This is a genomic window from Modestobacter sp. SYSU DS0657, from assembly GCF_054050925.1.
Genome location: NZ_JBJHAG010000014.1, coordinates 1 through 57,671, shown reverse-complemented (window position 1 = coordinate 57,671; position 57,671 = coordinate 1). Strand labels below are relative to the sequence as shown.

Below are 57,671 nucleotides of genomic sequence, written 5' to 3'. Positions count from 1 at the left end.
TCGCCGCTCGCCGCCCGGGCGCGACCGGGCTGGCGCCCGCGATCGACGACGTGGCCGGTGGCCCGCCGGTACCGGTGCTGGCCGAGCCGGCGGGCGACGGGTGGGCGCTCACCGGCCCGGTGCGGTGGGCCTCGAACCTGTTCCCGGGCGCGCTCCTGGTGGTGCCGGCGCGCACGGCCGACGGCGGCCGGATGGTCGCCGCGGTGCGGCTGGACGCCCCAGGGGTCCGGGTCGCGCCGGCCAGGCGGCTGCTCGCCCTCGACGCGACCGGCACGAGCAGTGTGGAGCTGGCTCAGGTGCCGGTCGCTGGTGCGGCCGTGCTGACCCGGGACCTGGCCGGCTTCCTGGCGTTGTGCCGGCCCACCATGGTGGTCACCCAGGCGGCGCTGGCCCTCGGCGTCGCCGATGCGGCGCTGGCCTCGACCGCGGACGCGCTCGACGGGCCGGCTGCGGTCCTCGGCCCCGACCACCACGAGCTCACCGCCCGCCGCGACGCCGTCGCCGCGGAACTGACCGCGCTGGCTGCCGACCTGGACGCCGCCGGTCCACGGGACGTCGCGCGGGCCCGGCTCCGAGCGCTGGAGCTCGCCACCCGGGCCGTCGAGGTGGAGGGGCTGGCCCGCGGCGGCACCGCCTTCGCCGCTGCCAGCCCGACGAGCCGCCGCCGTCGGGAAGCGGCGTTCCTCCCGCTCCAGGCCCCCAGCCTCGTCCAGCTGCGCGCCGCTGCCTCGGGGGCCGGCCGTCCCTGAGCTCGACGCCGGTTCCGATCGGCGCCGGTCAGGCGGGGGAGCAGCCGAGGGACCTCGTCGCCCCCACCTGCGACGAGGCCGAGGTCAGCCCGCGCCTGTGCCGCCGCGGCGGCGCAGGTACCGCTCGAACTCGCGGGCGATCTGGTCGCCGTTGGCCTGGGACAGGTCGGTCGCGGTCTGCCGCTCCTCCAGCGAGCGCACGTACTCCACGACCTCGTCGTCCTCGCTGGCCATCTCCGAGACGGTCGTGACCCACTCCTCGGCCTGCTGCGGCAGCACGCCCAGCGGGATGGTGAGCTCCAGGACCTCCTCGACCCGCCGCAGCAGCGCGACGGTCGCCTGCGGCGAGGGCGGCTGGGACACGTAGTGCGGCACCGCGGCCCAGAAGCTGATCGCGGGCAGGCCGGCCTGCACGCACGCGTCCTGGAACACCCCGAGGATGCCGGTCGGCCCCTCGTAGCGGGAGGTCTCCAGGCCCCACTTCTCGGCGGACTCCGCGTCGTAGGCCGACCCGGTGACCGGCGTCGGGCGGGTGTGCGGCGTGTCGGCGAGCAGCGCGCCCAGCCCGATCACGGTGTGTGCGCCCAGCTCCTGGCACAGCTCGATGAGCTCCTCGCAGAAGCTGCGCCAGCGCATGTTCGGCTCGATGCCGCGGATGAGCACCACGTGCCGGTCGCTGCCCTCGGGCTTGGCCACGGAGATGCGGGTCGTCGGCCACTCGAGTCGGCGGCTGACCCCGTCGACGAGGGAGACGGTCGGGCGGTTCACCTGGAAGTCGTAGTAGTCCTCGGGATCCAGGGCGGCCAGCGGATCGGCGTCCCAGATCAGCTCCAGGTGCTCCACCGCCCCGGTGGCGGCGTCCCCGGCGTCGTTCCACCCCTCGAAGGCGACGACCACCACGGGGTCGTCCAGCTCGGGCAGGTCGTCTGCGGTGGACTTCGGATCGATCACTCTGACCAGCCTACGTCGATCCGTCCGACCCGCCCGGCCACCGGCACCGGCGGCGCAGCGGGCCGCGGACACGACGCGTGGCCTCCGTCACCACCCGGCGGCGTCGAGGTGCCATCATGGACGGGCTGTTCGAGGACGACGAGGCACCGCCGCCCGTCGGAGTTGCCAGGGCCCTGGCGCCGGACGCGTTCGTGACCGTGACCGAACGACCTCCCCGAGGACCGCCGTGCCCGACTCCGCTGTGCCCGACCGCGCCCTGCCCGACCGCGCCCTGCCCGACTCCGCTGTGCCCGCTGCCGCCTCCCACCGCCCCGACGCCACCTCGGAGCTGAGCGACCTGCTCCGACGGCGCATCGTCGTGCTGGACGGTGCGATGGGAACGGCGATCCAGCGCGACCGGCCCTCCGAGGCCGGTTACCGCGGCGCGCGGTTCGCCGACTGGCCCACCGACGTGCAGGGCAACAACGACCTGCTGAGCATCACCGCCCCGGCGATCATCACCGGCATCCACCGCGAGTACCTCGAGGCCGGCGCGGACCTGATCGAGACCAACACCTTCAACGCCACCAGCATCTCGCTGGGCGACTACGGCATGGCCGATCTCGCCTACGAGCTGAACCTCGCCTCGGCCCGGCTGGCCCGCGCCGCCTGCGACGAGATGACCGCGCGGACGCCGCACCAGCCCCGTTACGTCGTCGGTGCCATCGGCCCGACCAGCCGGACGGCGTCCATCTCCCCGGACGTGAACGACCCGGGCGCCCGCAACGTCACCTACGACGAGCTGGTCGAGGCCTACCTGGAGCAGGCCGGCGGGCTGGTCGACGGCGGCTCCGACGTGCTGCTCGTCGAGACGGTGTTCGACACGCTCAACGCCAAGGCGGCGATCTTCGCCCTGGAGACGCTGTTCGAGCGGCACGGTCGCCGCTGGCCGGTGATGATCTCCGGCACGATCACCGACGCCTCCGGCCGGACGTTGTCCGGCCAGGTCACGGAGGCGTTCTGGCACTCGGTCCGGCACGTCGAGCCGCTGCTGGTGGGGCTCAACTGCGCGCTGGGCGCCAAGGAGATGCGGCCCTACATCGCCGAGGTCGCGCGGGTCGCCGACACGTTCGTCTCCTGCTACCCGAACGCCGGGCTGCCCAACGCCTTCGGTGAGTACGACGAGGCGCCCGTGGAGACCGCCGCCGTCCTCGAGGAGTTCGCCGCCGCCGGCTTCGTGAACCTGGTCGGCGGTTGCTGCGGCACCACCCCGGCGCACATCGCGGCGATCGCCCGGGCGGTCGAGGGCAAGGCACCGCGCACCCCGGTCGAGGTCGGCCCGGCGCTCCGGCTGTCCGGCCTGGAGCCGGTGACGGTCGACGAGCACTCGCTGTTCGTCAACGTGGGGGAGCGCACCAACATCACCGGCTCGGCCCGCTTCCGGAACCTGATCAAGGCCGGTGACTACCCGGCTGCCCTGGCCGTCGCCCGCCAGCAGGTCGAGGCCGGCGCGCAGGTCATCGACATCAACATGGACGAGGGGATGATCGACGGCGTCGAGGCGATGGACCGCTTCACCAAGCTCATCGCCGCCGAGCCGGACATCTCCCGCGTCCCGACGATGATCGACTCCTCGAAGTGGGACGTCATCGAGGCCGGCCTCAAGAACGTCCAGGGCAAGGCGATCGTCAACTCCATCTCGATGAAGAACGGCGAGGAGGAGTTCGTCCGCGAGGCCCGGCTGTGCCGCAAGTACGGCGCCGCGGTGGTCGTCATGGCCTTCGACGAGGACGGCCAGGCCGACACCCTGGAACGCCGCAAGCAGATCTGCCGGCGCGCCTACGACCTCCTGACCGAGGAGGTCGGGTTCCCGGCCGAGGACGTCATCTTCGACCCGAACGTCTTCGCCGTCGCCACCGGCATCGAGGAGCACGCCGACTACGGGCTGGCGTTCATCGAGGCGACCCGCTGGATCAAGCAGAACCTGCCCGGCGCGCTCGTCTCCGGCGGCATCTCCAACGTCTCGTTCTCCTTCCGCGGCAACAACAAGGTCCGCGAGGCGATCCACGCCGTCTTCCTGTACCACGCCATCCGGGCCGGCCTGGACATGGCGATCGTCAACGCCGGGCAGCTGGAGGTCTACGACGAGGTCCCCGAGCTGCTGCGGGAGCGGATCGAGGACGTCGTCCTCAACCGCCGCCCGGACAGCACCGAGCGGCTGCTGGAGATCGCCGGGGACTTCGCCGGCGACGGCTCGGTGCAGGAGGTCGCCTCCGAGGAGTGGCGGTCGCTGCCGGTGGCCGAGCGGATCACCCACGCGCTGGTCAAGGGCATCGACGCGTTCGTCGAGGACGACACCGAGGAGCTCCGCCGGGAGATCAGCGCCCGCGGCGGCCGGCCGATCGAGGTCATCGAGGGCCCGCTGATGGACGGCATGAACGTCGTCGGCGACCTGTTCGGTGCCGGCAAGATGTTCCTCCCGCAGGTGGTCAAGTCCGCGCGGGTGATGAAGAAGGCCGTCGCCCACCTCATCCCGTTCATCGAGGCGGAGAAGCAGCCCGGCGACGCCGAACGGAGCAACGGCACGGTCGTCATGGCCACCGTGAAGGGCGACGTCCACGACATCGGCAAGAACATCGTCGGGGTCGTCCTGCAGTGCAACAACTACGACGTCGTCGACCTCGGGGTGATGGTGCCCGGGCAGCAGGTGCTGGACGCCGCCAAGGAGCACGGCGCCGACGTCATCGGCGTCTCCGGGCTGATCACGCCGTCGCTGGACGAGATGGTGAACCTGGCGTCGGAGATGGAGCGGCAGGGGTTCGACATCCCGCTGCTCATCGGCGGTGCGACGACCTCCCGCGCGCACACCGCGGTCAAGGTGGCCGAGCGCTACCACGGCCCGGTGATCTGGGTGAAGGACGCCTCGAGGTCGGTGCCGGTGGTGGCGGCGCTGCTGTCCGACGAGCAGCGCCCGGCGCTGCTGGCCGAGACCGACGCCGACTACGCGGCGCTGCGCGAGCGGCACGCCGCCCGGACCGACACCCGTGCGCTCCTGCCGCTGGCGGCCGCGCGGCAGGCCGCCACGCCGATCGACTGGTCGGCCTACGACCCGCCGCGGCCGCGGATGCTGGAGTCGGGGAGCGGCTCCGGGTGCGTCCGGCACTTCGCCGACTACCCGCTGGCCGAGCTGCGCGACTACATCGACTGGCAGCCGTTCTTCAACGCATGGGAGATGCGCGGCCGGTTCCCCGACATCCTGCACAACCCCACCACCGCCGACGCCGCCCGCCGGTTGTACGCCGACGCGCAGGAGATGCTCGACCGGATCGTCGACGAGCGGTGGCTGCGCGCCAACGGGGTGTTCGGCCTGTTCCCGGCCAACCAGGTGGAGGGCGAGGATATCGCCGTCTACACCGACGACTCGCGCACCGCCGTCCGCACCACGCTGCACCAGCTGCGCCAGCAGACCGAGGGCCGGGACGGCGCGCCGCGGAAGTCGCTGGCCGACTTCGTCGCGCCGGCCGGGACCGAGCTGGCCGACCACGTCGGCGCCTTCGCCGTCACCGCCGGACTCGGCGCCGCGGAGCGGGTCGCCGCGTTCAAGGCGGCCAACGACGACTACAGCGCGATCATGCTGGAGGCGCTGGCCGACCGGCTGGCCGAGGCGTTCGCCGAGCGGCTCCACCAGCGGGTGCGCACCGAGTTCTGGGGCTACGCGCCCGACGAGGGCCTGGACAACGAGTCGCTGATCGCCGAGCGGTACCGGGGCATCCGGCCGGCGCCCGGTTACCCGGCCTGCCCGGAGCACACCGAGAAGCAGACGATCTGGGAGCTGCTCGACGTCGAGGCGCTCACCGGGGTCCGGCTGACCGAGAGCATGGCCATGTGGCCGGGCGCCTCGGTCAGCGGCCTCTACTTCTCCCACCCCGAGTCGCGGTACTTCGTGCTGGGCCGGGTGGGCCGGGACCAGGTCGAGGACTACGCCCGGCGCAAGGGCTGGACGGTCGCCGAGGCCGAGCGGTGGCTGTCGCCCAACCTCGGCTACCGGACCGTGGACGAGTGATGGCCCCTGGCGCCCCCCACCACTCGCGAGCTCGCGGCGGGCCCCTGCACCAGGGCCGTTCCAGCACCTTGCTGTCACTGAAAGCAGTGCTGTTCGACATGGACGGCACGCTGGTGGAGACCGAGGAGCTGTGGGGCGAGGCGATGACCGCGCTTGCCGCCCGGTTGGGCGGGATCTTCTCCGCCGCCGGCCGGGAGCGCACGGTGGGCACCAGCATGCGGGTGGCGATGGGCATCCTGTACGCCGATCTCGGGGTGGAGCGCTCCGCCGAGCAGCTGGCGGTCGACTCCCGCTGGGTCGAGGACGAGACGGCGCGGCTGATGAGCGCTCGGGGCATCCCGTGGCGTCCCGGGGCGCGCGAGCTGCTCGCCGAGGTGCGGGCAGCCGGGCTGACGACGGCGCTGGTCACCACCACCCCGCGCCGGGTCGCCACGCTGGTGCTCGACCGGATCACCGAGGACCTCGGTGGGTCCCCGTTCGACGTCACCGTCTGCGGCGACGAGGCGCCCGCCCGAAAGCCCGACCCCGCGCCCTACCGGCAGGCGATGGCGGCGCTCGGGGTGACCGCCGACCAGGTGGTGGTCGTCGAGGACTCGGAGGTGGGCGTCACCGCAGGGCTGGCCGCCGGCGCCGCGGTGCTCGGCGTCCCGTCGTTGCAGTCACTGCACCCACGCGACGGACTCACCCTGCGGGAGTCGCTCGCCGGGCTGACGGCCGAGGACCTCTCGGGACTGCTGCGCCACCCCGCGGCACCGCCGCCGGGCTCCTGACCTGCGTGTTGGTGCGGGTGGGTGCTGTCGCTGGAACGACGCGTCGCTGAACCCGGCCGGTGCGCGACACGCTGGTGGAGGTCCGTGGTCGCCGAACGCACGGGCGGTCCTGGCCCGCCGCGGAACTCGACGGCCGGGGCGACCGCGCCGCTGGCAGTATCCGCCGGATGGACTTCCTCCGGGCCAGCGACATCGCGCACACCCACCACCCGATCGCCGCCCCGATCGCGCCGGAGGCGCTCGGTGAGCTGGTGCAGCGGCTGGCGCCGGTCGATCGGGGAGCTGCCTTCCTCGACCTCGGCTGCGGGTACGGCCGGTGGCTGCTCGCGGCGCTGGCCGCTCATCCGGGGACGACCGGTGTCGGTGTCGACCGCGCCCTGCCCCCGGGCCTGGCCGAGGCGACCGCCGCCCGGGGACTCACCGACCGGGTGCACTGGGTGCAGGCGGACGCGCAGGGCTGGGCCACCGACGCGGTGTTCGACGTCGTCCTGTGCGTGGGTGCCACGCACACGTTCGGTGGGCTGGACGGCACGCTGGAGGCGGTTCGTCGTCTCCTCCGCCCCGGTGGCCAGCTGCTGCTGGGCGACAGCATCTGGGCCGCCCCGCCGTCCCCGGCCGCCCAGGCCGCACTGGAGATCGGCCCGGAGGACATGCCCGACCTCCCAGGACTGGTCGACCGGGTGCAAGCCGCCGGCTGGGAACCGGGCCACGGGCACGTGAGCTCGCTGGCCGAGTGGGACGAGTACGAGCTCTCCTGGACCGGCTCACTCGCCACCTGGGCGCTGCGCGAGGCGCCGACCGAGCAGGAACGGGACGAGGCGCTGGCCATCGCCCGGGAGCACCGCACCGCCTGGCTGCGCGGATGGCGCGGCCACCTGGGGTTCGTGACGCTCGTCCTGCACGACGTCCGCGGGCAGCCGCCCGCGGTGTGATCACTCCGTCGGCGGCATCGGCGGCATCGGGGGCCGCGCCGGGCAGCCGGCGCGGCCGTCAGCCGGTGACGGTCAGCGGCAGGGTGGTGCGCCAGCCTGCGGCCGCGGCCGCCTCGGCCGGGAACGGCGGGGGAGTGCCGCCGAAGGCCGGGCACAGCGCCTGGTGGTCGCACCAGCTGCACAGCCGGCTCTTGTTGGCCCGGAAGTCGCCGGTGGCCACGGCGCGCTCGATCGCCGCCCAGATGGCCTGCAGGGTCCGCTCGAACCGGACCAGCTCCGCCTCGTCGGGGGAGTAGGTGAGTGCGTCGCCGTCCTTGAGGTACAGCAGCTTCAGCTGAGCGGCGACCACGCCCCGGGTGCGCCACAGCACGAGCGCGTAGAACTTCATCTGGAACAGCGCCTTGGCCTCGAAGGCCTCCCGCGGCACCCCACCGGTCTTGTAGTCGACCACCCGCAGCGCCCCGGTCGGGGCGACGTCGAGCCGGTCGACGTACCCCCGCAGCAGCAGCCCGTCGGGCAGGGTGACCTCGACCAGCTCCTCCCGGCCGTGCGGCTGGATGCGGGTCGGGTCCTCCAGCCGGAAGTAGGTCTCCACCAGTTCACCGGCCGAGTCCAGCCACGCCTCGAGGCTCTCCGCCGCGGGCGCGCCCTCCTCGGGCGCCTCGAACAGCTCGACGACGCCCGGCTCGTCGCGCAGCTCTGCCCAGGCCGGCTCGACCAGCGTGCGGGCGGCCTCGACGGTGCGCTGCGCGGGCGGGAGGTCGTAGAGCTTCTCCAGCACCGCGTGCACCAGGGTGCCCCGCACCGCCGCCCGCGACTTCTTCTCCGGCAGCCGGTCGATGGTCCGGAACCGGTAGAGCAGCGGGCAGGACTTGAAGTCCGCGGCGCGGGACGGGGACAGCGACGGGCGCCGGGGCGTGGCGTCGTCCGCCGTCGTCCGTTCCGCCGGGGACTCGGGGCCCGGCCCGGTCGCGGACTGGTCCGTCTCCACCGTCACGGTCATGGCAGCGAGGCTAGGTCGCCCCTCCGACAGTTCCGAGCGTCCGCGCCGCAGGTCACACAGATGGGCGTCCGTACCCTCGCCTCCCGTGAGCGCAGAGCAGGAGCACCCGCTGGAACTGGCCCCGGAGACCCCGGCGGAGGCGCCGACCGCGGGCTCCGCCGTCGGCGAGGCGCTCGCCGAGGCGCCGCTCGAGCCGGTCGTCGCCGGGGAGGTCCCGCCGGGGGAGCCGGTGGAGGGGGCCTTCCAGGTGGGGGACCGGGTGCAGCTCACCGACCCCAAGGGCCGGCACCACACCGTCGTCCTGGAGCCCGGCAAGGAGTTCCACACCCACCGGGGCGCGATCAGCCACGACGACCTGATCGGCGCGCCGGAGGGCTCGGTGGTGCACTCGACGGCGAACACCGGCTACCTGGCGCTGCGCCCGCTGCTGGCCGACTTCGTGCTCTCGATGCCCCGCGGCGCGCAGGTGATCTACCCCAAGGACGCCGCGCAGATCGTCGGGTTCGGCGACGTCGGCCCGGGCATGCGCGTGCTGGAGGCCGGCGCCGGGTCCGGCGCGCTGTCGTGCTCGCTGCTGCGCGCCGTCGGCTCGACCGGCAGCCTCACCAGCTACGAGCGGCGCGAGGACTTCGCCGACGTCGCCCGCGGGAACGTCGGCGCCTTCTTCGGCGAGGTGCCGGCCAACTGGTCGCTGCGGCTGGGCGACCTCGCCGACCACCCGGCCGCGGAGGTCGTCGACCGGGTCGTGCTCGACATGCTGGAGCCGTGGGCGGTGCTGCCCACCGTCGCCGCCGCGCTGCGCCCCGGGGGCGTGCTGATCGGTTACGTCGCCACCACCACCCAGCTGTCGGCGTACGTGGAGGCGCTGCGGGCCCAGGGCGTCTGGACCGAGCCGTACGCCTGGGAGACGATGCTGCGCCCCTGGCACGCCGAGGGCCTGGCGGTGCGACCCGAGCACCGGATGGTCGCGCACACCGCCTTCCTGGTCACCGCCCGCCGGCTGGCCGAGGGCGCCGTCGCGCCGATGAGGCAGCGGCGCAAGAAGCTCGCCTGACCCGGGGCCGACAGGGCCGGCACGTGTCGGGGGGATGACGTCCGGACCCACCGTGCGCGGCCGTTCCGAGCCTGCGGCGCCGTCACCTCCCGCGTGTATAGATTGGCTCCCTGGCTCCCCCCGAGTGTGCGGAGGTGCGCGATGGGCCTCGGTCCTGGCACTGGTCCTGACGAGTTCCGAGCGCGGCGTGAGCGTGACGTCGCCTCCCTGGTGAACCAGATCTCCTACCTCGAGGAGGAGATCGCCCTCCTGCGGCGCAAGGTGACCGACAGCCCGCGCCACGTGCGTGCGCTGGAGGAACGGCTCGCCGAGGCGGAGGGCCGTGCGGCCTTCCTCTCCGAGCGCAACGACAAGCTGGCCGGCACGCTGCGCGAGGCGCGCGAGCAGCTGGTCACGCTGAAGGAGGAGATCGAGCGCCTCGGCCAGCCGCCGTCGGGCTACGGCGTCTTCCTGGAGCGCTTCGACGACGGCACGGTCGACGTGTTCACCGGTGGCCGCAAGATGCGCGTGTCGGTCTCCCCGGACGTCGTCCTCGGCGAGCTGATGCACGGCCAGGAGGTCATGCTCAACGAGGCGATGAACGTCGTCGCCGCGCGCGGGTTCGAGCGCGCCGGTGACGTCGTCACCCTCAAGGAGCTGCTCGAGCCGGTGGCCGGTGAGCCGCGCCGGGCGCTGGTCATCGGCCACACCGACGACGAGCGGGTGGTGCGCCTGGCCGACTCGCTGGAGGGGCAGCCGCTGCGCAGCGGCGACTCGCTGCTGCTGGAGAACCGTTCCGGCTACGTCTACGAGCGGATCCCCAAGAGCGAGGTCGAGGAGCTCATCCTCGAAGAGGTCCCCGACATCGACTACGAGGACATCGGTGGCCTGGGCCGGCAGATCGAGCAGATCCGCGACGCCGTCGAGCTGCCGTTCCTGCACGCCGACCTGTTCCGCGAGTACGAGCTCCGCCCGCCCAAGGGCATCCTGCTGTACGGCCCGCCCGGCTGCGGGAAGACGCTGATCGCCAAGGCGGTGGCCAACTCGCTGGCCAAGAAGGTCGCCGAGGTGCGGGGCGACGCCGACACCAGCCAGGGCCGGTCCTACTTCCTCAACATCAAGGGCCCGGAGCTGCTCAACAAGTACGTGGGCGAGACCGAGCGGCACATCCGGCTGGTGTTCCAGCGGGCGCGGGAGAAGGCCAGCGAGGGCACGCCGGTCATCGTGTTCTTCGACGAGATGGACTCGATCTTCCGCACCCGCGGGTCGGGGGTCTCCTCCGACGTCGAGTCGACGATCGTGCCGCAGCTGCTCAGCGAGATCGACGGCGTCGAGGGTCTGGAGAACGTCATCGTCATCGGCGCCTCCAACCGGGAGGACATGATCGACCCGGCGATCCTCCGGCCCGGCCGGCTGGACGTGAAGATCAAGATCGAGCGGCCGGACGCCGAAGCGGCGCGGGACATCTTCAGCAAGTACCTGACGACGACGCTGCCGATCCACGCCGACGACCTGGCCGAGCACGGTGGCAGCCGCGAGGCGACCATCGCCGGGATGATCCAGTCCACCGTCGAGCGGATGTACTCCGAGACCGAGGACAACCGCTTCCTGGAGGTCACCTACGCCAACGGTGACAAGGAGGTCCTGTACTTCAAGGACTTCAACTCCGGGGCGATGCTGCAGAACATCGTCGACCGGGCGAAGAAGATGGCGATCAAGGACCGTCTGGAGACCGGCACCGGAGGCCTGCGCGTGGGGCACCTGATGGCCGCCTGCGTCGACGAGTTCAAGGAGAACGAGGACCTGCCCAACACCACCAACCCCGACGACTGGGCGCGCATCTCGGGCAAGAAGGGCGAGCGGATCGTCTACATCCGCACGCTCATCTCCGGCAAGGGCGCCGACAGCGGCCGCGCCATCGACACCGCGACCAACACCGGCCAGTACCTGTAACCACCCGACCAGCCCAGCGACGGCCCGGCCCCCCACACGGGAGCCGGGCCGTCCGTCGTCCATCCGTCAGGTGCGGCCGAGTGCCCTTGGCACCGTGGTGATCAGTCTCTACCTTCCTCCCTGTCCGGAAGGGCTCTCCCAGCACCCGACCAGGAGAGGACCGACCAGTGAAGGCGATCGTGCGGGAGAGGTACGGCGCAGCGGACGTCCTGGCGGTGGCGGACGTCGATGAGCCGACGATCCGCGCCCACGAGGTGCTCGTGCGGGTCCGGGCGGCCGGCATCGACCGCGGGGTGTGGCACCTGATGACCGGTACGCCGTACCTGCTGCGCCTGGGCACCGGGTTGCGCCGCCCGCGGACACGGGTCCTGGGCGTGGACGTCGCCGGGACGGTCGTGGCGGTGGGCGACGAGGTGACCGGTGTGCAGCCGGGCGACGAGGTGTTCGGCAGCTGCAGCGGCTCGTTCGCCGAGTACGCGGCCGTGCCCGGCGACCGCTGCACCAGGAAGCCGGCGGAGCTGGGCTTCGAGCAGGCGGCGGCGCTGCCGTCCTCCTCGGTCACGGCGCTCCAGGCGCTGCGTGACCAGAGTCGGGTGCAGCCGGGACAGCGGGTGCTGGTGATCGGGGCCGGCGGCGGCGTCGGTACGTACGCCGTGCAGCTGGCCGCGGCGTTCGGCGCCCAGGTCACCGGCGTCTGCAGCACCGCGAAGGTGGAGCTGGTCCGGTCGCTCGGCGCGGACGAGGTCATCGACTACACCCGGGAGGAGCTCACCGGACGGTACGACCTCGTCCTCGACATCGCCGGGAACCGCACGCTGCGCCGGCTGCGGCGGCTCCTGACCCCCCGGGGGACGCTGGTCATCGTCGGCGGCGAGGGTGGCGGGCGCTGGACGGGCGGACTGGACCGCCAGCTCCGTGCTGTGCTGTGGTCCGCGGTCCTCCGCCAGCGGATGAGGTTCTTCGTCTCCACCGCGCGACGGGCCGACCTGGAGGCCGTCCGGGAGTACGTCGGCAACGGTCAGGTGACCCCGGTCCTCGACCGGACCATCGCCCTGGGTGACGTACCCCGGGCCATGCGCGACCTGGAGCGCGGGCTGGTACGCGGCAAGGCCGTCGTCGCCCTGTAGCGGGCCGCCTAACCTGAGCCCATGAGCGTGCGACGGGTCATGGGGACCGAGCTGGAGTACGGCATCTCGGTGCCCGGGCAGCCGGGGGCGAACCCGACCACGCTGTCCAGCCAGGTCGTGAACGCCTGGGCGGTGGCCGAGGCGCCGGTGCCCCGCCGCCCGCGCTGGGACTTCGAGGAGGAGTCGCCGCTGCGCGACGCCCGCGGGTTCGACCTCTCCCCGGCGACCGCGCTGGACCACAACGACCCCGACGAGGACTCCGGGATGGCCAACGTCATCCTGACCAACGGCGCCCGGCTGTACGTCGACCACGCGCACCCGGAGTACTCGACGCCGGAGGTGACCAGCCCGCGCGACGTCGTCCTCTGGGACAAGGCGGGGGAGCGGATCATGGCCGAGGCGGCCCACCGGGCGGCGCGGGTGCCCGGCACCCAGCCCATTCAGCTGTACAAGAACAACACCGACGGCAAGGGCGCCTCGTACGGGGCGCACGAGAACTACCTGATGGACCGGCGGACGCCGTTCATCGACATCATCAAGGGGCTCATCCCGTTCTTCGTCACCCGCCAGGTGTTCGCCGGGGCCGGCCGGGTCGGGATCGGCACCGAAGGGCGCACCAACGGGTTCCAGCTCTCCCAGCGCGCCGACTTCTTCGAGGTCGAGGTCGGTCTGGAGACGACGCTCAAGCGGCCGATCATCAACACCCGCGACGAGCCGCACGCGAACCCCGACGAGTACCGACGGCTGCACGTGATCATCGGCGACGCCAACCTGGCCGAACTGTCCACCTACCTCAAGGTCGGGACGGCGGCGCTGGTGCTGGCGATGATCGAGGCGCGGGCGCTGGACCGCGACCTGACCATCGAGGAGCCGATCGAGGCGTTGCAGGCGATCAGCCACGACCCGTCGCTGACCCACCGGGTGCGGCTGCGTGACGGCCGGCGGCTGACCGCCATCGAGGTGCAGCGGGAGTACCTGGCGATGGCGCAGCGCTTCGTCGCGGCTCAGGGCGACGACGACGCGCAGACCGCCGACGTGCTGCACCGCTGGGCCTCGGTGCTCGACGACCTGGAGACCGACCCGATGCTGCTGGCCGATCGGTTGGACTGGCCGGCCAAGCTGCGGCTGCTGGAGGGCTACCGCCAGCGCGACGGCCTCGCCTGGGGCGACGCCCGGCTGAAGCTCGTCGACCTGCAGTACTCCGACGTCCGTCCGGATAAGGGGCTCTACCACCGGCTGGTGGCCCGCGGGGCGATGCAGCGGCTGGTCACCGACGAGGAGGTGACCCGGGCGATGACGGCCCCGCCGGAGGACACCCGGGCGTTCTTCCGCGGCGAGTGCCTGCGCCGCTACCCGGCCCAGGTGGCGGCGGCCTCGTGGGACTCGGTGGTCTTCGACGTCGGCCGGGACAACCTGGTGCGGATCCCGACCATGGAGCCTCTGCGGGGCACCCGCGAGCACGTCGGCGCGCTGTTCGAGTCGACCTCGACCGCCGCGGAGCTCGTGGACACGATCACCGGCGGCTGACACCGCCCGACCCGCTCGGCCCCGCCGGGCAGCTCATCCGCTACGCCCGTACGACCGTTATCCCCAACTGGCCGACTGGATCACCGGATGGGTCCCCAACGTTGACCGCTCACGTTCACGGACGAACTCCGACCCACCACGGCGCTGGGTGCGGCGTTGCACCGGCGGCGAACCGTCACACCCCGCGGGTAACTTCTGCGGCAGCGCACCACACCAGCTCAGGAGGGTGACATGGCCACCAGGGACACCGGCGGGCAGCAGCGGTCCACGCGTTCGCGCGAGGAGACCGACGAGGTCGAGGCCTCGGTCGACACCGAGGCGAGCGAGCGCACCAAGGAAGTGACCGACGACGTCGACTCGCTCCTCGACGAGATCGACGGGGTGCTCGAGGAGAACGCCGAGGAGTTCGTGAAATCCTACGTGCAGAAGGGCGGAGAGTAGTCAGTCCGCTACCCCAGGTCATTCCTGTCATGAAGACCTGCCCCGACTGCGGCGAGGAGAAGCCGACCAGGGGAGTTCGGCCGTAACCGCACACGCCCCGACGGGCTCTCGTTCTACTGCCTGGCTTGCAACCGCCGGCGCAACGGGGCGTGGTACAGGCAGTCGCGGGTGGCCGTCGGTAAGACCGTGCGCGACCACTCCTGGATCCCCAAGGGTTTCCGCTGGTGTCCCGGTTGCCGACAGGCTGTGGCACACGGCGGGTTCTCCCGGAACTCCCGGCAGCGGTCGGGCTTCGGGAGCCTCGGTCTCAGGTGTCACCGCAAGTCGAGCAACGACGCCTACTGGAAGCGGCAGTACGGGATGACGCGAGCTGAGGTGGCCGCGCTCCGAGCCGGCCAGGGAGACGCCTGTGGCATCTGTAGCGCGTCCGCACCAGAACAACTCGACCACGACCACCAGACCGGCCGGGTCAGGGCCCTGCTCTGTCAACGGTGCAACCAGGGTCTGGGGCTGCTGCAGGACGACCCGACGGTCCTGAGGGCGGCCGCCGACTACGTGGAAGAGCATCGCGAGCAGCCGGCCGGCGCGGCTCCAGGGCAGATCAGCGAGGTGTCTCGCGGCGACGGCAGGAGCCCGGGATACGTGCGCTGGCTGGCGATGCGCACATCGGCCTGAGCCCTCCCGACGGGTCGACCACACTGGACCGGTTGGTCATCGGCGGGGTGATCGGCTCGCCGGTAGGGTCGGCGGCGCGCCGCGCGCCGCGTGGACCGCGCCGGTGCAGGTCAGCGAGCAGCACGGACAGCCGCCGGACGGCGGCAGGAGAGGCGGATGGGTGAGCGAGTTCGCAACCGGTCGGAGCGGGTTCCCGCCCGCGTACCTGGACCGCGTCGGGTCCTCCTTCACCGACTTCCTCGGCACCACCGCACCCGACCTGCTGCCCGGCCGCCGCACCCTGCCGAGCACGCCGATGGGTGACCTCGCCCCGCACGGCACCACGATCGTCGCGGCCACCTTCGACGGCGGCGTGCTGATGGGCGGCGACCGCCGCGCCACCATGGGCAACCTCATCTCCAGCCGCGACATCGAGAAGGTCTACCCGGCCGACTCCTGGTCGGTCATCGGCATCGCCGGCGCCGCCGGCATCGCCATCGAGATGGTCCGGCTCTACCAGGTCGAGCTCGAGCACTACGAGAAGATCGAGGGCGTCACCATGTCCCTCGACGGCAAGGCCAACCGGCTGGCCGCGATGATCCGGGGCAACCTCGGCGCGGCGATGCAGGGCCTCGCCGTGGTCCCGCTGTTCGCCGGCTACGACCTCGACGCCGCGGAGGGCGCCAGCCCGGGCCGGATCTTCAGCTACGACGTCACCGGCGGGAACTACGAGGAGCGCGGGTACGCCTCGGTCGGCTCCGGCTCGCTGTTCGCGAAGAACTCGTTGAAGAAGACCTGGCGTCCCGGCCTCTCGGCCGACGCCGCCACCCGCACCGTCGTCGAGTCGCTCTACGACGCCGCCGACGACGACTCCGCCACCGGCGGCCCGGACCCGGTGCGCCGGCTGTACCCGATCGTCTACCGGGTCGACGCCGAGGGCGCGGTCCGGCTGACCGACGCCGAGGTGGCGGGCTACGCGGAGGCGATCGTCGCCGAGCGCAGCGGTGGCAGCGAGACGCGCTCGATCGGGAACGGGGAGGTCTGAGCCATGACGATGCCGTACTACGCCTCCGCCGAGCAGGTCATGCGCGACCGCTCGGAGTACGCCCGCAAGGGCATCTCCCGCGGCCGCAGCGTCGCCGTCCTGACCTACGACGACGGTGTGCTGTTCATCGCCGAGAACCCCAGCTCCACGCTGCACAAGGTGGGCGAGATCTACGACCGGATCGGGTTCGCCGCGGTGGGCCGCTACTCGGAGTTCGAGAGCCTCCGGGTCGCCGGCGTCCGGCTGGCCGACGTCCGCGGCTACTCCTACAACCGGCGTGACGTCACCGGCCGGATCGTCGCCAACGCCTACGCGCAGACCCTCGGCGCGATCTTCACCGAGCAGATGAAGCCCTACGAGGTGGAGCTGTGCGTCGCCGAGGTGGGCGACACCGCCGACAGCGACCAGCTGTACCGGCTCACCTTCGACGGCTCGGTCGTCGACGAGCCGGACTTCGTGGTGATGGGCGGCCAGGCCGAGGCCGTCAGCGGCAACCTGCGCCAGCACTTCGCCGCGGGCATGGGGCTGGCGCAGGCGCTGCGCGTCGGCGTCCAGGCGCTGTCCGCGGTCAGCCCGGCCACCAGCGCCAACGGCGGCGGCCACGACCAGCTGCCGGCCGAGCAGCTGGAGGTCGCGGTGCTCGACCGGCGCCGGCCCAAGCGCACGTTCCGCCGGGTCACCGGCGCGGCGCTGCGGGCGCTGCTCAGCGACCAGCCTGCCCCCGAGCCGGCCCCCCCGGCGCAGGCCGCCGGGCACGCCCACGCGCCCAGCACCCCGGCACCGGGCACCCCGGCCGGCCTCGGCGACCCGGCGGCGGTCGACAGCGCCGGTGGCACCGAGCAGGCATCCGCGCAGCCGGCCACCACCGACGGTGTCGGCGGCGGCACCGAGGGCACCCGGCCCGAGCCGGGCCCGGACACCGACGACACCAGCGACCGGTGAACGGCGCGGCGCGCTCGGCACACGAGCCGAGCGCGCCGCGGCGGCATAGGCTCGGTGAGGTGGAACGACGGATCTTCGGCATCGAGACCGAGTACGGCGTCACCTGCACCTTCCGGGGTCAGCGCCGGCTCTCCCCTGACGAGGTCGCCCGGTACCTGTTCCGCCGGGTGGTCTCCTGGGGGCGCAGCTCCAACGTCTTCCTCCGCAACGGGTCCCGCCTCTACCTGGACGTGGGCAGCCACCCCGAGTACGCCACCGCCGAGTGCGACGACCTCACCGAGCTCGTCGTCCACGACAAGGCCGGCGAGCGGATCCTCGAGGGGCTGATGGTCGACGCCGAGCAGCGCCTCAAGGAAGAGGGCGTCACCGGCGACATCTACCTGTTCAAGAACAACACCGACTCCGCCGGCAACAGCTATGGCTGCCACGAGAACTACCTCGTCGGCCGGCACGGCGAGTTCGGGCGGCTCGCCGACGTCCTCATCCCGTTCCTGGTCAGCCGGCAGATGGTGGTCGGCGCCGGCAAGGTGCTGCACACCCCGCGCGGCGCCGTCTACTGCGTCAGCCAGCGCGCCGAGCACATCTGGGAGGGCGTCTCCAGCGCCACCACCCGCTCGCGGCCGATCATCAACACCCGCGACGAGCCGCACGCGGACGCCGAGAAGTACCGCCGGCTGCACGTCATCGTGGGCGACTCGAACATGAACGAGACGACCACGCTGCTCAAGGTCACCATCACCGACCTGGTGCTGCGGATGATCGAGCAGGGCGTGGCCGTCCGGGACATGACGCTGGAGAACCCGATCCGGGCGATCCGCGAGATCAGCCACGACATGACCGGACGGCGCAAGGTCCGGCTGGCCAACGGCCGGGAGATGTCGGCGCTGGAGATCCAGACCGAGTACCACGACCGGGCCGCGGAGTTCGTCGACCGGGAGGGCCTCGGCCCCGTGCACCGGCAGATGCTCGAACTGTGGGGCCGCACCCTCAAGGCGGTCGACACCGGCGACCTCGGCCTCATCGACCGGGAGGTCGACTGGGCCAGCAAGTACCGGCTCATCGAGCGGTACCGGGCCAAGCACGACCTGCCGCTGTCCAGCCCACGGGTGTCCCAGCTCGACCTCGCGTACCACGACATCCGCCGCGGCCGGGGCCTGTACTACCTGCTGGAGAAGGCCGGGCAGGTGGAGCGGGTGGCGCACGACCCGCTCATCTTCGAGGCCAAGAACGTGCCGCCGCAGACGACCCGGGCCAAGCTGCGCGGGGAGTTCATCCGGCGGGCGCAGGAGAAGCGCCGCGACTTCACCGTCGACTGGGTGCACCTCAAGCTCAACGACCAGGCGCAGCGCACCGTGCTGTGCAAGGACCCGTTCAAGTTCGTCGACGAGCGGGTGGAGAAGCTCATCTCGAGCATGTGAGGGAGGACCCGTCCTCCTCGACCCGCGCACGCTCGGGACGGGCCTCAGGGCGAGGCCATGCTCCGCAGGTGTCCACCGCGTTCGTCACCGGGGCCGGCCGACGCGCCGGCATCGGGTTCGCCATCGCCCGCCGGCTGCTCGACCGGGGTGAGCGGGTCGTCGTCTCCTCCTGGTCGCCGCACGACGCCGGCCGGCCTGAGGCGCCGAGGACCTGGCCGCCGTCCTGGCCGAGCCGGGCGACCCACCGCACGTGCCGGCCGACCTCGCCGACCCGGCCGCCACCACCGTCACCGGGCAGACCACCCATGCCGAGGGCGGCTTCCGGCGCTGGTGATGAAGCCGCCGCCCCCGGGTCATGCGCCACCCGCATCCCCTGTCCACGCGCTTCCTCCGCTTCCCACGCGCCGCAGATCGCGGGAAGCGGACGAAGCGCGTGGCAGGCAGGGCGCAGGCGGGAGCGCGGGGGAGCGGCCGCAGGGCGCGAGTCAGGCCGGCGGGGCGCCGAACAGGGCCAGCTGGGCGGCGAACCGGCCGGCGGCGGCCGCGGCCAGGAAGTACGCGCGGTCCTCGGCGACGCCGCGGCCCATCGTGGACAGGGTCACCGGTGAGCCGGCCAGCGCGTCGTCCAGCCCCTCGGTGTCCACCCACTCGACCAGGTTCCGCTCGGGCTGCCCGGCGAGGTCCTCCTCGACCTGCTTGCCCAGCTCCGACCCGATGCCGCGGGGCGCCACCAGGGTCACCCCGCCCATGGCCACCCGGCCGAACGCGGTCAGCGAGTGGTGGGAGACGCCGCGGTGCCGGGGCCGCGGGTCGGCGTCGGAGATGCGCAGCGCCCCGATGGTCTGCCCGCCCAGCACGTGCACGGCGTTGCACGCCTCCCCGGCGGCGACCCCGGAGAAGCCCCACGGCGTCCCGGTGCCCAGGTTGCCCGGGCCCTGCGCCACCACGGTGACGTCGGCCTGCAGCACGTGCCGCGCGGCGAGCAGCCCGGTGTGCACGGTCACCGCCTCCAGATCACCGCCGAACGCCTGCCCCACGGTGACCACCCCGGCCAGCGACCCGGCCAGCGCGTCCAGCGTCCGGGAGAACGCCGCGGGCAGCGCCCCGCCGTCGGTCATCACGTAGGCCACCCGCAGCGCCGGGTCGGTGACGTGCACGCCGGCGAGCACGGCCGGCAGCGCCGAGTGCAGGTCGGCCACCACGACCGGCATGCCACCGAGGTCCTCGGCGGCGGCGATCGCCTCGTGGTGCTCGGTCTCCTGCTCGTCGACGCCCTGCACCGTCACCTGCAGCGGCGTGTAGCGGCCCTTGACCAGGTGCCCGGGACCCTCGGGGTCGGCCGGCAGCCGGTCGGGCACGGCGACGACCAGCGCGTACCCGCCCGTGCCCAGCTTCTGCGCCCACGCGGTGGTGTTCAGCAGCACCTCGTCGCCGACCTCCGGAGTGCCCACGAGCGAGGGGTGCGCGAGGGCGCGGATCGCGCCGTCGTCGAACACCTTGACGGTCATCTCCTGCGCGTCGCGCCAGGACCGGCCCAGCTCGGTGACCCGCCCGCGTCGCCAGCGGATCCGGGAGGCCGGGGCAGGGGAGGAGGGAGTCGTCACCGTCGCAGGCTAACCAGCGGGCGAGCCGCGGGCAGCCGGAGCCGTAACCTGTGCGACGTGGCAGCCAAGCGGGCGGAACGACTGGTGAACCTGGTCATCGCCCTGCTGGGCACCCGGCAGTACGTGTCGGCGGCCAGGATCCGGGAGACCGTGCCCGGCTACGAGCCCGACGACGGCACCGACCGCGCCGACGAGGCGTTCAAGCGGATGTTCGAGCGGGACAAGGCCGAGCTGCGCGAGATCGGCGTCCCGCTGGAGACCGGCCGCACCAGCGCCTTCGACACCGAGGACGGCTACCGGATCGCCCGGGCCGACTACGAGCTGCCCGAGATCACCCTCACCGGCGAGGAGGCCGCTGCGGTGGGCCTGGCCCTGCGGCTCTGGCAGTCCGCCCAGCTGGCCGGCGCCGCGCAGAGCGCCCTGGTGAAGCTGCGGGCCGCCGGTGTCGACGTCGACCCGGGCCGCGTGCTGCCCATCCAGCCGCGCCTGGACGCCGGGGAGCCGGCGTTCGAGCCCTGCTACGCCGCGGCCCGCGACCGCCGGGTGCTCGCCTTCGACTACCGCCGTCCCGACGAGCAGCGCCCGGCCCGCCGCCGGGTGCAGCCCTGGGGCGTGGTCGCCTGGCACGGTCGCTGGTACCTGGTCGGGCACGACCTGGACCGGCAGGCCGCCCGGGTCTTCCGGCTCTCCCGCGTCGTCGGCACCCCGAAGGCCAGCGGCCCGGCGGGGGCCTTCGCCCCGCCCGCCGACCTGGACCTGGCGTCGGTGGTGGCCGGCTCCGAGCAGCGCGAGGAGCAGGTCGTCGTCGTCCGGGCCCGCCCGGGGACGGCGATCGGCCTGCGCCGGCACGCGACGGTGGTGGGCACCGCCGAGGACGGGGACGACCGCCTGGAGCTGCGCACGACCGAGCCGTGGGCGCTCGCCGACCAGCTCGCCGCCTACGGTGCCGACGTGCTCGTCGAGTCCCCACCCCGCATGCGTGCGGCGGTCGTCGAGCGGCTCACCCGGCTGGCTGCGCTGGGGGAGCGGGCATGACCGCGCCGAGCACCGCCGAGCGGATGACCCGCCTGCTGGCCCTGGTGCCCTACCTGCAGTCCCGGCCGGACGGCGTCCGGCTGGCCGACGCCGCCGCGGACTTCGGCGTGCCCGAGGCCCAGCTGCGCCGCGACCTGGACCTGCTGTGGGTCTGCGGGCTGCCCGGCCACGGCCCGGGCGACCTGATCGATCTGGCGTTCGAGGGCGACCGGGTGCGGGTCACCTTCACCGCCGGCATGGTGCGCCCGCTGCGGCTGACCACCGACGAGGCGGTCGCGCTGATCGTCGCGCTGCGGACCCTCCTGGAGCTGCCCGGGCTCGCCGAGGGCGAGGCGGTCAGCCGCGCCCTGGCCAAGGTCGCCACCGCCGCCGGGCAGCCCGCCGAGCTCGCCGCACCGGTCGCGGTCAGCGTGGGCGCGGGGGAGGAGTCCCTCGCCGTCGTCCGGCAGGGGCTGGAGCGCCGGCGGGCCCTGCACCTGCGCTACTACGTGCCCAGCCGCGACGAGCGCACCGACCGGGTCGTCGACCCCATGCGCCTGCTGCTCGTCGACGGCCACTGGTACCTGGAGGCCTGGTGCCGCAACGTCGAGGGCGTGCGGCTGTTCCGGCTCGACCGCATCGACGACGTCACCGTGCTCGACTCCCCGGCCGCCCCACCGCCGCAGGCCCACGAGCGCGACCTCGAGTCCGGCCTCTACCAGCCCAGCGGCGAGGAGCCGCTCGTCCGTCTCCGGCTGGCCCGCGCCGCCCGCTGGGTGGCCGACTACTACCCGGTCGAGGAGCAGTCCGAGGTCGACGACCCGCCCGGCGGGCTGGCGGTCGCGGTGCGGACGTCGGACCTGGGCTGGGCACGGCGCCTGGTCGCCTCCCTCGGGGGTGCCGCCCTCGTCGACGAGCCGGCCGGGCTGGCCGGTCAGGTGGCCGCCGAGGCGCGGGCGGCCCTGGCCCGCTATGCGGACCGGCCGACGGCGGACTGACGACGGCGGTTCCCCGCCAGGCGCACAGTGCGCGCCGGGCCGTGCCCGTTATGGTCGTGGCGTGCTGCTGACCGTCTGGATCGTCGTCGCCGTGCTGGCCGTCGTGGTGCTCGGCAGCATCGCCTACAGCCTGTTCGGGGCGCTGGGCCGGCTCACCCGCGAGCTGCGCCGGCTCGACGGCGAGGTGCGCCCGGTCCTGGCCGAGGTGCAGGCCACCCTCGACCGGGCGGCCGCCCAGCGCGCCGCGGACCCGGCGCCGGCACCTCGCTGACCCGGCGCCGGCACCTCGCTGACCCGCTGGCTGAACAACAGGTGGACGGCGGCTGCACACCCTCGCCGAGGGGCTGTCCGGGCGTCTCCCCGGCGTAGAGTCAGCGCCACCACGACCACTCGGAGGACCCCGATGAACCTCGGCCCGATGGAGATCGGCCTGATCATCCTGGCCGTCCTGCTGCTCTTCGGCTACAAGAAGCTGCCGGAGGCATCCCGCTCGATGGGGCGCTCGATGCGCATCTTCAAGAGCGAGATGAAGGGCATGAAGGACGACGACGTCCGCACCAAGGACGAGGCCAAGACCACGCCGGTCCGCGGCGAGATCGTCCCCCCCACGCCGGTCACCCCCGCGGCCACCGACTACGAGGCGGAGCTCCGCGCCGCCGAGGCCCGGGCTGCGGAGGCGCGTGCCCGCGCCGAGCAGGCCCGCGCGTCGGCCGCCGCCGACGGCCGCTGACCTCCCGCACGTCCGGAGCACCCGCCCGTGACCCTGGCAGGGCGAACGCGTGATCGCCGTCCGCGGCGTCCCCCTCGGGACGCCGCGGCGACGATGTCCCTCATCGGCCACCTCCGCGAGTTGCGCAACCGGGTCGCCAAGGCGCTGCTGGCCCTGCTGGTCGGCACCGCGGTGGCCTTCTGGTGGTACGAGCACGGCCTGGGCGACTTCATCCGCGCCCCGTACTGCGGGCTCCCCGACGACCTGCGCTTCGACGGCGGCAGCGAGCAGGAGTGCGGCCTGCTGATCACCGACGTGCTGAGCGGTGTCTTCATCCGCCTGAAGGTCAGCTTCCTGTGCGGTGCGGTGCTCTCCGCGCCGTTCTGGCTGTACCAGCTGTGGGCGTTCGTGACCCCGGGGCTGAAGAGGAACGAGAAGGCCTACGGCTTCGGGTTCGTCGCCGTCTCCTCGACGCTGTTCGCCCTGGGGGCGGCGCTGGCCTACATCTCCTTGTCCACGGGCCTGGAGCTGCTGCTCGGCCTGGCCGGCAGCGGCACGGTCATCGCGCTGACCGCGCAGGACTACATCGGCTTCGCGCTCTCCCTGCTGATCGCCTTCGGCGTGAGCTTCGAGGTCCCGCTGCTGGCGGTGGCGCTGAACCTGGTGGGCGTCCTGAGCCACCAGACGTTGTCCAAGGGCCGGCGGTGGATCTTCTTCCTCACCATCGTCTTCGCCGCGTTCATCACCCCCACCCAGGACCCGTTCACCATGCTCGCGATGGCCGGGCCGATGATCGTGCTGTTCGAGATCGCGATCCAGATCGCCCGTTTCGTCGACCGTCGGCGGGCGAAGAAGGCGGCGGCCGCAGGCCTGGCCGGGATCGACGACGACGAGGCGTCCCCGTTCGTCGGCGGACCGTCGGCGCTGGACACCACCCCCAGCGACCTCGACACCACCCCGAGCGACCTGGGCACCGCCTCGAGCAACCTGGACGAGCCGGACCCGGTCGAACGATCCTGACCTGACGGCCTTCCTGCAGGAGCCCGCCGCGAGCGTGCGAGTGGCGGGGGGCAGGAAGGTCCTTACTGTGGAGGGCATGTCCAGCCCGGCCGAGCGGTACGCGGCTGCCCGCCGACGTAGCGCGCACCCCACCCTCGCCGACTTCACCGCCGAGCTCGGCTTCAGCCTGGACCCCTTCCAGGTCGAGGCCTGCGAGGCGCTCGAGCGCGGCTCCGGCGTGCTGGTCTGCGCGCCCACCGGCGCCGGCAAGACCGTGGTCGGGGAGTTCGCCGTCCACAAGGCGCTGAAGGAGGGCCGCAAGGCCTTCTACACCACCCCGATCAAGGCGCTGTCCAACCAGAAGTACAACGACCTCGTCGACCGGTACGGGTCGGCGCGGGTCGGCCTGCTGACCGGCGACAACGCCATCAACGGCGACGCACCGATCGTGGTGATGACCACCGAGGTGCTCCGCAACATGCTCTACGTCGACTCCCCGGCGCTCACCGACCTCGGCTACGTGGTCATGGACGAGGTGCACTACCTCGCCGACCGGTTCCGCGGCGCGGTCTGGGAGGAGGTGATCATCCACCTCCCCGAACACGTCCGGCTGGTCTCGCTGTCGGCGACGGTGAGCAACGCGGAGGAGTTCGCCGACTGGCTGGTCAGCGTCCGCGGGGACACCGCCGTGGTGGTCAGCGAGGTGCGCCCGATCCCGCTGTGGCAGCACATGCTGGTCGGGGGGCGGGTCTTCGACCTGTTCGCGCTGCGCCCCGCCGCGCACGCGGGGGAGTGGGAGCAGACCCCGCGCGGGCAGTCGACCCGCGAGCGCGGCCGGGCCGTCGTGGACCCGGAGCTGGTCCGCTTCGTGCACGAGCAGGAGCGCCGGTACGACTCCTTCTCCGGCGGCGGGGGCGGCTCCCGGGGCGGGTTCAGCCACAAACCGCGCTTCCGGCCGCCGTCGCGGCCCGACGTCGTCGAGCGGCTGGACCGCGCCGGGCTCCTGCCGGCGATCACCTTCGTGTTCAGCCGCAACGGCTGCGACGCCGCCGTCCACCAGTGCCTGGCCTCGGGCATGCGGCTGACCGACGAGGTCGAACGGTCGGCGATCGCCGAGGTCATCGACCGGCGCACCGGGTCGCTGCCCGAGGAGGACCTGCACGTCCTGGGCTTCTGGGAGTGGCGGGAGGGGCTGCTGGCCGGGTTCGCCGCCCACCACGCCGGGCTGGTGCCGGCGTTCAAGGAGACCGTCGAGGAGTGCTTCGTCCGCGGCCTGGTCAAGGCCGTGTTCGCCACCGAGACCCTCGCGCTGGGCATCAACATGCCCGCGCGCACCGTCGTCCTCGAGCGGCTGGTGAAGTGGAACGGCGAGGCGCACGTCGACGTCACGCCGGGGGAGTACACCCAGCTCACCGGCCGCGCGGGACGGCGCGGGATCGACATCGAGGGCCACGCGGTGGTGGTCTGGGCCCCCGGCGTCGACCCGGCGGCCGTCGCGGGGCTGGCCAGCACCCGCACCTACCCGCTCAAGTCCTCCTTCCGGCCCAGCTACAACATGGCGGTCAACCTCGTCGGCACGCTGGGCCGGGCGCGGGCGAGGGAGCTGCTCGGCTCGTCCTTCGCGCAGTTCCAGGCCGACCGCTCGGTGGTCGGGCTGGCCCGGTCCGCCGCCCGACACGAGGAGACGGCGGCCCAGCTGCAGCGGGAGATGAGCGGCGGGCTCACCGACGCCGCCCTGGACGTCGCCGGCTACGCCAAGCTGCGGCTGGAGATCTCCGAGCGGGAGAAGGCGCTGTCCCGCGACACCCAGGCCCGCCGCCGGCTCGAGGCCGCGGAGTCGCTGGAGGCACTGCGCCCCGGCGACGTCATCCGGGTGCCGTCCGGGCGCCGCCAGGGCCTCGCCGTGGTGCTCGACCCGGGCGTCACCGAGCTCGCCGACCCCCGTCCGCTGGTGCTCACCGAGGACCGCTGGGCCGGTCGCCTGGCCGCGGTCGACTTCCCCAGCCCGGTCAGCGCGCTGGCCCGGGTCAAGGTGCCGAAGAACTTCAACCACCGCAGCCCGCACGCCCGCCGCGACCTCGCCTCCACGCTGCGGAACGCGCGGGCGGAGAACGGGCTGGGTGCGCGCCGCACCAAGGGCCGCTCGGCCGCCGGCGACGACCCGGTGCTCACCGACCTGCGGCACGCCCTGCGTGCGCACCCCGTGCACGAGCTCCCCGACCGGGAGGAGCGGGTGCGCGCCGCCGACCGCTGGCTGCGCGAGGTGCGGGACGCCGAGCGGCTGCACCGGCAGATGGCCGAGCGCACCGGCTCGCTGATCCGCCAGTTCGACCGCACCTGCGACGTCCTCACCGAACTGGGCTACCTGGTGCCCGAGGCGCCCACCGCCGAGCAGGGGGAGCCCGACCGGGTGACCGACGCCGGCCGGCAGCTGGCCCGGCTGTGGACCGAGACCGACCTGCTCACCGCCGAGTGCCTGCGCGCCGGGGCGTTCCGCGGCCTGACCCCCGCCGAGCTCGCCGCCTGCGTCTCGGCGCTGGTGTTCGAGGCCCGTCGGGAGAGCCCGGCCACCCCCTCGGTGCCGGCCGGCAAGGTCGCCGGCGCACTGGCCGAGATGCGCCGCGTGCGCGCCCGCCTGTTCGACGTGGAGACCGAGCACGGCGTGCCGGCCACCCGCGACCTCGACCTGGGCTTCGTCTGGGCGGCCTTCCGGTGGGCCGACGGGCAGTCCCTGGACCGGGTGCTCGCCGGCGCCGAGCAGGCCGGCACCGAGCTCTCCGGCGGGGACTTCGTCCGCTGGGCCCGCCAGCTCATCGACCTGCTCGACCAGCTGGCCAAGGTCGCCGACGAGCCGCTGGCCGGGGTGGCCCGGTCCGCCGTCGGCCGGGTGCGGCGCGGGGTCGTGGCGGTCGCCGTCACGGGCTGACCGCCGCGGCGCCCAGGCAGTCGGGCAGGATCCCAGCCGCCGCCCCCTCGACGGAGGAGCCACGATGAGCCAGCCCCCGCAGGGACCGCCCGAGCCCGGCCCTCACCCGCGCCCGGCGGCGCCCGGCTGGGGCGGGCAGGGCGGTGGGGGCGGCTGGGGACCACCGTCGGGCCAGCCGGCCCGCCTGCCGCCGTACGGGCAGCCGGGCCGCCCCGGGGCACCGCAGTACGCACCCCCTCCGCAGTGGGCACCGCCCGCCTACGGGCAGCCCCCGTACGGGCAGCCGGTCGGCTGGGGCGCACCGCCGGCCCCGCCCCGCCGCGCACGCCGGGGGGTGCTCGCCGTGCTCGCCGTTGCCCTGTTCGCCCTGGTGGTGCTGGTGACGCCCGGGTTCGGCTCGACCCGGCTGGACCCCGACGCGGTCGAGCGGGACGTCGCCGAGCAGTACGAGGAGCTGCGTGGTGTCCCGCTGGAGCTGCGCTGCGAGGAACCGATGCCGGTGGCCGAGGGCGGGACCTACGCATGCGCCGGGACCACCGGTGACGGTGACGAGGTGACCGTCACCATCGAGGTCACCGACACCGACGGCGACTACACCTGGGAGGACGGCTGACCTGGCTCAGCCCGGCGCGTCGTCCGGCCAGCCCAGGGCGGCGCCCAGCCGGCGGACCGAGGACCCCAGCCCGTGCCGCTCGGCGAGCACCGCCAGGGTGTCCGGGTCGGCCGGGCGGGACGGCAGGTCGCCGCTCACCGGGGGCAGGTCGATCGAGCTGACCACGGCGACCACCGCGGGCGCGGCGTCGAGGTAGTCGGCGGCGGCGGTGAGCTTCTTCAGCACCGCAGCGGTGAGCGGCGCCTTCGGGACGACGGTGCGGGTGGCGGCCGCCCGGATCCCGGCGAGGGATCCGTACTCGTTGATCAGCGCGGCGGCCGTCTTGGCGCCCACCCCGGCGACCCCGGGCAGCCCGTCGCTCGGGTCGCCGCGCAGCACCGCGAAGTCGGCGTAGGCGCGGCCGGGGATGCCGTACTTCGCCGACACCGCTGCCTCGTCGACGAACTCCAGGTCGGTGATCCCGCGGTTGGTGTAGAGCACCCGCACGCCGCGGGCGTCGTCGACCAGCTGGAAGAGGTCGCGGTCACCGGTGACGACGTCGACCGGGCCCCGCGCGCGGGTGGCCAGCGTGCCGATGACGTCGTCGGCCTCGTACCCCGGCGCACCCACCCGGGCCAGCCCGGCGGCCGCGAGCACCTCGACCAGCACCGGCACCTGCGGCGCCAGTTCGTCCGGGGTCTCCTCCCCGCCCTCCGGCGCCACCCGGTGCGCCTTGTAGGAGGGGACGGCGGCCACCCGGAACGCCGGCCGCCAGTCGTCGTCCCAGCAGGCGATCAGCCGCTGCGGCCGGTGGGCCACCACCAGCCGGGCGGTCATGTCCAGGAACCCGCGCACCGCGTTGACCGGTCGCCCGTCGGGGGAGGTCACCGATGTGGGGACGCCGTAGAACGCACGGAAGTAGAGGCTGGCGGCGTCCAGCAGCATCGTCGTCACGGGCGCGACGGTAACGGCCTGGTGACGACGGCCGATCACGTCGGTGGCCGTGGTTAGTCTGCCGAGGTGTCCGGATCCGTTCCCCCTTCCCCGCTGGTCTCCATCGACCGGGTGCGCGCCGCCCGCGCGGTCGCCGACGAGGTCGGCGTCGACGTCGTCGTGGTCACGCCGGGCTCGGACCTGCGCTACCTCTGCGGGTACGACGCGCACGCCATGGAGCGGCTGACCGCCCTGGCCGTGCCCCGCCGGGGCGAGCCGCTGCTGGTCGTGCCCCGGCTGGAGGCCCCGATGGTCGAGGCGTCCCCGGCCGGCTCGCTCGGCCTGGAGGTGCTGGCCTGGGACGAGACCGACGACCCCTTCGCCCGGCTGGCCGACGCCCTCACCGCGCGGCTCGGATCCGCGCCGCAGCGGGTGGCGGTGGGCAACCGCACCTGGGCCGAGCACGCGCTGGGCATCCAGCGGGCGCTGCCCGGCTCGACGCTGGAGCTGGCCGCGCCGGTGGTCGACCGACTGCGGATGGTGAAGACCCCGGCCGAGGTCGAGGAGCTGGCGCTGGCCGGTGCCGCGATCGACCGGGTGCACGCCCGGATGGGGGAGTGGCTGCGGGTCGGGCGCACCGAGGCCGCCGTGGGGGCCGACATCGCCGCGGCGATCCTCGCCGAGGGGCACGTCGGGGTCGACTTCACCATCGTCGGCTCCGGGCCGAACGGGGCCAGCCCGCACCACGAGCTGTCCGACCGGGTCGTGCAGGCCGGTGACCTGGTGGTGGTCGACATCGGCGGGGAGACCGCCACCGGCTACCGGTCGGACTGCACCCGCACCTACGTGGTGGGCGGCTCGGCCGACGCCGAGACCGCCGAGTGGTACGCCGTGCTCCAGCGCGCTCAGGAGGCCGCGACGGCCGCGGTGCGACCGGGCGTGACCTGCGAGCAGATCGACGCGGTGGCCCGCGACGTGATCACCGAGGCCGGCTGGGGCGAGCAGTTCATCCACCGCACCGGGCACGGGATCGGGCTGGACACCCACGAGGCGCCCTACGTCGTCGCCGGCAACGAGCTGCCGCTGGAGCCGGGCATGGCGTTCTCCGTCGAGCCCGGCATCTACCTGGCCGGCCGCTGCGGCGCCCGGATCGAGGACATCGTGGTCTGCACCGACGACGGCGTCCGCACGCTGAACGAGGGCCCCCGTGAGCTCGTCGAACTCCCCGGCTGACCCCGGCCCCGCGCCCGACGTCGACCGGGCGCTGCTGTCGGCGCTGGCCCGGGACGGGCGCGCCAGCTACACCGACCTGGCCGAGCGGGTCGGGCTGTCGGTCTCCGCGGTGCACCAGCGGGTGCGGCGGCTGGAGCAGCGCGGGCTGATCACCGGGTACGGCGCGCACCTGGATGCGAAGTCCCTGGGGCTGCCGCTGACCGCCTTCGTGTCGATCACCCCGATCGAGGCCGCCCAGCCCGACGACGCCCCGGCCCGGCTCGCGCACCTCAGCGCCATCGAGGAGTGCCACTCGGTCGCCGGCGTGGAGAGCTACATCCTCAAGGTGCGGGTGGCCTCACCGGACGCGCTGGAGGTGCTGCTGCAGCAGATCCGGGCCGCCGCCAACGTCACCACCCGGACGACGGTCGTGCTCTCCACCGCCTACGAGAAGCGCCCGCCGATCTAGCCGAGCGCTGGACACCGGTTCGAACGTGTGTTCGGATGGTCCGCATGCGGTGGGACGCCCAGAAGCTCGACCTCGACGAGCCGACGGCGCTGCCCGGGCTGCCCACGGTCCGCGGGCTGCTGCGCCGGGTGCAGGTGCCGGAGTTCCCCGGCCTGACGTTCCACGAGGTCCGGGCCAAGAGCGCGCTGAACGCCGTGCCGAAGGGCTCGGCCATGCCGTTCGGGCACACGATCAACCCCTACCGGGGCTGCTCCCATGCGTGCACCTACTGCTTCGCTCGGGGGACGCACGAGTGGCTGGAGCTGGACAGCGGCGCCGACTTCGACCAGCAGATCGTGGTCAAGACCAACATCGCCGAGGTGCTGCGCCGGGAGCTCGCCCGCCCGTCCTGGCAGCGGGAGCACGTGGCGCTGGGCACGAACACCGACCCGTACCAGCGGGCAGAGGGCCGCTACCGGCTGATGCCCGGGATCATCAGCGCCCTGGCGTCGTCCGGCACGCCGTTCTCGGTGCTGACCAAGGGCACGCTGGCCCGGCGCGATGTGCCGTTGCTGGCCGCCGCGGCCCAGGATGTGCCGATCGGCATGGGCGTGTCGATGGCCATCTGGGACGACGACCTGCACCGGTCACTGGAGCCCGGCGTCCCCACCCCGCGGGCGCGGCTGGACCTGGTCCGGGCGATCACCGACGCCGGGCTGCCCTGCGGGGTGTTCCTCGCCCCGGTGCTGCCCGGGCTCACCGACCGGCTCGACCACCTCGAGGCCGCGATCGCGGCGATCGCCGACGCCGGTGCCACCGGGGTCACCGTCCTGCCGCTGCACCTGCGCCCCGGCGCGCGGGAGTGGTTCACCGCCTGGCTGTCCCGGGAGCACCCGGCCCTGGTACCGCGCTACCGGAGCCTCTACGGCCGGGGCGCCTACGTCCCCGCCGACTACCGGTCCTGGCTCGCCGGCCGGGTCGCCCCGGTGCTCGCCCGGTACGGCCTGGACCGGCAGAGCGGCGGTACGGCTCGGGGCGTGGACACCGGTTCGACGACCGGCCTGCCCGGCGACGAGTCGGCCGGGTTCCCCGCCGGCAGCCTGCCGGGCCGCGCAGCGACCGCGGACCGGGGGCCGGCCGCCGAGCCCGAGCAGCTGGCGCTCTGCTGAGCGGCGTCAGCCGGCCAGCCGGTTCGTCCGGTGCACACTCCGCAACGCCCGCACGGTGCCGCGCGACGCGACCGGCGGCGCGCCGGCGGCCAGGGCCAGGCGGCGGTAGGAGTCGTAGGAGAGCGTCAGGTAGACCGTGGCCAGGGCATCGACCGCGTCGCGGCGTCGGGGGAGCGCGGTGGCCTGCAGGTGCCGCCCGGTGTTGGCCGCGTGCTTGGCGAACGTCGTCTGCAGCGCCTGGGTGGACAGCCGACCACCGACGTGGCTGTCCACGCCCGGCCCCCGGCGCAGCGCCGGCAGCACCCACGGGCTGGCGGCCAGGGTCGGGAAGCGGTTCCGGGACGCCTCCCACGCCGTCCACGCCTGGGTGGCGCCGCGGACGGTCCAGTCGCCGTCGTCGGTCCGGATCCGCAGCCCGCGCCCGGACACGTCGACCTGGTCCCGGCGCAGTGACCGGAACTGGCCCACCGTCGCCGGCCACTGCAGGGCCAGTGCGCACCACGCCACGGTGCGCAGGTGCTCGGGGTCGTCACTGCGCAGCTCGGTGAGCGGCCGCAGGTCCAGCACCGGCGGATCCGGCTCGGGGGTGGAGGGGAGCGGCAGGTCCAGCCCGCCGTAGCGCGCGACCTTGCTGTAGAGCGTGACGGTCGCCGGCTTCCACTCCCGCGCGGCGGCGAGCTCCTCGAGCCCTCCGGCGGCGAGGTCGTCCGGCCCCAGGTCGAGTTCCAGCGCGGCCTCGACCAGCCGGCGCCACTGCGCCTCGTACCCCCGGGGCACAGCCAGCCGTTGCCAGGCGCGCTCGGCGGGCGGGGTGGGCATGTGCGGCAGCGGAGGCTGCCACCGACCGGACATGCCGGAACACTACCGTTATGCCCAACAAACTATCCATACGAAACTTGTGCCCACTTGCCGAGAGCGAGATCACGGCACCCTCCGGGCGCCACAGCATCGAGCGGGAGGGAACCACCGTCTCGATGGGCGCCGCCAACGGTGCACCGGTGATCATGGCGACGTGCGCACGGTGGGAGTCGAGGAAGAACTGCTGGTCGTCGCCGCGTCGGGCACTCCCGTGCCGCTGGGCCCCGAGGCGTTGGAGGCCGCCGCGCGCCGCGGGGAGGGGGAGACCGTCGGGGACCACGACCGCGCCGAGCGGGAGGACGACGACGGGACACCCGAGGCGCACCTCGTGCCCGAGCTGAAGGAGCAGCAGATCGAGCTGGGCACCCGGGTCTGCCGGGACCTGGACGAGGTGACCGGCGAGCTCGTCTGGTGGCGGTCCCGGGCCGATGCCGCCGCCGCGGCGGTGGGCGCACGGGTGGCGGCCCTGGCCACGTCGCCGGTGCCGGTGCAGCCGGTCGCCACCCCGGGCCGCCGGTACACCCGGATGATCGAGGCGTTCGGCCTCACCGCCGAGGAGGTGCTGACCTGCGGCTGCCACGTGCACGTGTCGGTGTCCGACGACGAGGAGGGCGTCGCCGTCCTCGACCGGATCCGCGTCTGGCTGCCGGTGCTGACCGCGCTGACCAGCAACTCCCCGTTCTGGGGCGGCCGGGACACCGGGTACGCGAGCTTCCGCTCCCAGGTCTGGAACCGCTGGCCCTCCGCCGGCCCCACCGGGCGGTTCGGCACGCCCGAGGCCTACCACCGGCTCGTCGCCGACCTCACCGCCACAGGCACCGTCCTGGACGAGGGGATGGTCTACTTCGACGCCCGGCTGTCGGCGTCCTGGCCCACGGTCGAGGTGCGGGTCGCCGACGTGGTGCTGCGGGTGGCCGACGCCGTCCTGCACACCGGGCTCGTGCGGGCCCTCGTGGAGACCGCCGCCCGCGAGTGGCGGGCCGGGGTGCCCGCCCCCGACGTCCCCACCGAGCTGATCCGCGTCGCCGCCTGGCGGGCCGCGCGGTCCGGCCTGGACGACGTCCTCGTCGATCCCCGGTCGGGTCGACCGGCGCCCGCCGGCGAGGTGCTCGACGCGCTGCTGGCGCACGTCCGCCCCGCGCTGGACGACGCCGGCGACCTCGAGCGGGTCGGGGAGGGCCTCGCCGAGCTGCTCAGCCGGGGTACCGGCGCGCGCCAGCAGCGGTCGGTGTTCGCCGAGACCGGGAACCTTGCCGCCGTCGTCCGGGAGGCGGTGGCGGCCACCCACGTCGGGTGAGCGGGCCGACCTACGGGACCGTTGGTTAGGGTCCGCTCATGTACACCGCCAGCTGGGGCGACATCGTCCGTCGCGACCTCTTCGGGCCTGGTCCGGACCGGCGCGACCGGCCCTACCGGTTCGTCATCCGGATGGCGCTGGTCGTGTTCCGGCTCTTCGGCTTCCGCTTCGACGTCCGGGGCAGCCAGCACGTGCCCACCTCCGGCGGTGCGATCGTGTGCAGCAACCACGTCAGCTACCTCGACTTCACCTTCCTGGGGCTGGCGGCGCTGCCGCAGCACCGCCTGGTCCGGTTCATGGCGAAGGCCTCGGTGTTCGGGCACTGGTTCGCCGGTCCGTTCATGCGGGCCATGCAGCACATCCCGGTCGACCGCGCGGCCGGCGCAGCGGCCTTCGACTCCGCGGTGCGGGCGCTGAAGGACGGCCAGGTCGTCGGCGTCTTCCCCGAGGCGACGATCAGCAGCTCGTTCACCGTCAAGGACCTGAAGGCCGGCGCCGCGCGGATGGCCCTGGACGCCGGCGTGCCGATCCTGCCGGCCGCCGTGTGGGGCGGGCAGCGGATCGCCACCAAGGGGCACAAGGTGGTGCTCACGCGCGGGGTGGCGGTGACGGTGGTCGTCGGCGAGCCCATCGTTCCCGAGCCGGGGGAGAAGGCGCAGGCCCTGCTGCGACGCACCCGGGCGGCGATGGAGGAGCTGCTGGCCGAGGCCCAGCGGACCTACCCCGACCAGCCGGCCGGCGACGACGACCGCTGGTGGCTGCCGGCCCACCTCGGCGGCTCGGCACCGACGCCGGAGCAGGCCGCGGCGCGGGACACCTCGCACGCCGGGGGCAGCCGGGCCAAGCCGAAGACGCCGCACCCGGTGGCCCGCCTGCGCCGCCGGCTGGCCCGGCGCGGTCGCTGAGTCAGCGCACCGGCCCCAGTTCCGCCCGCGTGACCGGCGGCACGAGCTCCCGCTCGTAGGTGCGATGCCAGAAGGCGCCGGACTTCCGCCGCTCCGCGCGGGTGGTGAACCGGTAGCGGTAGACCAGCACCCGGACGGCGGCCGGTGGCCGGTCCCCGAACGGCGCCGACCGGAGCAGCCGGAGCGTGGCGGGGTCGGCGTCCAGCAGCTTGCCGAGGAACGCGGTCAGCCAGCTGCGGCCGTAGGCGGGGGAGAGGGCGACGAACCACATCAGCCAGTCCAGGCGCAGGTGGTACGGCGCCCACTGCGGGGGGCGACGGTAGGGGTCGCCGGGCTTGCCGCGGAACTCGTACTCCCGCCAGACGGCGTCCGGCCCCGGCTCGTCGGTCGCCTCGACCACCAGCTCCCGGCGGATTCGGGTGACCGACCCGAAGGCGCCGTAGCTGTTGACCAGCCGCAGCGGGTCGAAGCTGGTGTTCATCCGCTGCTGCCGGGACAGCAGGTTGCGCACCGGTGCGACGCTGAGCACGGCGACCAGCACCGTCAGCGCGATCGAGACGGCGGCGAACCCGGGAGGTGAGTCCAGCTGCGCCGGCGGGTCGACCGGCAGCACGGCGTCGTACCAGCGACCGTCGATCAGCCCGAGGGCGAGCACCAGGGTCAGCCAGTTGAGCCAGGCGAAGTTGCCGCTGATGACCAGGTAGCCCTGGGTGACCACGACGACGAGCGCGGCCGCGCTCGCGACCGGCTGCGGCGCGAGAAGCCCGAACACGACCACCAGCTGGGTGACGTGGTTGGCCAGCGTCTCCACCCGGTGCAGCCGCGGCGGCAGCCGGTGGAACCACCAGCTCAGCGGGCCGGGCATCGGCTGGGTCTCGTGGTGGAAGTCCAGGCAGGTCAGGTCGCGCCAGCAACGGTCACCGCGCAGCTTGATCAGCCCGGCGCCGAACTCCAGCCGGAAGAGCAACCAGGCCAGCAGCCACAGCACCAGGGTCGGCGGCGCGACGTGCGCCGGACCGAGGAAGACCATCAGGAAGCCGGTCTCCAGCAGCAGGGTTTCCCAGCCGAAGCCGTACCAGATCTGGCCGACGTTGACGATCGACAGGTACAGCCCCCAGAGCGCCAGCCACAGCGCCATCCAGCCCGCCACCGGCAGCCGGTCGGCCAGCCCGGTCAGGACGGCGAGCGACAGGGCGATGCCCGCCCAGCAGACGCCGGCGAACAACCCGTCGGACCAGCGCCAGTGGAAGAGACTGGGCGCGCGGCGGAACGAGCTGTGCCGGAGGAAGCGGGGGACCGGGGTCAGCCCGTGCGTGCCCAGCAGCGCCGGCCCCTGGCGCAGCGCCGCGACGAACGCGAGCAGGTAGACCACCGCCACGCCCCGGGTGACGACCAGCCGGCCGAGCCAGGCGTCGGGGTCGCTGAACCACTCCACCGGTCGCTCACTCCTCCGGTGCGCTGAGCCGGAACGCCTCGACCTCGGTGCCGTACCAGCGGCGCGTGCGGCCCAGCGGCGCCATGCCCAGCCGGTCGCAGACGGCCAGTGAGCGGGTGTTGTCCGGCCGCACCACCGCGTACACCTCGGCCAGCCCCTCGCCGAACGCCCGGTCGACGACGGCGCGGGCGGCCTCGGTGGCGTAACCGCAGCCCCAGCTGTCCGGGTGCAGGTGCCAGCCGACCTCCACCTCGCCGACCCCGTTGGGCAGCGGCTTGAGCAGCACCGTGCCGGCGACCGCGCCGCCGTCGCGGGGCTCGATCGCCCAGCACCCGTGCCGGGCGTCCAGCTGGTGCACCAGCTCCCAGCGCTGCACCAGCTCGGCCGGCGTCACCGTGGGCGGGCCGCCGAGCCAGCGGGTCACCTCATCCCGGCTGTACAGGTCGGCCAGCCGGGCGAGGTCGGCCTCGTCCGTCGTCCAGGCGCGCAGCCGCAGCCGGTCGGTGCACAGCAGGTCCACCGGTCCTGGCTACCGCCGTCGTCCCGGCCGGAAACGCCCGGCTGGCCCCGGCCCGGCCGCGGGCCCCCGCCCACCCCGATGCCCGTCCTGGCTCGCCGCACGTGCTCCTGGCTCACCACCCACAGTGAGCCAGGAGCACGCATGATCAGGTCACCTGATCCCGGGCTCAGCCCACCGGGGTGAGGGCGCCGGTGCGCTGCGCGGCCCACCACGCCCGCCCCGACGCCGGCAGGGTGTGCACCGGGTCGTAGTAGGCGCGCCGGCGGTCCAGCGCAGCGGCGTCGGCACGCTCGATGCCGGTGCGGTAGTTCTTCGTCCACCAGCTGATGCCGCGCTCGCGGTCGTACTCGGCGACCTGGTGCACCCAGCGCTTCCCGACGTAGGGCACGTCGCAGACGATCCGCGGCGTGGCGAAGCCGGGCAGGTAGCCCATCAGGTCGTGCTGCAGCGTCTGGGCGTGCGCGAGGGAGACCCGCCAGTGCTCGGCGCTGGGGATCATGTCGCACATGTAGAAGTAGTAGGGCGTGATCGAGGCGCCGTCGAGCAGGGCGAAGCAGAGGTCCAGCAGCTGCCCGGCGGTGTCGTTGACGCCGGCGAGCAGCACGCCCTGGTTGCGCACGTCGCGCACCCCGGCGGCCAGCAGGGTCCGCGCGGCCTCGGCGACCAACGGGGTCACCGACTGGGCGGCGTTGACGTGGGTGTGCACCGCCAGCGAGACGCCGCGGGCTCGGGCGGTGGCGGCCAGCCGGCCCATCCCGTCGACCACCTCGCCCTGCAGCCAGTGCTGCGGGAGCCCCATCAGCGCCTTCGTGGCCAGCCGGATGTCCCGCACCGACTCGATCTCCAGCAGCCCGGCGACGAACGCCTCCAGGTTCCGGAACGGCAGGTTGGCCACGTCGCCACCGGAGACGACGACGTCGCGCACCCCGGGGGTCTCGCGCAGGTACTGCAGCATCGCACCCTGCCGGTCGACCGGCTTGAGCTCGAACCTGAGCTTCGGGACGGCCGGGGTCGAGTTGCCCACCAGGTCCATCCGGGTGCAGTGCCCGCAGTACTGCGGGCAGGTCGGCAGCAGCTCGGCCAGGACCTTGGTCGGGTAGCGGTGGGTGAGCCCCTCGACCGCCCACATCTCGTGCTCGTGCAGCGAGTCGCGCGAGGCGTACGGGTGGCTGGCGTCCTCGCCGGTGAGCCGGTCGGAGGCCACCGGGAGCATGTACCGGCGCACCGGGTCGACCAGCATCGCCGCGGTGGTGGGCTCCTCCGCCGGCACCATGGTGTTGAGCAGCTGCGGCGGCAGCAGCAGGGACATGGTCGCCCGCCCGGCCTGGTCGGCCTCGACGTCGGCGTAGAAGGAGTCGTCGAGCAGCTCTCCGTACACCCCGCGCAGCTGCCGCACGTTCTTCACGCAGCGCGCGCGCTGCCACTGGGCACTGCGCCACTCGTCCTCGGGAACGTCGGCGAAGCCGGGCAGCCGGCGCCAGTCCGGCTCGACGAGCTCCCGGGCGACGTACTCGTAGGGCTGCTCCAGCACCGCTGCTCCGTCCTCCGCGGGGAACCCGAGGGCACCCCAGGCGACTCCGTGGGGCGACCATACGGGAAGTCCTTCGGTTCACAGCCCGTTTCGCGATACCTTCTCCGCCTGTCATTGCCGACGAGCGAAGGGACGGGCGCCGGTGGCGATCGACTCGTTGCACCGCGCCCTGGGGGTGCACCGGGTGCTCGACCCGCCCGGTGTGCTGCCGCAGGCGGCCGTCCGGCTCGACCCCGACCCGCGGGTCGGCCCGGACGAGGTGCGCATCGCGGTCTCCCGGCTCAACCTCGACGCCGCCTCGTTCCGCCAGCTGTCCGAGGCGCACGGCGGCGACGGGGACGCCGTCCGGGCCGCGGTGCTGGGCATCGTCGAGACCCGCGGGAAGATGCACAATCCGGTCACCGGCTCCGGCGGGATGCTGGTCGGCGTCGTCGAGGAGGTCGGTGACCGGTCACCGCTGGGCCTGCGGCCCGGTGACCCGGTGGCCACGCTGGTGTCGCTGACGCTCACCCCGCTGCGGATCACCGACGGGCTGGCCCGCTGGGACGGGCGCGGCGAGCAGGTGCCGGCCGAGGGGACGGCGATCCTCTTCGCCCGCTCGATCGCCGCCGTCCTCCCCGACGACGTGCCGCAGCAGGTCGCGCTGGCCGTGCTGGACGTCTGCGGGGCGCCGGCCGCCACCGAGCGGGTCGTGCAGCGTGCCGGGCACCGCCCGTCGGTCGCCGTCCTCGGCGCGGCCGGCAAGTCCGGCTGCCTGAGCCTGGCCGCGGCGCGCGACGCCCGGGCGGGCCGCCTGGTGGGCGTCGTCCGGGACGGCACCGAGGCCGCGGCGCTGCGCGCGGCCGGCCTGGCCGACGAGGTGGTCGTCGCCGACGCCACCGATCCGCTGGCGGTGGCGGCCGCGGTGGGAGAGCCGGTCGACGTCACCGTCGTGTGCGTCGACGTCCCCGGCGCCGAGCACGGGGCGGTCCTCGCGACGGCCGACGGCGGCACCGTGGTCTTCTTCTCCATGGCCACGTCCTTCTCGGCGGCGGCCCTGGGAGCTGAGGGGATGGCGGCAGACGTGACGATGCTGGTGGGCAACGGCTACACGCCGGGGCACGCGGCCCTGGCGATCGACCTGTACCGGCGCACGCCGGGGGTCCGGGCGCTGATCGACCCGCGAGTGGCCCGGTGAACCTGCTGGTGACCGGCGTGACCGTGGGCGACAGTCCGGGCCGGGCGGTGCACGTCGTCGACGGCCGCATCGCCTGGCTGGGCGACGCGGCCGACGCCCCGCAGGCGGACCTCGTCCTGGACGGCGGGGGAGCGCTGCTCACCCCGGCGTTCGTCGACGCCCACGTGCACGCCACCGCCACCGGGCTGGCGCTCACCGGGCTCGACCTCGCCGGCGCCGACAGCCTGCGCTCGGCGCTGGCCCGGGTCGCCGGGCACGCCGCGGCGGCCCCCACCGGCGTGGTGCTGGGCACCGGTTGGGACGAGACGGCCTGGCCCGAGGGGCGCGGGCTGACCCGGCACGACCTGGACGCCGTGGTCGGGGACCGGCCCGCGTACCTGGCCCGGATCGACGTCCACTCGGCGACGGTCTCCACCGCCCTGCTCGACCGCCTCCCGCGGGTCACCGAGCTGCCCGGCTTCTCCGCGGACGGCCGGCTGCGGTTGGACGCGCACCACGCCGCTCGCCGGCTCGCCTACGGCTCGGTCGACCCGGTGCAGCGGCGCACCGCCCAGCGCGCCACCCTGGACGCGGCCGCGGCGCTGGGCATCGGGACGGTGCACGAGATGGCCGGCCCGGAGGTCTCCGGCGCCGACGACCTGTCCGGGCTGCTGCAGCTGGCCGCCGAGCAGCCCGGGCCGCGGGTGCTCGGGTACTGGGGCGAGCTGTTCGAACGCGGCGGCCTCGACGTCGTCGCCGAGCTCGGCCTGGCCGGTGCCGGCGGCGACCTGTTCTGCGACGGGGCGTTCGGCTCGCACACCGCCGCGCTGAGCAGCCCGTACACCGACCGCCCGGAGACAACCGGAGCGCTGCGCTTCGAGACCGGCCAGCTGGTCGAGCACCTGCGGGCCTGCACGAGGGCATCGGTGCAGGCCGGCTTCCACGTGATCGGCGACGCCGCGGTGGCCCAGGTGCTCACCGCCGTCGGCGCCGTCGTCGAGGAGCTGGGGCGCGACGCCGTCCGGGCCTGCCGCCACCGGCTGGAGCACCTGGAGATGGTAGACCCCGACGCGATCGACCAGCTGCGCCGCTGGGGGATGGTGGCCAGCGTGCAGTCCGCGTTCGACGCGCTGTGGGGCGGGCCTGCGGGCATGTACGCCGAGCGGCTCGGGGTCGACCGGGCCGCGGCGACCAACCCGCTGGCCGACCTGGTCGACGGCGACGTCCCGGTCGCCCTGGGCAGCGACGCCCCGGTGACGCCGATGGACCCGTGGGGCGGGGTGTACGCCGCGGTCGACCACACCACCCCCGGCTCGGGCATGCGCCCCTTCGACGCCTTCGACGCCGCCACCCACGGCGGCTGGGTGGCCGCGCGCGCCGAGCACCCGGAGGGGCCGCTGGCGGTCGGCGCGCCGGCGGACCTGGCGCTGTGGGCGACCGAGCAGACCCTGTCCGCGGTGCTCGCCACCCGCAGCCGCCCGGCGTGCCGGCAGCTGATCGTCGCCGGCCACCCGATCGGAGACACCCGATGACCCCCACCGTCCCCGCTTTCGGCGCGGAAAGCGCAGAGCGGTGAGCGGGAAGCTGACCCTCGACCCGGCGCTGGTCCGGCGGGCGCGGGAGCTGGCCGCGCGGGCGGCCGCCCCGGTGGTCGACCTGGCGACGGCGCACACCACCGTCTCCGTGGAGCGGGCGGTGCTGCGGCTGGCCGGGCTGACCGGCACCGACCCGGTCACCGGCGGCGGGGCCGAGCAGCAGGACCGGGTGCCCTGGGTCAACCGCGTGGTGGACGCCGTCCGCGACCAGGTGGGCCTGGAGCACGGTGTCGCGCTGCCGGTCTGGCACGCCCTGCGCGACGGCGGCACGCTGCAGGACCTCGCCGAGCAGGTGGGCGCGGGCACCGCCCGGTTCACCGTGCCCGAGGGCGCCGCCGCCGAGCGGGCCCGCACGGCCGCCCGCGCCGCCGTCGCCGGGGGCATCGCCCGGGTCGACGCCAACCGGGCGCGCCGGGAGGAGCTGGTGGCCACCCACGGCGACCCGCCCCGCCGGCCGTGGATCTACCTGATCGTGGCGACCGGCGACATCCACGAGGACATCCCGCAGGCGCAGGCCGCGGCCCGGGCCGGCGCCGACGTCATCGCCGTCATCCGCTCGACCGGGCAGTCGCTGCTGGACTACGTGCCCGAGGGCGCGACCCGCACCGGCTACGCCGGCACGTACGCCACCCAGGAGAACTTCCGGCTGATGCGGGCGGCGCTGGACGACGTCAGCGCGGAGCTGGGCCGCTACGTCCGGCTGACCAACTACGCCTCCGGGCTGTGCATGCCGGAGATCGCCGTGCTGGCCGGCCTGGAGCGGCTGGACATGATGCTCAACGACGCGATGTACGGGATCCTCTTCCGCGACATCAACCCGCGCCGCACCTTCGTCGACCAGCGGTTCAGCCGGATGGTGCACGCCCGCGCCGGCATCGTCATCAACACCGGCGAGGACAACTACCTCACCACCGCCGACGCCGTCGACGAGGCGCACACCGTCACGGTCAGCCAGCTGCTCAACGAGACCCTGGCCAAGGAGGCCGGCCTCGCCGACTGGCAGCTGGGCCTGGGCCACGCCTTCGAGATCGACCCGTCGGTGCCGGAGTCGTTCCGGCTGGAGCTGGCGCACGCCCTGCTGGCCCGCGAGCTGTTCCCGGACGCCCCGCTGAAGTGGATGCCGCCGACCAAGCACATGACCGGCGACGTGTTCCGCGGCTACCTGCTCGACGGCTTCTTCAACCTGGCCGGGGCGCTCACCGGTCAGGGCATCCTGCTGGTCGGGATGATGACCGAGGCCGTGGTCACCCCCTGGCTGTCCGACCGCGACCTGGCGCTGCGCAACGTCAGGTACGTGCTGGAGGCCGCCGGCAACCTGGCCGAGGACTTCTCCCCGCCGCCCGGCGGCTTCATCGACCGCCGGGCGCACACCGTGCTCACCGAGGCGGTGGGGCTGCTGGAGCGCATCGCCGAGCACCCGCAGGGGCTGATCCAGGCCATCGCCGACGGCACGTTCGGCATCACCAGGCGGTTGCCGGACGGCGGCAGGGGCCTGGACGGCGTCGTCGCCAAGGCCGCGGACCACTACGACCCGGCCACCGAGCTGCTCACCCGCGAGGTGTCCCGTGCCTGAGAACCACCCGGATGGCCGCCTCGGTGAGGCGGACGCCGGGAGCGTCGTCCGGCCGTACGGGGACACCACCGGTGACGGGATGGTGCAGACGTCGTTCACCCTGCCGGTGCCGCCGGGACCGAGGGCCGAGGGCGCGGCGCTGCAGCTGGCGCAGAAGATGGGCATCGAACCCGCGATGGTGGTGCACAGCGCCGGCATCGGTGGTGGGGGTGGGGCGGTGGGCGACGGCGCGGCCTTCACCTTCTTCGTCGTCTACGGCAGCGTGCGGCACCTGGTCGACCTCGACGCCGTCCAGGTGGAGGAGCGGGTCTACCCGCTGCTGTCGCCCAGCGAGGTCGACGCCGCGGTGAAGACCCGCTTGCGCCGCAGCCTCGTGGTGCTGGGGGCGTGCATCGGCACCGACGCGCACACGGTGGGCATCGACGCGATCCTCAACCTGAAGGGGTTCGCGGGGGAGAAGGGCCTGGAGTACTACCGGGAGCTGCAGGTGACCAACCTCGGTGCGCAGGTGGGCGTGCCCGAGCTGGTCCGCGCGGCCCGGGACCGGCGGGCCGACGCCGTCCTGGTCTCCCAGGTGGTCACCCAGCGGGACGCCCACCTGCGCAACACCCGCGAGCTGGCCGGCGCGTTCCGCGAGGCGATGGGGGAGTCCCGCCCGCTCCTGGTGGTGGGCGGGCCCCGCTTCGATCCGGCGATGGCGTCCGAGCTCGGCGTGGACAAGGTCTTCGGCCGGGGGACGACGCCCGGCGAGGTCGCCAGCTATCTCGTGCACGCGCTCGTCCCGGCAGAGGAGGCCCCCGCATGGACGATCCCCGGATCGGTTTGACCGTCACGCACCGCCGCTACGTGCCGCACGCGCACGCCCACTACGGCGGGAACCTCGTCGACGGGGCCTACACGCTGGGCCTGTTCGGCGACGTCGCCACCGAGCTGGCCATCCGCGCCGACGGCGACGAGGGGCTGCTCGCCGGGTACTCGGAGGTCCGGTTCCTCGCCCCGGTGCAGGCCGGGGACGTGCTGGAGGCCTCCTGCGAGGTCGTGCGGGTGGGCCGGCGCAGCCGGGAGCTGCGCTGCTGGGCGGAGGTCGTCGCCCGCGCGGAGCCGTCCCGCGGCGCATCCGCCGCCCGGGTGCTCGACCCGCCGCTGCGGGTGGTCGAGGCGGTCGCGACGCTGGTGGTGCCCGGCCCCACCACCTGAGCACCCGGGGGCGCGCCCGTGTCGACATGGCGACACGTCGACCGCTGCGGATCGCCATGTCGACCTGGCGCGCCGCACCCAGGTAACGGTCGGGTAACGGTCCGACCCGCTGGTCACCGCAGGGCCCCCGGTGGTTCCCTCACACGTCGCCGGTCCCTACTCTCGGCGCGGTCCGTCCCGGGCGGACCGGATCACCTTCCGGTCCCGCTCTGCGGGGCTCCGCGTCACCAGACAACGGCGCAGCGGTCGCATCCAGCCGCTGCTGCACCGGCCCGAAGGCGCGGGGCCCCGAGGCCGACCGGCAGGTCCGGCCGGGACGGCGTCCCGGGATGGGATGCTGGACGGAGGCCGCCGCACCCGGTGCGGCGGCCCCCGGCCCCGTTCGCCACGCGGCCGACCATCTCCCGGACCGTCGTCCGGGCAAGCGCGGAGGGCGGCGGTGTCGGCAGTGACGGTGAGCGGCACGGTGACGGCGGCCTCGGCCGGGATTCCGGCCGAGGGACCCGTGCCGGCCCCCACCCGCCGGTGGCCCTGGCGCACCGCGGTCGCGGCCCTCGGCGGGCTGGCGCTCTACCTGGCGTTCCCCGCGCACGACCTCGCCGCCCTCGCCGTGCTCGGCCCGGCCGCGCTGGCGCTCGCCGTCCGCGGTCAGCGGGTGCGCGGCGGGCTGTGGCTGGGCCTGGTCCTCGGGCTGGTCACCATGGTCCCGCTGCTGTCCTGGAGCGGGATCTACGTCGGCTCCTTCCCCTGGTTGGCGCTGGCGGTCACCGAGGCCCTGTACTTCGCGCTGCTCGGCGGCGCGACGGCGCTGACCTCCCGGCTGCCCGGCTGGCCGGTGTGGGCGGCCGCGCTGTGGGTCGCGCAGGAGGCGCTGCGGGGCCGCTGGCCGCTGGGTGGCTTCCCGTGGGGCAGGCTCGGCTTCAGCCAGGCGGAGGGGCCGTTCACCGCACTGGCCGCCTACGGCGGCGTTCCGCTGGTCGGGTTCGCCGTGGCGCTCACCGGGACGCTGCTGGCCGCCGCCGTCGTCCGGGCGCGGAGGGCCGGAGCGGGGGGCAGCCGCCGGACGGCGCTGCGTTCGGCCGCCGTCCCGCTCGTCGCCGCCCTGACCGTGCCGGCCGTCGGTGCGCTTGCCTGGTTGCCCTTGGCCGGCTCCTCGCTCACCGAGGGTGGCCCGACCCGCACCGTCGCGGTGATCCAGGGCAACGTGCCGCGCGCCGGCCTGGACTTCAACGCTCAACGGCGGGCGGTGCTGGACAACCACGCAGCCGAGACGATCCGGCTGGCCGACGCCGTCGCCGCGGGGGAGGCCGACCAGCCCGACCTGGTGATCTGGCCGGAGAACAGCTCCGACATCGACCCGTACACCAACGCCGACGCCGCCCGGGTGATCAGCGGCGCCGCCCGGGCCATCGACGCCCCGATCCTGGTCGGCGCGGTCGTCCGGGGGCCGGGGGAGAAGATCTCCAACACCGGCATCGTGTGGGACCCGGTCACCGGCCCGGGGGAGACCTACGTCAAACGGCACCCCGTGCCCCTGGCCGAGTACGTGCCCGCCCGGCCGTTCTTCCGCTTCTTCAGCCCGCTGGTCGACCGGGTCACCGACTTCGCGCACGGCTCCGAGGTGGGCACCCTGGACATCGGGGGAGCGCGGGTCGGCGACGTCATCTGCTTCGAGGTGGCCTACGACGGCCTGGTGGCCGACGTCGTCGACGACGGTGCGGGCATGATCGTCGTGCAGACCAACAACGCCACGTTCGGCTACACCGACGAGACCGAGCAGCAGCTGGCGAAGAGCCGGCTGCGGGCGGTCGAGTTCGGCCGGAGCGTGGTGGTGGCCGCGACCAGCGGGGTGAGCGCGATCGTCGCCCCCGACGGCTCCGTGGTCCACCGCTCGGAGCTGTTCACCGCCGACTCGTTCGTCGAGCCGATCGCCCAGCGCGACCAGCGCACCGTCGCCGCGCGGCTGGGCGCCGCCCCCGAGTGGGCGCTCACCGCGGTCGGCGTGGGGGCCGTCCTGGCCGCCCTGGCACGCCGGCGGAGCGCCCGGTGACCGACGTCGCCGGCCCCGTGCTGGTGGTGATCCCCACCTACGAGGAGGTGGGGAACCTGGGCACGGTGCTCGACCGGCTGCACGCCGCCGTCCCGGGCGCCCACGTGCTGGTCGTCGACGACGCCTCACCCGACGGCACCGGCGAGCTGGCCGACGCCCGGGCCGCCGAGGACGAGCGGGTGCACGTGCTGCACCGCGCCGGGAAGCAGGGGCTGGGCCCGGCCTACGTCGCCGGCTTCCGCTGGGCCGCCGAGCACGGCTACGCCGTCGTGGTGGAGATGGACGCCGACGGGTCGCACCCGCCGGAGCGGCTGCCCGCCCTGCTGGCCGCCCTGACCGACGCCGACCTGGTGCTCGGGTCGCGCTGGGTGCCGGGCGGGCGCGTGCTCGACTGGCCCCGCCACCGCCTGGCCATCTCCCGCATCGGCAACCTCTACACCCGGTGGGCACTGCGCCTGCCGCTGGCCGATGCGACCGGGGGCTTCCGGGCGGCGCGCGCCGACCTGCTGGCCCGCTTGCCGTTCGACCAGGTGGCCAGCCAGGGCTACTGCTTCCAGGTCGACTGGGCCTGGCGGGCGGTGCGCTCCGGCGCCCGGGTGGTGGAGGTGCCGATCACCTTCAGCGAACGCACGGTGGGCCGGAGCAAGATGAGCGGCTCGATCGTTGGAGAGGCGTTGGCACGGGTCACCTGGTGGGGCGTGCTCGACCGGCTGGCCGACCGGCTGCCCGGGCGGGTGCGCCGTCCCGTACCGGCGCGCAGCCGCGGCGGGCGGACACAGGCGCTCCAGTAGGGAGCGCCGGCCGTCCGTGCCGCGGCAGGAGAGGAGAGATCCATGACCATGGGCTCCGCGATCGGCGGGCACACCCCGCGTCGGCGGGCGTCCTCACGCTGGCGGACGGCGGTGGGTCTCGGCGCGCTGGCCGAGGTCGTCGTGTTCGTCCTCGTCGCGAGCTGGATCGGCGTGGGCTGGACGCTGCTGCTGGCGCTGGCCACGAGCGCCCTGGGCGGGCTGCTGTTGGCGCGCCAGGGCACCCGCGCCCTCACCGAACTCCGGCTGCGCGCCGAGGAGCACCGCGACCCGGGCCGCGCCCTGGGCGACGCCGGCCTGGTCGCCCTCGGCGGGCTGCTGATGGTGCTGCCCGGCTTCATCGGCGACCTGCTCGGCCTGATGTGCCTGCTGCCGGGCACCCGGGCGCTGCCCCGGGCGCTGATCGCCCGGGGGATCGCACGCCGGCTGCCCGACCGCTGGCTGGGCCCGGTCCGGGTGCGGGCCACCCGCACCGTCGACGGCACGGTCGCCGACGGCCCCTCCGACGCCGGGGCCGGTGCCCACCGGGCCGACGTGTACCGCGCGGGCCCCGCGCACCGGGTGATCGAGGGCCGGGTCGTCGAGGGGGAGGTCGAGGACGGGCCTGCCGGTCGCTGACCCGCCCCGGACGCGGAACGGCCCCGGTGGGAGATCTCCCACCGGGGCCGGACGCGACGTGCTGGAACGGCCCGCCTCCAGGGGCCCGCCGCGAGCTCGCGAGGGGCGGGGAGGAGGCGAGCCGTTCGTCAGCTGGCGCGGGTGCGCCGCCCGCGGAGCACCTCGAGGCGCTCGGCGAGCACCTCCTCCAGGTCGTCCACCGAACGACGCTCCAGGAGCATGTCCCAGTGGGTGCGCGGGGGCTTGACCTTCTTGGGGGCGGGCTCGGAGCCACCGACCAGCTTGGCGGCCGAGCCGTCGAACTTGCACTCCCAGGTGTCGGGGAGTTCCGCGTCGTCGGCGAAGGGCACCGTGACCAGGTGGCCCTGGGTGCACTTGTACTCGGCGTACTGCCGCTCGATGGGCGCGGTGTTGCGCTCGGTCTCGTAGCTCACGCTGCCCAGTCGGCTTCCGCGCAGGGAACGCTCGCCCATGGCACACCGTCCTCTCGTGCTGATCTCGGTCAGGTCTGGGACTGCCCGGACAGCCGATTGCTCACGCATCCGGCTCGGGGTGTCGCAGAGGTCAACGACAGATGACGGAAAGAGATTCCGTGTCGTTCGACTGCTCATCATCGCATGGGGTGATGAGCCAACGTTCAACCACCCCACGGGGGGGGGGAGTGGCACCACTCAGCGGAGAGCCAACTGCCCCGGACCGGTCGGCGTCGGCCCCAGCTGGCCGCTCGCGTAATGGCGGCGGCACAGCACCTGGTAGCGCACCACGGCCTCCTCGGCCTCCTCGGTCGCGCCGGTCGCGCCGTCCGGCGGCGCCGGGGGCTCGGTGTCGGCGACGACGACGGTGGCGCCCTCCCGGACCATCGCCCCGTCGACCACCCGTGCGTTGAGCAGCCCGGGCAGGCCGCACCAGCACAGCACCATCACCTGCACCCGCTGGACGTCGTCGGCGAGCTCGAACAGCCGCTGCGTGCCGGGGAAGAGCCGGGCCCGGAAGTCGGTGGTCAGCCCGAAGGCGAACACGTCGACGTGCGACTCGTCGACCAGCTCGGCGAGCTGCTCGACCTGCGCACCGGTGAGGAACTGCGCCTCGTCGACGATCAGGTAGTCGACCCGTTGGCCGGTCGCCCACCGGTCGCGGACCAGCAGCCGGATGTCGGTGGCGCCGTCGACCTCCACCGCGGCCTGCCGCAGCCCCACCCGGGAGCTGATCTGCGCGGCGCCGGCCCGGTCGCCCTGGGTGAGCAGCAGCCCGTGGCGGCCCTGCCGGCTCTGGTTGTGGTCGACCTGCAACGCCAGCGTCGACTTCCCGCAGTCCATCGGGCCGTGGAAGAACGTCAGGTGCGCCGGCGCCGGGTGCCGGCGCCGGTCACCGGCGACGGGCACCACCTCCAGCAGGTCGGTCGGGCCGTCCAGAGGGGCGGGTGTCACAGGCGCTCCGGGGGTGTGTTGCCGGCCTCGACGATGGCCCGCCGCATGTCCAGCCGCGCCAGCAGGAAGCCGCCGAGGACGAAGAAGAGGACCAGGCTGAAGATCGCGTACCGGTAGGAGTCGGTCAGCTGGTAGGTGAGAGCGAAGAGGAAGGGGCCCAGCCAGCTGGTGCCGCGGTCGCTGATCTCGTAGAGGCCGAAGTACTCGGCCTCCTTGCCCGGCGGGATCAGCTGGCTGAACAGCGACCGGGACAGCGCCTGGGTGCCACCGAGCACGAACCCGATGACGACCGCGAGCAGGTAGAACTGCACCGCCGCGCCGGCCTGCACGAAGTAGGCGGCCACCAGCACGCCGGTCCACACCACCAGGCCGCCGAGCACGGTGCGCTTGGCGCCGACCACCGCGGCGATCCGGCCCATGCCCATCGCCCCGAAGAAGGCGACCACCTGCACCAGCAGGATGGTGGAGACCAGGGTCGTCTGGTCCAGCTCGAGCTCCTCGGCGCCGTACTGCGCCGAGACCCCGATGATCGTCTGCACGCCGTCGTTGAACAGCAGGTAGGCACCGAGGAACCACAGCGTCAGCCGGTAGCGGCGCATCTCCCGGAGGGTGGCGCCCAGCTGCCGGAAGCCACCCGTCAGCGCCCCGCCGTGGGCCGGGACGACGGCGGACTCCCGCGGCCGGCGGTTGCGCAGCAGCGAGACGCTGACCACGGTGAACCCGGCCCACCAGAGGCCGGCCGAGGCCAGGCAGATCCGCACCGCCTCGCCCTCGGTCAGCCCGAGGGACTCGTACTGGGTGAACAGCACGAGGTTCGCCGCGAGCAGCAGGGCGCCGCCGAGGTAGCCGACGGCCCACCCACGGCTGGAGACGGCGTCCCGCTCGTCGGGACCGGCCAGGTCGGGCAGCCAGGAGTAGTAGACGACGGTGGCCGCGCCGAAGGCGAGGTTCGCGACGACGAACAGCGCCGCACCCAGCAGGTACCGCTCCCCGGCGACGAAGAACAGCGCCATGGTGGCCACCGAGCCGACGGTGGCGAAGCCGGCCAGCAGCTGACGTTTGCGGCCGCTGCGGTCGGCGATCGCCCCGGTGACCGGCAGCACCAGCACCTGGAGCACGACCGAGAGCGACAGCACGTACCCGAACCAGCTGCCCGGCGGGATGCTGATGCCCAGCGGGTGGATCCGCCCCTGCGCGTCGGCGGCTGCCTCGGCGATCGAGGTGAGGTAGGGGGCGAGGAAGACGGTCGTCACCGAGGTGTTGAAGACCGACATCGCCCAGTCGTAGGAGTACCAGCCGGCGCGCTCGCGGCGCAGTGCCCGGTCGGCGCGGGGGACGTCGGACCCGGCGGGTGCGGGCGGTGCGTCGGTCACCGGCGCAGGGTGTCAGCCGCACGAGGGCGGGTCCAGCACCGGCCGGTCACGGGATGTCCTCGGGCACCACGCCGCCGGGGAACGCCGCCACCGCGGTGGTGGGCCGGGTGGGGTCGGTGAACGCGATCCGGTCGGTCGGCTCGCCGGCCCGCAGCGGGGCCAGACCGCGGGTCAGCGCGGCGGCGATCCGCACCCGGGCCCGGTTGGCGTCACCCACCCGGCCCGGCTGCAGGTCCTCGAAGAAGACCGGGGCACCGATGTGCACCCGCAGTGCGGGCTGCCGCCACAGCGCCCGGAGCAGGGTGCGCAGCTTGCCCCAGTCGTTGGCGTACTGCAGCACCTCGTGCGCGCCCCACTGGCTGACCGGGATGACCGGCACGTCGGCGGCCAGGGCCATCCGGGCCAGCCCGGTGCGCCCACGCTCGGGCCACCCGTCGGCGGTCAGCCCGACCCGCCCCTCGGGGTAGGCGACGACGTGGCCACCGGCGGCAAGCGCCACCTGGGTGACCCGGAGCGCGTGGGCGGCGAGGTCGGTGCCGCGGTCGACCCGGATGCCACCGGCGCGCTCCAGCAGCGGCCCGGCGACCGGGGCGGTGATGATGCCGCGGGTCGCCATGAACCGCGGGGTGACGCCGGCCCGGTGGAGTGCCGCGGCGACGACGATGGTGTCGAAGTCACCGATGTGGTTGACCGCCAGGAGCAGCGGCCCGTCCAGCCACTCCTCGGGGATGCCCCCGGTCACCTCCAGGCGACCGAAGACGCCCGGCAGCCGGTGCAGGCTCCGCAGCAGCCCGCGCCAGAGCCACCACGGCGGCGCTGCGGCGATGGCCAGCTCGCGGTCGAACCAGTCGGGGTCCTCGGGGCCGACGAGACGGGCGAGCTCCGGGGGGAGGGGTGGCGGGGCAGGCCGCCAGGAACGGAGCCGAGCGGACAGCCGGCCGGTCACGCTCCGGTCCACTGACCTCGAGCCACCAGCACGTCGCGGAGCATCGCCGGGCGGTCGGTCATCACACCGTCGACGCCCAGGTCGAGCATCTGCTTGGCGTCCTCCTCGTCGTCGACCGTCCACACGTGCACCTGCAGGCTCCGGGCGTGCGCGGCCTCGATGAAGCGCTCGTCGACCAGCGGCCGCCCACCCAGTGCGAGTGGCACCTGGGCGCAGCCGGCCTGGATGCGCACCAGCCCCGCGGCCCGCGGCGAGTAGGAGGACAGTCGCAGCGCGGCGACGCCCTTGGGACCCAGCGAGGTGCAGACGCCGGGCCCGAACATCCGGCGGGCGGCGGCGATCCGGGCGTCGGAGAAGGAGCCGAGGCAGATGCGGTCCTCGATCTTCATCCGGCGCACGGTGCGCACCAGCGGGGCGAGCACCCCGGCGGCCTTGATGTCGAGGTTGAAGCGGACGTCCGGCCAGGCCCCCAGCAGGTCCTCCAGCGCCATGACCGGCTCGCGACCGCCGATCAGCGCCGTCCGGACCTCGCTCCACCGCAGGCTCTCCACCCGTCCGGTCCGGTCGGTGACCCGGTCCAGGGTGGCGTCGTGGAAGACCACCGGGACGCCGTCGGAGGTGACGCGCACATCGGTCTCCAGGAAGCGGTAGCCCAGCGCCACGCATGCCTCGAAGGCGCTGGCGCTGTTCTCCAGGTGCTCGATGGCACCGCCACGGTGGGCCATCGCCAGAGGAGTGGGCCCGTCGAGGAAGGCATAAGGCGAGCCGGGCACCCCATCACGCTAGCGGCGCCCCCCGACGGCCTCGCGCAGGGTGCCGAGGTGAGCTGGGCGGGCGACCGCGGGCGTGTCCCCCGGGGGCTGTCGGACCCGCCGTCTACCGTCGTTGCTCGTGGAGGTCCAGCAGCACACGGGTGCGCGCCCGGGGGCACACCGGCGCCGGCGCGACGGCGAGGAGCGCCGCTGCGGCTGGTGCCGCAGCCTCCTCCCGGTCCAGGAGTCGGTGGGCCGGCCTCGCCTGTACTGCGGCCAGGCGTGCCGGCAGCGCGCCTACGAGCAGCGCTCGGCCAGCGCCAAGGCCGGGCTGTCCGACGACGTGGTGCTGGTGACGCGGGCCGAGCTCGACGCCCTGCAGGACCGGCTCTACCAGCTGCGCTGCGCGATCGAGGACGTGCAGACGACCCTGTCGGAGAAGCCGACCAAGGCCGAGCTGGAACGCTCGCTCGAGGAGCTGGTGCGTTCGACCGGCCGGCTCGACCGGCTGTGGCTCAACGGGCGCAGCGCAGGCTGACCCGGCCGTCCCCTGGGCAGCCCCGACGAAGCGTCACAGTGACGCAACTCACCAGGTGGTCGGGCTGCCCGGGGGAGCGGCCGATCAGTGAGGATCAGCCGCCGTTGTCGGAGTCCTCGTTGCGGTCCTCGTTGCCCTGGTCGGTGTCCGAGTCGTGGACATCGGGCAGACCACCCTGCTCGGCGTCGTTCTCGTCGTTGCCCGAGGTGTTGGTGCCCTCGTCGTCGGTCGTGCCGTCGTTGCGCTGGTCGCTGTTCGGGCCGCCACTGGGGTCGGCGCACGCGGTCAGGACGGCCGGCCCGCCGGCCAGGGTCAGCGCGACGAACAGAGCAGCCACCGGGCGTCGGATCCTCATGCCTCGACCCTAAGGACGCATGGCGCGGACCGCCCGTCGAGACGGCGATCCACCCATCATTACGTCAGTGTGACGTAATGATGGGTGGGCAGGTGCACCAGGGGGAGCGACCCCTCGGGCTCGATGTCCACCCATCCCACGGCCGACCGCTCAAGATCGGAGCGTGGTCGGGGCCACCCGGGCAAGTCATGATCATCTTCGACGTCCCGGGAGGGCGAGGTGGCGGACGACCGGCGACCCGAGCGGTCGACGGGCTGGGTGCGCGACGTCGGCATGACCCACCGAGCCGCCGACTCGCAGCGACGCGTGCGCCGAACGCGACACCCGCCGTCGGGTGCGACATCCAGGGTGGGTCATGACGACGTCGAGCGCGTCGCCGTGCACGACACCCGAACCAGGAAGTCGGCAGCACCGAACCAGGGTTCCGACTGGTCAGCGCTGCGCCGATAATCGACATTATGTCAAGTGGCGGCCAGAGGCAGCGATCGTCGCGTCTCCCGACTGCCCCGACCGGCAGCAGCAGCGGCCGCGGCACCGCGGAACTCGCTGGGGTTCACGCCACGCACCCTCTTGAACGCGGCGCTGAAACCGAAGGGATCCGAGTAGCCCACGGTGCGGGCGACCTCGGCGATGGTCGCGTCCGGCCGGTCCAGGAGCAGGTCCGCGGCCAGCGCCATGCGCCAGCGGGTCAGGTAGGTCATCGGCGGCTCCCCCACCAGATCGGCGAAACGCTTGGCCAGCGTCGCGCGCGACACCCCGGTCCGCTCGGCCAGCGCTGCGACCGTCCACGGTGCTGCGGGCTCGGCGTGCAGCACCCGCAGCGCCTCCCCAGCGACCAGGTCACGCTGGGCGGCCCACCAAGCCGGCGGCCGGGCACCGGGGCGGTCGAAGAACTCGCGCAGCGTGCAGACCAGCATCCAGTCCAGCAGGCGGTCCAGCACGACCTGCTGGCCGGGGGCATCGATCGCGGCCTCGGCGGCGAGGTGGTCCAGAACCGGATCAGCGCTGCCGCCGGCGCCCACACGCAGCAGCACCGGGAGCGCCTCCACCAGCTGACGGCTGATCTCACTGCGCAGCGGGTACGCCCCGACGATCAACGTCGTCGCAGCGTCTCCACGTCCAGAACCACCGCTGGCCCCAGCTCCGCGCTCGCTGGGCTCACCGGGGTCGTGCCAGCCCAGCCGGTGGCGGGTGCCACCCTGCTCAGGGGTCGCGCACTCCACCCCGCACAGGATGGGAACCGCGTCCGTGTCGACCTCGTCGACGAAGCTGAAGGTCCCCGGCCCGCGGACCAGGACGGTGTCGTAGGCGCCGATCCGCTGGGGCGGCTCTCCCTCGGGCACGATCCACCCCGCGCCGGACACGAGGGTGCACAACGTCAGCGGCGCCCCGTCCACGAAGCGCAGCGACCAGGGCGGGGTCAGGATCGAGCGGCCGAACAACGAGCCCTGGGCCCGCACCCCGCGCAACACATCGCTGACGGCGTCCACTCGTGCACACTAGACGATCACGCAGGTCCTTCGGCGTCTGAGCCATGTCATCGTCCACGTCGGCGGCGTTGACCGAGGACCATGAGCGGCAACACCACCCACGACACCGGTTCGGGCCCCACTCCCGTGCTCGCCACGCTCCTGGGTCGAGCGCCGCGGACCTCCGACGACCATGTCGTCCGGGCCGCCGCCGACTGGCACCGGTTCTCACCGCCGACCCCTGCCGCGCGAGAGGTGAACCCGTGACCATCGCCCATCCCCCGACGCCGGACACCGCCTTGTGGGTGCACGCGCACCCCCGCCGCCGGTCCTTGAACGGCCGCCTCTTCGAGGAGGGGGTCCGGGAACTGTCCGGGCGTTACGAGGTGACGACCTCGGACCTGTACGCCCAGGAGTTCGACCCCGTCCTCAGCGATCGCAACCTCGGCGAGCGCGCCCAGGAGCCCGGGAACATCGCCGAGCTCGTCGGTGAGGCGTACGCCGGGGGACGACTGCCCGCCGACGTGCGGGCCGAGCAGGCCAAGCTCGCCGCGGCGGAGCTGCTCGTCATCCAGTTCCCCCTGTGGTGGTATGGGCCACCAGCCATCCTGAAGGGGTGGTTCGACCGAGTCCTCACCGCCGGCTTCGCCTACGGCGACCTCGACCCCGACCTCGGCGTGCCGCGACGCTACGGCGACGGCGGGCTGGTGGGGCGCAAGGCGCTGGTGGTGGTGACCGCGGGAGAGGATGCCCGCTCGATCGGAGCGCGCGGCATCAGTGGCGCCCTGGGGTCCCTGCTCTTCCCCCTCACCCACGGGGTGCTCTGGTACGTCGGCATCGAGACCCTCGACCTGCACGTCGTCCACGACGCCGACACGCTGGAGACCGGCGGGGTGGACCGGGAGGTCGACCGCTTGCGGGAGAGGCTGCGCAGCATCGACGCAGAACCCGCTCGCCGGTTCCGGCGCCTGCGTGACGGCGACTACCAGGGAACCCGGGCGCTGCGCGCCGACCTCCTGCCCGGGCGCACCGACCTCGGCATCCACCTCATCGCACCCGGCTGAACGTGACGTCGGCCGCCGGGGTCACCGCCGCCGTCCGCCCGGGTGCTGCCTGGAACTGCCAGTACAGGTTGGTGTGCGCGATGACCTGCTCGACGGGCGGCGCTCCCCAGGCGGTCTTGTCCCCGGCGGTGTGCGCGTCGCCGACGAGCGTCACGTCGTAGCCCCGGGTGAACGCCCCGTGGATGGTCGACCGGATGCAGGCGTCGGACTCGGCGCCGGTCACGACCAGATGGCCGACGCCCGCCGTGGCCAGCACCTGCTCCAGGTCAGTGCCCTCGAAGGAGTCGCCGTAGGACTTGTGCACCAGCGGCTCAGGCTCGGCACGGACCAGCTCCGGTACGTACTTCCAGGCGTCGCTCCCCTGGGCCAGGTCCGCGTCGGAGTGCTGCACCCAGACGACCGGGACGCCGGCACCGCGGGCCTGCTCGACCAGGGTGGCGATGGTGGCGACGACCTCGTCGCGCCGGGCTGCGCCGTCGACGACGCCCCGCTGGACGTCGATGACCATCAGCGCGGTGCCGGGTCGATCGGTGAGCGTGCTCATGGCGGGTCTCCCTCGCTGGTCAGCGACTGGTCTGCCAGCGCGCACGCTAGACCAGGCCGGCGACGGGAACGAGCCGCTCGACACCGGGCAGCTGCACCGCGAGGACCACGACCGCCTGCTCGTGGTCGGGATGCGGGATGACGCGCACGTCACGTCGGTCTGGTCGCGGGTCACCACGACGGCGAGCCCCCGCGCAACCCGGTCGAGCACCTCTCCCCCGTGCCCGCGTTGTCACCCACACCATGAGACCGACGGTGTCACCAGCACGTGCCGCGGAACTCCACGCCTGGCCGGCGGCCGGCGTCCTCGATGCCCAGCACCTCTTCGACCAGGTCATCGATGTGCTCCCGCATGACCACCACGTCGCTCGTGCGGCCGGTTGTGCCCATCCCCACCCCAAGGGCTGGTCTTCGTGGTCGGACTTCGATCCGCATCAGTTTGTTGGGGATAACGGGTCAACGGTCCTGGGGGGCGGGTTTGCCGGGCGAGGCAGGTCGGTAGGTGGCTGAGGCCGTCGTCTGTGCGCCACCGGCGCGGCCCAGCCCCGGCCACCCACCTCCAGGAGGACGTCCATGCCCAGCCCGATCGAGGACTACGGCCTGATCGGCGACCTGCAGACGGCCGCGCTGGTCGGCAAGGACGGCTCGATCGACTGGCTCTGCCTGCCGTCGTTCGACTCCGCGGCCTGCTTCGCCGCCCTGCTCGGCGATGAGCGCAACGGCCGGTGGCAGCTCGCCCCTGCCACCGGTGGCAGCTGCACGCGGCGCCGGTACCGGGGTGACTCCCTGGTCCTGGAGACCGAGTGGGAGACCCCGACCGGGACGGTCCGGGTCATCGACCTGATGCCACCCCGCGGCGAGAGCCCCGATGTCGTCCGGATCGTGGAGGGCGTCTCCGGCCGGGTGCCGATGCGGCTGGACCTGGTGCTGCGGTTCGACTACGGCCACCTGGTCCCGTGGGTGCGGTCGGTCGACGGTGACCTCGTCGCCGTCGCCGGCCCGGACGCGGTCACGCTCGTCACGCCGGTCCGGCTGCACGGGCAGGACCACACCACCTCGGCGGAGTTCGAGGTGGCCGCCGGCGAACGGGTCCCCTTCGTGCTCACCCACTCCCCCTCGCACCTGCCGCGTCCGGCGCCGGTGGACGCCGAGGAGGCCCTCGCCAGCACCGAGGCGTTCTGGGCCGACTGGATCGGCCAGTGCCGCTACGACGGCGAATGGGCGCCGGCCGTCCGCCGCTCGCTGATCACCCTCAAGGCGCTGACGTACCGGCCCACCGGCGGCATCGTCGCCGCGGCGACCACCTCCCTGCCCGAGGAGCTGGGCGGGAGCCGCAACTGGGACTACCGGTACTGCTGGCTGCGCGACGCGGCGTTCACCCTGCAGGCCCTGCTCGGCACCGGATACCTGGAGGAGGCGTCGGCCTGGCGGGAGTGGCTGCTGCGGGCCGTCGCCGGCGACCCCGGTGACCTGCGGATCATGTACGCGCTGGACGGCTCCCGGCGGATCCCGGAGTACGAGCTGCCGTGGCTGCCCGGCTACGAGGGCTCGGCCCCGGTGCGGGTCGGGAACGGCGCCGCCGGGCAGTTCCAGCTCGACGTGTGGGGCGAGCTGCTCGACGGCCTGCACCTCGCCCGCGAGTCCGGCCTCGCGCCGCTGGCGGACGCCTGGGCCGTGCAGAAGGTGCTGGTGGAGTTCCTGGAGACCGCCTGGGAACGCCCCGACCACAGCCTGTGGGAGGTCCGCGGTGCGCCCCGGCACTTCGTGCACTCGAAGGTGCTGGCCTGGGCGGGGGTCAACGGCGCGATCGAGGCGGTGGAGCAGCACGGGCTCGACGGCCCGGTGGAGCGCTGGCGGGCGCTGCGGCAGCGCATCCACGACGACGTCTGCGCCCGCGGCTACGACCCGGTGCGCCGGACGTTCACCCAGTTCTACGGGTCCGAGGGGCTGGACGCCGCCCTGCTGCTGATCCCGCAGGTCGGCTTCCTGCCCTGGGACGACGAGCGGGTCGTGGGCACCGTGGAGGCGGTCCAGCGCGAGCTGACCTCCGACGGGTTCCTGCTCCGGTACCACACCTCTGCCGACGGCCGGGTCGACGGCCTGCCGGGCGACGAGGCGCCGTTCCTGCTGTGCAGCTTCTGGCTCGCCGACGCGCTCAACGGCATCGGCCGCGCCGCCGAGGCCCGGGAGCTGTTCGAGCGGCTGCTGGGCCTGGGCAACGACCTGGGCCTGATGAGCGAGGAGTACGACCCGCGCACCGGCCGGCACCTGGGCAACACCCCGCAGGCCTTCAGCCACGTCGGCCTGGTCAACACCGCCCGGCACCTCAGCGGGGCGCTGCGGGTGCCCGGCGAGCACGCCTGAACCGGGGGGGGGGGGGGGGGGGGGGGGGGGGGGGGGGGGGGGGGGGGGGGGGGGGGGGGGGGGGGGGGGGCGGGCGGGGGGGGTCGTGGCGGCGCCGGACGCAGC

The 57,671-nt window shown here is 74.0% G+C and carries 53 protein-coding genes (1 of these 53 running past the window's edge); 36 read left to right on the top strand and 17 right to left on the bottom strand.

Features of this window, described 5'->3' with window-relative positions:
- A protein-coding gene (locus ACI79A_RS10770) for a hypothetical protein (RefSeq protein ID WP_457082873.1) crosses the window boundary here: on the top strand, positions 1-749 show its 3' portion. It extends 298 nt beyond the left edge of the window; 749 of the gene's 1,047 nt are visible here — the last part of the coding sequence; the start codon falls outside the window, past its left edge; the stop codon is at positions 747-749.
- A gap of 84 nt (positions 750-833) precedes the next feature.
- On the opposite strand, the gene ACI79A_RS10765 is transcribed toward ACI79A_RS10770, so the two are convergent.
- Complete coding sequence (locus tag ACI79A_RS10765) at positions 834-1,700, bottom strand: PAC2 family protein (RefSeq protein WP_457082871.1); 867 nt, start codon at positions 1,698-1,700, stop codon at positions 834-836.
- A gap of 226 nt (positions 1,701-1,926) precedes the next feature.
- On the opposite strand from ACI79A_RS10765, the gene metH reads away from it, so the two are divergent.
- The 3 genes from metH to ACI79A_RS10750 all read left to right on the top strand — a co-directional run bounded on the left by metH (position 1,927) and on the right by ACI79A_RS10750 (position 7,444).
- Positions 1,927-5,742 (top strand): methionine synthase, encoded by a 3,816-nt coding sequence (metH, locus tag ACI79A_RS10760; RefSeq protein ID WP_457082869.1) that lies wholly within the window; start codon positions 1,927-1,929, stop codon positions 5,740-5,742.
- Positions 5,742-6,512 (top strand): HAD family hydrolase, encoded by a 771-nt coding sequence (locus tag ACI79A_RS10755; RefSeq protein ID WP_457082867.1) that lies wholly within the window; start codon positions 5,742-5,744, stop codon positions 6,510-6,512. The genes metH and ACI79A_RS10755 overlap by 1 nt, the downstream gene beginning before the upstream one ends.
- Positions 6,513-6,679: 167 nt before the next feature.
- Positions 6,680-7,444: an SAM-dependent methyltransferase gene (locus ACI79A_RS10750; RefSeq protein WP_457082865.1), complete on the top strand. Its 765-nt coding sequence runs from the start codon at positions 6,680-6,682 to the stop codon at positions 7,442-7,444.
- A gap of 58 nt (positions 7,445-7,502) precedes the next feature.
- On the opposite strand, the gene ACI79A_RS10745 is transcribed toward ACI79A_RS10750, so the two are convergent.
- Positions 7,503-8,447, bottom strand: a complete 945-nt coding sequence (locus ACI79A_RS10745) for a RecB family exonuclease (protein WP_457082863.1) — start codon at positions 8,445-8,447, stop codon at positions 7,503-7,505.
- Between the two features lie 85 nt (positions 8,448-8,532).
- Here ACI79A_RS10745 and ACI79A_RS10740 point away from each other — a divergent pair, with 85 nt between their 5' ends.
- From ACI79A_RS10740 to pafA, 9 genes are all read left to right on the top strand, one after another.
- Complete coding sequence (locus ACI79A_RS10740; RefSeq protein ID WP_457082861.1) at positions 8,533-9,501, top strand: tRNA (adenine-N1)-methyltransferase; 969 nt, start codon at positions 8,533-8,535, stop codon at positions 9,499-9,501.
- Between the two features lie 210 nt (positions 9,502-9,711).
- Entirely contained in the window at positions 9,712-11,433 is a 1,722-nt protein-coding gene (gene arc, locus ACI79A_RS10735; protein ID WP_457082859.1) for a proteasome ATPase, read from the top strand.
- 167 nt (positions 11,434-11,600) lie between these two features.
- Positions 11,601-12,560: an NAD(P)-dependent alcohol dehydrogenase gene (locus tag ACI79A_RS10730; protein ID WP_457082857.1), complete on the top strand. Its 960-nt coding sequence runs from the start codon at positions 11,601-11,603 to the stop codon at positions 12,558-12,560.
- Between the two features lie 21 nt (positions 12,561-12,581).
- Positions 12,582-14,087, top strand: a complete 1,506-nt coding sequence (gene dop / locus ACI79A_RS10725) for a depupylase/deamidase Dop (protein WP_457082855.1) — start codon at positions 12,582-12,584, stop codon at positions 14,085-14,087.
- Positions 14,088-14,318: 231 nt separating this feature from the next.
- Positions 14,319-14,528: a ubiquitin-like protein Pup gene (locus tag ACI79A_RS10720; RefSeq protein ID WP_457082853.1), complete on the top strand. Its 210-nt coding sequence runs from the start codon at positions 14,319-14,321 to the stop codon at positions 14,526-14,528.
- Between the two features lie 168 nt (positions 14,529-14,696).
- Complete coding sequence (locus ACI79A_RS10715) at positions 14,697-15,203, top strand: endonuclease VII domain-containing protein (protein ID WP_457082851.1); 507 nt, start codon at positions 14,697-14,699, stop codon at positions 15,201-15,203.
- A gap of 160 nt (positions 15,204-15,363) precedes the next feature.
- Positions 15,364-16,227: a proteasome subunit beta gene (gene prcB, locus ACI79A_RS10710; protein ID WP_457082849.1), complete on the top strand. Its 864-nt coding sequence runs from the start codon at positions 15,364-15,366 to the stop codon at positions 16,225-16,227.
- 3 nt (positions 16,228-16,230) lie between these two features.
- Positions 16,231-17,169, top strand: coding sequence for a proteasome subunit alpha (prcA, locus tag ACI79A_RS10705; protein ID WP_457082847.1), 939 nt, complete (start codon positions 16,231-16,233; stop codon positions 17,167-17,169).
- 59 nt (positions 17,170-17,228) lie between these two features.
- Positions 17,229-18,587, top strand: a complete 1,359-nt coding sequence (gene pafA, locus ACI79A_RS10700) for a Pup--protein ligase (protein ID WP_457082845.1) — start codon at positions 17,229-17,231, stop codon at positions 18,585-18,587.
- Positions 18,588-19,072: 485 nt separating this feature from the next.
- Here pafA and ACI79A_RS10695 read toward each other — a convergent pair whose 3' ends face one another.
- A complete protein-coding gene (locus tag ACI79A_RS10695; RefSeq protein ID WP_457082843.1) occupies positions 19,073-20,191 on the bottom strand; it encodes a DUF3866 family protein in 1,119 nt (372 codons plus the stop codon).
- Between the two features lie 57 nt (positions 20,192-20,248).
- Here ACI79A_RS10695 and ACI79A_RS10690 point away from each other — a divergent pair, with 57 nt between their 5' ends.
- The 7 genes from ACI79A_RS10690 (at position 20,249) to ACI79A_RS10660 (ending at position 27,450) form a co-directional block, all read left to right on the top strand.
- On the top strand, positions 20,249-21,226 hold the full coding sequence (locus ACI79A_RS10690) for a helix-turn-helix transcriptional regulator (RefSeq protein WP_457082841.1): 978 nt from the start codon (positions 20,249-20,251) through the stop codon (positions 21,224-21,226).
- Entirely contained in the window at positions 21,223-22,203 is a 981-nt protein-coding gene (locus ACI79A_RS10685; RefSeq protein WP_457082839.1) for a helix-turn-helix transcriptional regulator, read from the top strand. The genes ACI79A_RS10690 and ACI79A_RS10685 overlap by 4 nt, the downstream gene beginning before the upstream one ends.
- 61 nt (positions 22,204-22,264) lie before the next feature.
- On the top strand, positions 22,265-22,474 hold the full coding sequence (locus ACI79A_RS10680) for a hypothetical protein (RefSeq protein WP_457082837.1): 210 nt from the start codon (positions 22,265-22,267) through the stop codon (positions 22,472-22,474).
- A gap of 132 nt (positions 22,475-22,606) precedes the next feature.
- Positions 22,607-22,933 carry a Sec-independent protein translocase subunit TatA gene (gene tatA / locus ACI79A_RS10675; protein ID WP_457082835.1) on the top strand — a complete coding sequence of 109 codons (327 nt, stop codon included), beginning with the start codon at positions 22,607-22,609 and terminating at the stop codon, positions 22,931-22,933.
- A 93-nt stretch (positions 22,934-23,026) separates the two neighbouring features.
- On the top strand, positions 23,027-23,932 hold the full coding sequence (tatC, locus tag ACI79A_RS10670; protein ID WP_457082833.1) for a twin-arginine translocase subunit TatC: 906 nt from the start codon (positions 23,027-23,029) through the stop codon (positions 23,930-23,932).
- 76 nt (positions 23,933-24,008) lie between these two features.
- On the top strand, positions 24,009-26,837 hold the full coding sequence (locus ACI79A_RS10665; protein WP_457082831.1) for a DEAD/DEAH box helicase: 2,829 nt from the start codon (positions 24,009-24,011) through the stop codon (positions 26,835-26,837).
- Positions 26,838-27,180: 343 nt separating this feature from the next.
- The gene (locus ACI79A_RS10660; RefSeq protein ID WP_457082829.1) at positions 27,181-27,450 is read left to right on the top strand and encodes a DUF4333 domain-containing protein; all 270 of its coding nucleotides are present in this window, start codon (positions 27,181-27,183) and stop codon (positions 27,448-27,450) included.
- A 6-nt stretch (positions 27,451-27,456) separates the two neighbouring features.
- Here the strand turns inward: ACI79A_RS10660 and ACI79A_RS10655 are convergent, their stop codons facing one another.
- Complete coding sequence (locus ACI79A_RS10655) at positions 27,457-28,374, bottom strand: 5'-3' exonuclease (RefSeq protein WP_457082969.1); 918 nt, start codon at positions 28,372-28,374, stop codon at positions 27,457-27,459.
- 75 nt (positions 28,375-28,449) lie between these two features.
- On the opposite strand from ACI79A_RS10655, the gene ACI79A_RS10650 reads away from it, so the two are divergent.
- From ACI79A_RS10650 to ACI79A_RS10640, 3 genes are read left to right on the top strand one after another with little or no spacing between them, the layout of a single operon-like run.
- Positions 28,450-29,595 carry a M24 family metallopeptidase gene (locus ACI79A_RS10650; protein ID WP_457082827.1) on the top strand — a complete coding sequence of 382 codons (1,146 nt, stop codon included), beginning with the start codon at positions 28,450-28,452 and terminating at the stop codon, positions 29,593-29,595.
- Positions 29,570-30,043, top strand: a complete 474-nt coding sequence (locus tag ACI79A_RS10645; RefSeq protein WP_457082825.1) for an Lrp/AsnC family transcriptional regulator — start codon at positions 29,570-29,572, stop codon at positions 30,041-30,043. Before ACI79A_RS10650 ends, ACI79A_RS10645 begins: the two co-directional genes overlap by 26 nt.
- 35 nt (positions 30,044-30,078) lie before the next feature.
- The gene (locus tag ACI79A_RS10640; protein WP_457082823.1) at positions 30,079-31,191 is read left to right on the top strand and encodes an Rv2578c family radical SAM protein; all 1,113 of its coding nucleotides are present in this window, start codon (positions 30,079-30,081) and stop codon (positions 31,189-31,191) included.
- Between the two features lie 6 nt (positions 31,192-31,197).
- Here the strand turns inward: ACI79A_RS10640 and ACI79A_RS10635 are convergent, their stop codons facing one another.
- Positions 31,198-32,010, bottom strand: coding sequence for a hypothetical protein (locus ACI79A_RS10635; RefSeq protein WP_457082821.1), 813 nt, complete (start codon positions 32,008-32,010; stop codon positions 31,198-31,200).
- Between the two features lie 193 nt (positions 32,011-32,203).
- Between ACI79A_RS10635 and ACI79A_RS10630 the strand changes: the two genes are divergently transcribed.
- Together ACI79A_RS10630 and ACI79A_RS10625 are read left to right on the top strand one after the other, a co-directional pair.
- The gene (locus tag ACI79A_RS10630; protein WP_457082819.1) at positions 32,204-33,346 is read left to right on the top strand and encodes a glutamate--cysteine ligase; all 1,143 of its coding nucleotides are present in this window, start codon (positions 32,204-32,206) and stop codon (positions 33,344-33,346) included.
- Between the two features lie 38 nt (positions 33,347-33,384).
- Positions 33,385-34,251 (top strand): lysophospholipid acyltransferase family protein, encoded by an 867-nt coding sequence (locus tag ACI79A_RS10625; protein ID WP_457082817.1) that lies wholly within the window; start codon positions 33,385-33,387, stop codon positions 34,249-34,251.
- 1 nt (position 34,252) lies between these two features.
- On the opposite strand, the gene ACI79A_RS10620 is transcribed toward ACI79A_RS10625, so the two are convergent.
- The 3 genes from ACI79A_RS10620 to ACI79A_RS10610 all read right to left on the bottom strand — a co-directional run bounded on the left by ACI79A_RS10620 (position 34,253) and on the right by ACI79A_RS10610 (position 37,737).
- Positions 34,253-35,686 carry a lipase maturation factor family protein gene (locus ACI79A_RS10620; protein ID WP_457082815.1) on the bottom strand — a complete coding sequence of 478 codons (1,434 nt, stop codon included), beginning with the start codon at positions 35,684-35,686 and terminating at the stop codon, positions 34,253-34,255.
- Positions 35,687-35,693: 7 nt separating this feature from the next.
- Positions 35,694-36,206 (bottom strand): GNAT family N-acetyltransferase, encoded by a 513-nt coding sequence (locus ACI79A_RS10615; protein ID WP_457082813.1) that lies wholly within the window; start codon positions 36,204-36,206, stop codon positions 35,694-35,696.
- Between the two features lie 166 nt (positions 36,207-36,372).
- Positions 36,373-37,737, bottom strand: coding sequence for a KamA family radical SAM protein (locus ACI79A_RS10610; RefSeq protein ID WP_457082811.1), 1,365 nt, complete (start codon positions 37,735-37,737; stop codon positions 36,373-36,375).
- A 142-nt stretch (positions 37,738-37,879) separates the two neighbouring features.
- Between ACI79A_RS10610 and kdd the strand changes: the two genes are divergently transcribed.
- The 8 genes from kdd (at position 37,880) to ACI79A_RS10570 (ending at position 46,735) form a co-directional block, all read left to right on the top strand.
- Entirely contained in the window at positions 37,880-38,914 is a 1,035-nt protein-coding gene (gene kdd, locus ACI79A_RS10605; protein ID WP_457082809.1) for an L-erythro-3,5-diaminohexanoate dehydrogenase, read from the top strand.
- Positions 38,911-40,425: an amidohydrolase gene (locus tag ACI79A_RS10600; RefSeq protein WP_457082807.1), complete on the top strand. Its 1,515-nt coding sequence runs from the start codon at positions 38,911-38,913 to the stop codon at positions 40,423-40,425. The genes kdd and ACI79A_RS10600 overlap by 4 nt, the downstream gene beginning before the upstream one ends.
- Positions 40,426-40,465: 40 nt before the next feature.
- Complete coding sequence (gene kamD / locus ACI79A_RS10595) at positions 40,466-42,061, top strand: lysine 5,6-aminomutase subunit alpha (RefSeq protein WP_457082805.1); 1,596 nt, start codon at positions 40,466-40,468, stop codon at positions 42,059-42,061.
- The gene (kamE, locus tag ACI79A_RS10590; protein WP_457082803.1) at positions 42,054-42,887 is read left to right on the top strand and encodes a lysine 5,6-aminomutase subunit beta; all 834 of its coding nucleotides are present in this window, start codon (positions 42,054-42,056) and stop codon (positions 42,885-42,887) included. The genes kamD and kamE overlap by 8 nt, the downstream gene beginning before the upstream one ends.
- Positions 42,863-43,258, top strand: a complete 396-nt coding sequence (kal, locus tag ACI79A_RS10585) for a 3-aminobutyryl-CoA ammonia lyase (RefSeq protein WP_457082801.1) — start codon at positions 42,863-42,865, stop codon at positions 43,256-43,258. Before kamE ends, kal begins: the two co-directional genes overlap by 25 nt.
- A gap of 505 nt (positions 43,259-43,763) precedes the next feature.
- The gene (gene lnt / locus ACI79A_RS10580; RefSeq protein ID WP_457082799.1) at positions 43,764-45,308 is read left to right on the top strand and encodes an apolipoprotein N-acyltransferase; all 1,545 of its coding nucleotides are present in this window, start codon (positions 43,764-43,766) and stop codon (positions 45,306-45,308) included.
- Positions 45,305-46,099, top strand: a complete 795-nt coding sequence (locus ACI79A_RS10575; RefSeq protein ID WP_457082797.1) for a polyprenol monophosphomannose synthase — start codon at positions 45,305-45,307, stop codon at positions 46,097-46,099. Before lnt ends, ACI79A_RS10575 begins: the two co-directional genes overlap by 4 nt.
- A gap of 42 nt (positions 46,100-46,141) precedes the next feature.
- Positions 46,142-46,735 (top strand): FxsA family protein, encoded by a 594-nt coding sequence (locus tag ACI79A_RS10570; RefSeq protein WP_457082795.1) that lies wholly within the window; start codon positions 46,142-46,144, stop codon positions 46,733-46,735.
- A gap of 128 nt (positions 46,736-46,863) precedes the next feature.
- Here the strand turns inward: ACI79A_RS10570 and ACI79A_RS10565 are convergent, their stop codons facing one another.
- From ACI79A_RS10565 to ACI79A_RS10545, 5 genes are all read right to left on the bottom strand, one after another.
- Positions 46,864-47,208, bottom strand: a complete 345-nt coding sequence (locus ACI79A_RS10565) for an RNA polymerase-binding protein RbpA (RefSeq protein WP_457082793.1) — start codon at positions 47,206-47,208, stop codon at positions 46,864-46,866.
- Between the two features lie 198 nt (positions 47,209-47,406).
- On the bottom strand, positions 47,407-48,162 hold the full coding sequence (locus ACI79A_RS10560; RefSeq protein ID WP_457082791.1) for a thymidine kinase: 756 nt from the start codon (positions 48,160-48,162) through the stop codon (positions 47,407-47,409).
- The gene (locus tag ACI79A_RS10555; protein ID WP_457082789.1) at positions 48,159-49,535 is read right to left on the bottom strand and encodes an MFS transporter; all 1,377 of its coding nucleotides are present in this window, start codon (positions 49,533-49,535) and stop codon (positions 48,159-48,161) included. The genes ACI79A_RS10560 and ACI79A_RS10555 overlap by 4 nt, the downstream gene beginning before the upstream one ends.
- Before the next feature lie 46 nt (positions 49,536-49,581).
- Positions 49,582-50,481 carry a lysophospholipid acyltransferase family protein gene (locus ACI79A_RS10550; RefSeq protein ID WP_457082787.1) on the bottom strand — a complete coding sequence of 300 codons (900 nt, stop codon included), beginning with the start codon at positions 50,479-50,481 and terminating at the stop codon, positions 49,582-49,584.
- The gene (locus tag ACI79A_RS10545; RefSeq protein WP_457082785.1) at positions 50,478-51,254 is read right to left on the bottom strand and encodes a glycerophosphodiester phosphodiesterase; all 777 of its coding nucleotides are present in this window, start codon (positions 51,252-51,254) and stop codon (positions 50,478-50,480) included. Before ACI79A_RS10545 ends, ACI79A_RS10550 begins: the two co-directional genes overlap by 4 nt.
- A 118-nt stretch (positions 51,255-51,372) precedes the next feature.
- On the opposite strand from ACI79A_RS10545, the gene ACI79A_RS10540 reads away from it, so the two are divergent.
- Positions 51,373-51,771 (top strand): hypothetical protein, encoded by a 399-nt coding sequence (locus ACI79A_RS10540; RefSeq protein ID WP_457082783.1) that lies wholly within the window; start codon positions 51,373-51,375, stop codon positions 51,769-51,771.
- 94 nt (positions 51,772-51,865) lie between these two features.
- Here the strand turns inward: ACI79A_RS10540 and ACI79A_RS10535 are convergent, their stop codons facing one another.
- Complete coding sequence (locus tag ACI79A_RS10535) at positions 51,866-52,126, bottom strand: hypothetical protein (protein ID WP_457082781.1); 261 nt, start codon at positions 52,124-52,126, stop codon at positions 51,866-51,868.
- Between the two features lie 461 nt (positions 52,127-52,587).
- A complete protein-coding gene (locus ACI79A_RS10530; protein WP_457082779.1) occupies positions 52,588-53,616 on the bottom strand; it encodes a cupin domain-containing protein in 1,029 nt (342 codons plus the stop codon).
- Positions 53,617-53,858: 242 nt separating this feature from the next.
- Here ACI79A_RS10530 and ACI79A_RS10525 point away from each other — a divergent pair, with 242 nt between their 5' ends.
- Positions 53,859-54,659, top strand: coding sequence for an NAD(P)H-dependent oxidoreductase (locus ACI79A_RS10525; RefSeq protein ID WP_457082777.1), 801 nt, complete (start codon positions 53,859-53,861; stop codon positions 54,657-54,659).
- Here ACI79A_RS10525 and ACI79A_RS10520 read toward each other — a convergent pair.
- Complete coding sequence (locus tag ACI79A_RS10520; protein WP_457082775.1) at positions 54,643-55,203, bottom strand: isochorismatase family protein; 561 nt, start codon at positions 55,201-55,203, stop codon at positions 54,643-54,645. The two genes, ACI79A_RS10525 and ACI79A_RS10520, sit on opposite strands and share 17 nt — an antisense overlap.
- Before the next feature lie 257 nt (positions 55,204-55,460).
- Positions 55,461-55,592 carry a hypothetical protein gene (locus ACI79A_RS10515; RefSeq protein WP_457082773.1) on the bottom strand — a complete coding sequence of 44 codons (132 nt, stop codon included), beginning with the start codon at positions 55,590-55,592 and terminating at the stop codon, positions 55,461-55,463.
- 183 nt (positions 55,593-55,775) lie between these two features.
- Between ACI79A_RS10515 and ACI79A_RS10510 the strand changes: the two genes are divergently transcribed.
- The gene (locus tag ACI79A_RS10510) at positions 55,776-57,566 is read left to right on the top strand and encodes a glycoside hydrolase family 15 protein (RefSeq protein WP_457082771.1); all 1,791 of its coding nucleotides are present in this window, start codon (positions 55,776-55,778) and stop codon (positions 57,564-57,566) included.
- The last annotated feature ends 105 nt before the right edge of the window (positions 57,567-57,671 follow it).

Bases quoted from the DNA above. Each gene is read 5' to 3' on its own strand.
- ACI79A_RS10755 (WP_457082867.1), top strand. From the start codon at position 5,742: ATGGCCCCTGGCGCCCCCCACCACTCGCGAGCTCGCGGCGGGCCCCTG.
- ACI79A_RS10750 (WP_457082865.1), top strand. From the start codon at position 6,680: ATGGACTTCCTCCGGGCCAGCGACATCGCGCACACCCACCACCCGATC.
- ACI79A_RS10745 (WP_457082863.1), bottom strand. From the start codon at position 8,447: ATGACCGTGACGGTGGAGACGGACCAGTCCGCGACCGGGCCGGGCCCC.
- dop (WP_457082855.1), top strand. From the start codon at position 12,582: ATGAGCGTGCGACGGGTCATGGGGACCGAGCTGGAGTACGGCATCTCG.
- ACI79A_RS10720 (WP_457082853.1), top strand. From the start codon at position 14,319: ATGGCCACCAGGGACACCGGCGGGCAGCAGCGGTCCACGCGTTCGCGC.
- prcA (WP_457082847.1), top strand. From the start codon at position 16,231: ATGACGATGCCGTACTACGCCTCCGCCGAGCAGGTCATGCGCGACCGC.
- ACI79A_RS10685 (WP_457082839.1), top strand. From the start codon at position 21,223: ATGACCGCGCCGAGCACCGCCGAGCGGATGACCCGCCTGCTGGCCCTG.
- tatA (WP_457082835.1), top strand. From the start codon at position 22,607: ATGAACCTCGGCCCGATGGAGATCGGCCTGATCATCCTGGCCGTCCTG.
- tatC (WP_457082833.1), top strand. From the start codon at position 23,027: ATGTCCCTCATCGGCCACCTCCGCGAGTTGCGCAACCGGGTCGCCAAG.
- ACI79A_RS10665 (WP_457082831.1), top strand. From the start codon at position 24,009: ATGTCCAGCCCGGCCGAGCGGTACGCGGCTGCCCGCCGACGTAGCGCG.
- ACI79A_RS10655 (WP_457082969.1), bottom strand. From the start codon at position 28,374: ATGCTGCTGGACGCCGCCAGCCTCTACTTCCGTGCGTTCTACGGCGTC.
- ACI79A_RS10640 (WP_457082823.1), top strand. From the start codon at position 30,079: ATGGTCCGCATGCGGTGGGACGCCCAGAAGCTCGACCTCGACGAGCCG.
- ACI79A_RS10635 (WP_457082821.1), bottom strand. From the start codon at position 32,010: ATGCCCACCCCGCCCGCCGAGCGCGCCTGGCAACGGCTGGCTGTGCCC.
- ACI79A_RS10625 (WP_457082817.1), top strand. From the start codon at position 33,385: ATGTACACCGCCAGCTGGGGCGACATCGTCCGTCGCGACCTCTTCGGG.
- kal (WP_457082801.1), top strand. From the start codon at position 42,863: ATGGACGATCCCCGGATCGGTTTGACCGTCACGCACCGCCGCTACGTG.
- ACI79A_RS10570 (WP_457082795.1), top strand. From the start codon at position 46,142: ATGACCATGGGCTCCGCGATCGGCGGGCACACCCCGCGTCGGCGGGCG.
- ACI79A_RS10565 (WP_457082793.1), bottom strand. From the start codon at position 47,208: ATGGGCGAGCGTTCCCTGCGCGGAAGCCGACTGGGCAGCGTGAGCTAC.
- ACI79A_RS10535 (WP_457082781.1), bottom strand. From the start codon at position 52,126: ATGAGGATCCGACGCCCGGTGGCTGCTCTGTTCGTCGCGCTGACCCTG.
- ACI79A_RS10520 (WP_457082775.1), bottom strand. From the start codon at position 55,203: ATGAGCACGCTCACCGATCGACCCGGCACCGCGCTGATGGTCATCGAC.
- ACI79A_RS10515 (WP_457082773.1), bottom strand. From the start codon at position 55,592: ATGGGCACAACCGGCCGCACGAGCGACGTGGTGGTCATGCGGGAGCAC.
- ACI79A_RS10510 (WP_457082771.1), top strand. From the start codon at position 55,776: ATGCCCAGCCCGATCGAGGACTACGGCCTGATCGGCGACCTGCAGACG.